Here is a 56,736-nt window from a genome sequence, read left to right on the forward strand (position 1 = left end):
CCGGGATCGAACCGGCCGAGTCGAGTGCGCGCGCCGCGGCGGCGGCCAGTGCGCCGCAGGTGGCGAACCGCCGCTCCGGAACCTTCGCGAGCGCGGTGGCGAGGACCGCGTCGAATCCCTTGGGCAACAGTGGATTCACCTGACTCGGGGCGGGCGCGGCCAGATGCATGTGCGCGTACATCAGCTGTGCGGAGTTGGTCGCGGGGAACGGTACGCGACCGGTCAGCAGATGGAACAGGGTGCAGCCCAGCGCGTAGACGTCCGCGCGCTGGTCGACGCGGGCAGCCGGATCGAGCTGCTCGGGCGCGGAATAGCGCAGGCTCGCGTACACCTCGCCGGTGCGGGTCAGTCCACCGGTCTCGTCGAGTGCCTTCGCGATCCCGAAGTCGGTGAGCACGATTCGCCCCGGCTGCCCGGGCGCCAGCAGAATATTGGCGGGCTTCACATCGCGATGCAGCACACCGGACCGGTGCGCGTGATCGAGCGCTTTCGCCACCGCCGTCACGATCGAGACGGCCTCCGGAGGCGGCATCGGCCCCGCCCGCAGTACCCGCTCGACATCGGTGCCGGCCACGTATTCCATGGCGATCCAGAGCCGGTCGTCGTTCTCGCCCCGATCGTGGGTGGTCACGATATTCGGATGCGTGAGCCGAGCGGCCAGATCGGCCTCCCGCCGGAACCGCGCCCGCATCGCCGGGTCATGGGAGACGGCCTGCCCCAGCAGCTTCAGCGCGACCGGCCGCGGCAGGCTCCGATCCTGGGCGAGATAGACCTCACCCATCCCGCCCGCACCGAGCAACCGTTCGATTCGATACCCGGCGAAAACCGCGCCGGCCACGAGCTCGCGCCCCACTGTCACGTCCTCCCACATCCTCCGGTTCGGACGACACTACTGGATCGATCGAGGGCGCCCGGCCGGTCGCGATTCAGACGCCGACCCGCGAACCGGCTGTGGCACTCACCATTTCGGCCGGTTCGGAGGTCTCGGGTGTGCGAGTGGGTAGCTCGTCGTCGAGGATGGGTTCGCTCAGGCCGATGCGCTGCTGGATGCGTTTCATCCAGGCCGGGGCCCACCAGCAGCGGTCGCCCAGCAGCTTCATGACCGCCGGGACCAGCATCATGCGCAGGACGGTGGCGTCGATGACGAGGGCCGCGATCATGCCGTAGGCGATGTACTGCATGAGGACCAGGTCGGAGAAGGCGAACGCGCCGGTGACGACCAACAGGATCAGCGCCGCCGCGGTGATGATGCGACCGGTGTGGGCGGTGCCGGAGCGGATGGCCTCCTCGGTGCTCGCGCCCCGCGCGCGGGCCTCGACCATGCGCGACAAGAGGAAGACCTCGTAGTCGGTGGACAGGCCGTAGATGATGGCGATGATCAGGAACAGGATGTTCGCCTGAATCGGCTGGGGCGTGAAGTTGAGCAGTGTCGCGCCGTGGCCCTCGGTGAAGATCCAGGTGAGGATGCCGAGGGTGGAGCCCAGGCCCAGCACGCTCATCAACGCGGCCTTCAACGGCAGCACCAAGGAGCCGAAGGTCAGGAACATCAGGATCGTGGTCGCCGCCAGGACCAGGGCGATCATCAGGGGGAGACGGTCGAGCAGGGCGGCGATGGTGTCGTGCTGGACCGTGGGGACGCCGGTCACCATGAGGGTGGTGCCATCGGCGGTCTCCAGATCGCGCAGGAAGTCGATCGTCTTGTCGTACTTGCTGGAATCGACCAGATACGCCTGGGTCTTGTAGATGGTCGGATCGGTCTGCGACCGGGTCGGGATCTCGAAACCCGAGGGCAGCAGGCCGGGCGCGAAGCTCGCGCGCTCCACCAGCGGACCCACCTCGGTGCTGTCACCGGTGACGATGATCAGTTCGATCGGGTCGGATTTGCGCAGCGGGAAATAGGTGTCGATCTCGTGCTGGGCCACCCGCACCGGATTGTCCGGCGGCAGATACTTCTCGCTGAAACCGCCGAAGGCGATATTGCGCACCGGCAGGATCAGCACCAGCAGGCCGAGGATCAGCAGCGCGGTGATCTTGCGCGGATGCCGCATCACCCAGCCGGTGCAGCGGCCCCAGAAGCTCTGCTCCACATCGCGGGCCGCGTCGCCGCGCCGGAACCGGTCGATGCCCAGGGCGTTCACCCGCGGGCCCAGGATCGCCAGCATCGCGGGCAGAATCGTGACCGCGGTGAACGCGGCCAGGCTGACCGTGGCGATCGCGCCGTAGGCGATCGACTTCAGGAAGCCCTGCGGGAACAGCAGCATCCCGGCCAGGCTCGCGACGATCATGGTCGCCGAGAACACCACCGTGCGGCCCGCGGTCGTCACCGACCGCCGCACCGCGGCCGGGGTGTCGTATCCGGCCGCCATCTCCTCGCGGAACCGGCTCACGATGAACAACGCGTAGTCGATGGCCAGGCCCAGCCCGATCATCGAAACGACCGGGGCGACGAACGAATTCACCTCGGCGACATTGGTGATTCCGCGCACGATGCCGTTCGCGCCCAGAATGGTGAGCACACCCATCATGAGCGGCAGCGCCGCCGCGACCACGCCGCCGAAGATGAAGAACAACAGGATCGCCACCGCCGGGATCGCCAGCAATTCCATGCGATGGGTGTCGGCGGAGATGGTGTCGGTCAGGGCCGTCCCGATGGGTTGCAGCCCACCGACCTTCACATCGATGTCCGGCACCGCGAACGCGTTCTTCACCTGCACGTAGTGCGCCGACAGCTCGTCACCGGTCTCCCCCTTGAGGGCGATGGAGGCGACCGCGCGCGTCTTGTCCTTGGTGGCCAGGCCCGACTGCGAGCCCAGGGTGGTGCTCACCCCGGGCCAGTAGGTGGCGTTGACCGCGGCCACCGCGTCGGGAAATCGCTGGGTGAGGGTGTTGAGACTGTCCACCACCGGTTGATTCACGGCGGGGTCGTCGACGGTCGTCCCGTCCGGAAAGTGATAGATGATGACCATGTCCGCGGCGTGATTCGGCCCGAACGCGCCCGCCGCCAGCTCCGCGGCCCGCACCGACTCCGAATTCGGATCGTCCAGACCGCCCGCGCTGAGGCGACCTTCGAAACCCAGCGAGTACCCGCCGAGGGCCAGCAGGGCGGCCGCGACCGCGCCCAATGCGAGGAAACGATGGCGGGCGACGAGTTGTCCCCATAGCGCGAAGACATCTCGTTCGCGCGGGCGGCGGCTCGTGGTCATACTGCACGGTAACAGGCACGATCAGAATTAATTAAAAGCCTCGTCTGGCAATACAATTAGAATTACAAGAAACGTGATTTCATCATAGATGAATGGTATTTATCGAGGTCGTGAATCAGCTGGTCGTGAGCCGGGGTCGGCGCAGCGCGCCCATGCGCCGGATGATGCGCGGACGGCGCAGGTCACGGGCCATCCATTCGCCCAGGGTGACGCCCGCGGCGAGTGCCAGCCCGACCGCGAACGCGCTGAACAATTGGTTCAGCCCGATCAGCAGTTCGTCATTGAGCAACGCGTACAGCCCGCGATAGACCTTCAGGCCCGGCAGCAGGGGAGTGATGCCCGCGACCGCCACCACCAGCGGGGGCGTCAGCGCGCGCCGGGCCAGCAGACCGCCGGCCAGGCCCACCACGGTGGCGGCCACGCCCGAGGAGACGACCGGCCCGAACCCCAAATGCTGGACCAGCAGATAGACAATGGTCGCCGCGCCGCCACTGAACGCGGCCGCCGCCAGCGCCCGCCGCTCAGCATAACAGGCCAGCGCGAACGCGCCGGCGGTCACCGCGCCCGCGAACAGCTTGAGCGGCAGATTGGTCAGGTCCCGGGTCGAGGTCATCTCGACCGTCGGCACCGTCGCCTCGAACACCTCGGCCACCCGCAGCGTGAGCGCGATCCCGCCGATGATCCCGACCGTCATCATGATCACTTCCAGCATGCGCGCCGACGCCGTCACCGGCGCTCCGGTGATCGCGTCCTCCACCGCGCCGACCAGCTGTAAACCGGCCAGCAGCACCGCGATTCCGGCCGCGATGATCAACGCCGGATCCAGATGCAGCCCGGCGGCGAAGGTCGACACCAGCACCGCGGGCGCCGCGGCGATCACGCCGCCCATCATGTGCTGGAAGAAGAACGGCAGCCCGCGCCGGTTCAGCAGCCGGTTGGTGCGGTCGATGAGCATGGTGGTCACGAAACTCAACAGCCCGATCAGCCAGCCGCCATTGAGCAGCAGGGCCACCGCCGCCGCCATCAGCGCCCAGCCCAGCGTCGCCGACCAGCGCGGGTACGGATGCGGCGCGGAGGTGATCTCGTCGAGGGCCGAGAGCGCGTCCTGCGGCGGCACCAGTTCGCTGCGGATGCGCCGGGTCAGCCGGTCCACCGCGGCGAGCCGGGTGAAGTCCAGCGCCCGATAGTGCACGACCCGCATGGTGGTGGCGGGCGGCAGCCGGGTGCCGCGGTCGGCCGAGATACGGATCGAGTTGTAGGTGACGTCGATATCACAATGGGACAGTCCGTAAGTGGAGGCGATGAACTCGATCTGGGTGGTGGTGTCCATCACCGCCGTGCCCGACGCCAGCACGACCTCGCCGACCCGCTCGGCCAGATCGAGCACCTCGGTCACGGTCGCGTCGTCGGTGAGATCGATCGGCCGCACCGGTGCGGGCGCCTCCACGACGGTGTCCACGGTGGCGCGTTGATCAGCGACGACGCGGTCGGAGACGGTGGTGAGCAGGCGCCGCCACCACCGGGTGCGCAGCCCCGCGGGCAGACCCGGCGACTCGACGGCCACCTCATTGCTCACAGTAAGAAACGTACACGGGCGATCGAGATCACCAGGATGAGCGCGGCCGTGGCAGTAGTGTTTTGGGTATGGCGACGAGCGGCGTTTCGATCTCCGAAGAGCTACGCACGGCACTCGACGGCCCCTGGCGGGAGGTTCGCCAACGGGCCCGCGCGGTCCTCGACGACGACCGGCTGTTCGGCGATCCGAGCCTCGATCTGAAAGCCGCGCGGGCCCGCGTCCTGGACCAGATGCGGCTGGTCTCCTCCTTCGGCTGGGTCGAATCCGGCTTCCGCCACCCCGACGGCGCCCCCGGTGACGCGGGCGCGGTCGTCACCGCGCTCGAGATGCTCGCCTACACCGATCTGTCGCTGTGGGTGAAAAGCGGTGTGCAGTGGGGACTTTTCGGCGGCGCGGTCGAGAACCTCGGCACCGAGCGGCATCGCGAGTACCTCGACGAGTTGATCCCGCTGCGGCTGCTCGGCTGCTTCGCCATGACCGAGACCGGCCACGGCAGCGATGTCGCCAACCTGGAGACCACCGCCACCTACGATCCGGCCACCCGGGAGTTCGTGGTGCACAGCCCGACTCCCTCGGCCCGCAAGGACTACATCGGCGGCGCGGCCGAACACGCCCGCATGGCAGCGGTTTTCGCGCAGCTGATCACCGGCGGGCAGAGCCAGGGCGTGCACTGCTTCCTGGTCCCCATCCGCGACGAGACGGGCGGCGACCTGCCCGGGGTGACCACCGGCGATTGCGGCTACAAGGGCGGCCTGCCCGGCGTCGACAATGGCCGAATCATGTTCGACCAGGTCCGGATTCCGCGTGAGAACCTGCTCAACCGGTACGCCGACGTGGCCGAGGACGGCACCTACAGCTCCGAGATCGAGAATCCGAGCCGGCGCTTCTTCACCACCCTGGGCACCCTGGTGCGCGGGCGGGTCAGCGTCGGCGGTGCGGCGGCCGCCGCGGCCCGGGTCGCGCTGAGCATCGCGGTCCGCTACGGCGAGCAGCGCCGGCAGTTCGCCGATCCGGACACCGGTGAGGAGACGGTGCTGATGGACTACCGCAGCCATCAGCGCCGGCTGCTGCCGCTGGTAGCCCGTTCCTACGCACTGGCTTTCGCGCAGAACGACCTCGTGCACCGCATGCATCTGGTGCAGACCGGGCAGGAGACCGATCCGCGCGCCCGGCGCGCGCTGGAGAACCGGGCCGCCGGACTCAAGGTGGCGCAGACCCGCTTCGCCACCGCCGCCATCCAGGAATGCCGCGAAGCCTGCGGCGGCGCAGGCTATCTCACCGAGAACCGGCTGGTCACCCTCAAGGCCGACACCGATGTGTTCACCACCTTCGAAGGTGACAATGTGGTGCTGACCCAGCTGGTGGCCAAGGACCTGCTGACCGCCTACGCCGACGAGGTCCGCGATCTCGACGCGCTCGGCTGGGTGAAGTTCGCCGCCACCATGGCCCGCGACGTGGTGCGCGAGCGATCCGGTGTGCGCCAGATGATTCAGCGCCTGCGCGACCGCGGCGACGACACCGTCGACGAGGGCGATCTGTCGCGGCGCTCGGTGCAGCTGCAGCTGTTCGCCGACCGCGAGGACTATCTGGTCCGCACCGCCGCGCATCGGTTGCAGGCGCGTGCCAAGGAGACCGGTCCGTTCGAGGCGTTCAACAACGCGCAGGACCACATCCTCGCCGCGGGCTCCGCCCACATCGAGCGGCTGGTGCTGGAAGCCTTCATCGACGGCATCGCCGGAATCGAGGACCCGCAGGCCCGGGCGCTGGCCGACACGGTGTGCGATCTGTTCGTCTATTCGTCCATCGAGCAGCAGCAGGCCTGGTACATCATGCACCGGTTCATGTCGGTGGAGCGGGCCAAGTCGGTGCGGCGCGGGGTGAACGAACTCGTGGATCGGCTCCGGCCGCAGGCGCTCACCCTGATCGAGGGCCTGGGCGTGCCGGAGGGCCTGCTGCGCGCGGCGATGCTGGGCTGAACCGCGGACGCTATCGTGCAGACGTGAGCAGACCGACCACCCCCGTCCCCGCGCGCCCGGCGGCCCGGCCCCACCCGGCCACCCTGCCCGCCGTGATCCTGGCGGGGGTGATCGTCACCCTGCTCGTGCCGCTGACCTTTCCGTCCGGCGGCGGCTCGACGAGCGCGGACCTGACCCTGGAGAACGGCATCCACTCCGCGCTCGACGCCCATACCTGGGTGTACCGAGTGCTGGTGTTCCCCAGTAACAGTCCGGTCGTGCTGACCCTGCTGGTCGTGTCCGCGGCGGTGCTGGCCTCCCGGCGGCTGTGGTGGCAGGCGGGGTTCGCGCTGATCGCCCCGGAACTGGTGGTGGCGGTCAATACCTATGCGCTCAAACCGTTCTGGGAACGCAAGCTCGAGCACTATCTGGCCTACCCGAGCGGGCACACCGTGCAACTGGTCGCGGTGGTGACGGCGTTCGCGCTCGTGACCGAATCCGCGCGGGTGCGCCGGGGCACGGTGATCGTCATGGTGGTGGTGCTGCCCGCCGTCACGATCGGCATGGTCGGGCTCGGATACCACCATCCGACCGACGTGATCGGCGGCACGGCGGCCGCGGTGGCGCTCGTGACCGCCCTCTACCTGCCGTGCCGCTACCTCGCGGCAACCCCCGCGGGGCGGGCGGCTAGTACAGCGACGCCGCTCCCGCGAGAATGAACCAGACCACCCACAGCGCCGCGATGACGAAGCCCAGGGTGAGCATCACCCGCATGAACCCGCGCCCCACCTCGATCCGGTCGCTGCGGCGCGGATAGAGCTTCCACGGGCTGAACCACGGCGAGGGCATCACGAAACCCCGGCCCGCCGAGGCGTGTTCCTGCTCCAACCGGGCCTGCTCCAAGGCGTACGCCTCGGCCTGGGCCTGCTGCGGGCCGCCGTGCCACAGGGTCGGATCGACCGGACCCAGGAAGCCCTCGTTCAGCAGATCCTGCGGCGCGGGCAGATACGGCAGGATCCCCAGACCGCGGAACGCCCAGGCCACGTCATTGGCCGACCACTGCGGCCGCCCCCGCGACAGCAGGCCGGTGAAGTGGTCGCGCAGCCGCCGCTCGTCGCCCAGCAGCACCTGGAAGCCCGGATCGTTCCACAGCTGGGTGACCTTCAGATTCGAGTCCGGCGGCGGCACCACCAGCACGATGCCGTGGATGACCCGCTGCCCGAGCCCGCGCTCGGCCAGCCAGGTCTGCAACGCGAAGGTGTGATCGCGGGACTTGTCCAGGGGACTGCGCTTGTCGCCGCCCTCGAAGGTGACGATCCGGTCCCCGACCCGCCACGGGCCGTTGACCGGCACCTGCAGCTCACCGTCGAGTTTCTCGGACAGCGCCTCGGCCTCGATCACCACACAGCTGGTCGGCGTCCACACCACCGCGTCGAAGGGATGCAGCTTATCGCCGTGGAACAGACTGCAATTGACCGTCGCGACGCCCTGGGGGTCGGTGCTGCCCTTCCAGGTTCGCAGCCAGTCGATGAGCACCCTCTCGGCGTGGGTGCCGGCGGCGTTCTGCACTCGGACGAGCATCGGCTCTCACCTTCCTCGTCGGATCGGTACCGCGAATGGTACGGGCACAACACCCCAAACTACCGCCGGGCGCGCCGCCGCGCTCAGTTCCGGTGCTCCGCCGGGAAAATCGGCAGCCGCAACGCGCCCGGAGCGAAGTCCGGCACCACCGCCGCCGTGGGCGCGACCGGGCTGATCCGGCGGTACGGGGCGCCCAGCGCCGGCCGCGGATCGGGCTCGTTTCGGTTGGGCCAGAACGCCATTGCGCGCTCGGCCTGCGCGGTGATGGTCAGCGACGGGTTCACGCCCAGGTTCGCCGTCACCGCCGAACCGTCGGCCACGTGCAGCCCCGGATGGCCGTACACGCGCTGATACGGGTCCACCACACCGCTTTCCGGGCCCTCGCCGATGACACAGCCGCCGATGTAGTGCGCGGTGGCGGGAATGTTGAACACGTCCATCGCCAGCATCTGCACATCGCCGTCGACGTGCTCGCCGAAGCGGCGGCCGACCTCGTGGGCCAGCGGGATCCAGGTCGGATTCGGCTTGCCCGTGCCCTGTTTCGTCTTCAGCTGTCCCCAGCGCCGGAACGAGGTCAGCGAATTGTCCAGCGACTGCATCACCAGCAGGATGACCGAGCGCTCCGAGGCCCGCCGCGCGTTGAGGCTGCGCGCGAACACCACCGGATGCAGCACCATGGCCAGCAGGAAGCGCAGGAACCGGAACGCGCCGCCGTCGACCAGCGGCACCGACAGCGGGAACAGGCCGTTCTGCCCCTTGCCGTAGTGGCAGACCTCGACGTGGGTGTCGGGCTCGGGGTGGATGGAGGAGGTGATGGCGATGCCCTCGGCGAAATCGTCGCGCGACTTGCTCACCACATTGAGGATGGCCTCGGAATTGGAGCGGGTCAGCTCGCCCAGCCGCGGCGACAGATTGGGCAGCACGCCCTCGTCGCGCATCTTGTGCAGCAGCTTCTGGGTGCCCAGCGCGGCCGCCGCGAACACCACCTGCTCGGCGGTGAACACCTTGCGGCCCTTGCGGACCCAGCGGTCCGAACGCTGGGTCTCGATGGCGTAACCGCCGCCGGTCATGGGCCGCACCTTGGTGGCCGTGGTGAGCTCGAACACGTGCGCGCCGGCCTGCTCGGCCAGGTACAGGTAGTTCTTGGGGGTGGTGTTCTTGGCATTGTGCGGGCAGCCGGTGAAGCAGCGCGCGCAGTGGATGCAGCCCTTGCGCCGCGGGCCGGCGCCGCCGAAGTAGGGGTCCTCGACCTCCTCGCCGGGAGCGGCCTCGTTGAAGAACACGCCGACCCGGGTGGGGTGGAAGGTATCGGCGACGCCCAGATCGGCTGCCACCGAACGGATCACGTCGTCCGCGGGGGTCATGCGCGGGTTCTCGGTCACCCCGAGCATGCGCTGGGCCTGGTCGTAGTAGGGCGCGAGCTCGGCGCGCCAGTCGGTGATGTGGGCCCACTGGCGGTCGGTGTAGAACGCCGGGAGCGGCTCGTAGAGGGTATTGCCGTAGATCAGCGAACCGCCGCCCACGCCCGCGGCGGAGAACACCGCGCACTTGCCCAGCACGCTGATCCGCTGGGTGCCGGTCAGGCCCAGGCGCGGGGCCCAGATCGCTTTGCGCACATTCCAGTTCGTCTTGGGGATGTCCTCGGCGTTCCAGCGGCGGCCGGATTCCAGCACGGCCACCCGGTAGCCCTTCTCGCTCAGGCGCAGCGCGCTCACGCTGCCGCCGAACCCGGAGCCGATAACGACGACGTCATAGTCGAAGTCGGGCATGGTCTTTCCTCTCGCGGTCCCAACCAGATGTGAGAAGGATTGCACACAACTCTCTCACGGAGTAGGTCCGCTCCCGGCGCGGCGGCGTGCCCGGATGGTCATGGCGCGCCGATTGGGGTAGGACGGGGACTGTGACAACCGAGCGGAACGCCGAACCGGTGTACAGCGACCGCATCCTGACCGTGCCCAACGTGCTCAGCTTGGTGCGGCTCATCGGCGTGCCGGTGTTCCTGTGGCTGCTGCTGGTCGAGAAGGCCGACGGCTGGGCCTTCGCGCTGCTGGTCGCCAGCGGTTTCACCGACTTCCTCGACGGCAAGCTGGCACGGCTGTTGGATCAATCGTCCAGGTTGGGTGCGATCCTGGATCCGCTGGTCGACCGGCTCTACCTGCTGGCGACGCTGGGCGGCTTCCTGATTCGCGGCATCCTGCCCTGGTGGGTGGTGCTGATCCTGGTCGCCCGCGACGGCATCCTGACCCTCACCCTGGGCATCTACAAACGCCGCGAACTACCCCCGCCCGAGGTCATCTACCTGGGCAAGGCCGCCACCTTCGCGCTCATGTCGGCGCTGCCCTGGCTGCTGGCCGGGCAGATGGACTGGGCCGCCGCGGGTTTCGGCCGCGCCTTCGGTGGGGCATTCTTGATCTGGGGCACGGCGGTCTACGTCTGGACCGGAATCCTGTACCTCGGCAAGGCCCTCGCCGTGGCCCGAGCGATACCGCCCGTGCCACACCATGATCACTCCCGATAGGGTGTGCGACGGACGGATCGACGACGATCCCGAGAGGAACCGCCCGTTGAAAGGACACTGCCAGTGACCGCAGTACCCGAGGATTTGCGCTACTCCGAAGAGCACGAGTGGGTGAGCAAGGTGGGTCCGACCCGGGTACGGGTGGGCATCACCGATTACGCGCAGTCGCAGTTGGGTGACGTCGTGTTCGTGCAGCTGCCCGCGGTCGACTCCGACGCGCCGGCCGGTGAGAGCATCGCCGAGATCGAATCCACCAAGAGCGTGTCCGACATCTACGCCCCGCTGGCCGGGAAAGTCGTTGCGGTGAACGATGTTCTGGACGCCGAGCCCGAGACCGTCAACTCCGCGCCCTACACCGAGGGCTGGCTGTTCGAGCTCGAGGTCGAATCCGCCGAGGCCCTCGAAGCGGCCCTGGGCAAGCTCCTGGACGCCGCAGGTTATCAAGGAGTTATCGGAGGCTGAAGCAGCCTTCACAGTTCTACCTGCACGGGTACGCCCTGGCAGGGTACGGTCAATGCCAACAGAAGTGCGCGCAGCCGGTGCCCGGATTTTCCGGACCTACCCGAGGCGGGGAGCGGCCGGAGCGCCGCATCGCTGAGGGCATCAATTGCTTGCATGGATTATTCGGTTCGAGGAGGAGAGCAAGGGTGAGCGAGAACAAGGACCCGGGTTACCAGGAAACGGCAGCAGAGACCACTTCGGTGTTCCGTGCCGACTTCCTGAACGAGGTCGACACGTCGCGCACCGAGCAGACCGGCGAGCAGCCGGTGCAGGGGGTGGAGGGTCTGCCCGCGGGCGCGGCCCTGCTGGTGGTCAAGCGTGGTCCGAATGCCGGTTCGCGCTTCCTGCTCGACCAGCCGACCACCTCGGCGGGACGCCATCCCGACAGCGACATCTTCCTGGACGATGTCACGGTCAGCCGTCGGCACGCGGAATTCCGCCAGGACGACGACACCTTCCAGGTCGTCGACGTGGGCAGCCTCAACGGCACCTACGTCAACCGTGAGCCGGTGGACTCCTCGGAGCTGCAGAACGGCGACGAGGTCCAGATCGGCAAGTTCCGTCTGGTCTTCCTGACGGGTCCGCGACCGGCGACGAGCGACTCGGCGCTATAGGACCGAGCGGAATGACTGGCGCAGCGCAGTGGACGCGCGGAGGCATGTCGATCGGCTCCGTGCTGGATCTCCTGCGTCCGGATTTTCCGGACATCACCATCTCCAAGATCCGATTCCTGGAATCGGAGGGCCTGATCAGCCCGGAGCGCACGCCCTCGGGATACCGCCGCTTCCATGTGGCGGATGTCGAGCGTCTGCGCTTCGTGCTGACCGCGCAGCGGGATCAGTACCTGCCGTTGAAGGTGATCAAGGAACAGCTCGAAGCGATCGACAGTGGGGCGGCGACGCTCGGAGTCCGGGAAGCGCGGGCCCGGGCGAACGCCGTGGGAGGCATGGTGCCCGAATCCCGAGGCATCCCGGAATCATCGGATGCCTTGTCCGCCAACGGGGGCGGTCGGCTGCGCCGGTTGAACGCCGTGCCCGGTGAGGTGTCGCCCGAGGAGCTCCGGTTCGATCACGAAATCCGGATCACCCGGGCGGACCTGCTCGATCAGGCCGGCATCGACGAGAAGTTCCTCACCGAACTGATCCGTGCCAATCTGATCACCCCCGGCGCCGCCGGGTACTTCGACGGCGATGCCGTCACCCTCGCTCGCACCGCCAAGGCGCTGAGCGAATTCGGTTTGGAGGCAAGGCATCTGCGCGCCTTCAAACTGGCCGCGGATCGGGAGGCCGCCATGGTGGCCCAGATCGCCGCGCCGATCGCCAAGAGCCGCGACGCCGATGCTCGCGCTCGCGCCGAGGAGACGGTCCGGGAATTGGCCGCACTGTCGCTGACACTGCACACCTGCCTGGTGAAGACCTCGGTGCGCGCTTCTCTCGGCGGCTGAATTCTTCGCCTAGACTCGGTGATACAGCCGGGTTGGGCGCCCTGGTGAGGATCTGGGAGGCAGTGCGATGAGCGAAATGCGTGTGATCGGCATCCGTGTCGAACAGCCACAGAATCAGCCCGTGCTGCTGCTGCGCGAAGTGTCCGGGGACCGGTACCTACCGATCTGGATCGGGCAGGCCGAGGCGACCGCGATCGTGCTGGAGCAGGAGGGCGTCACGCCCATCCGCCCGCTCACCCACGACCTGATCAAGATCCTGATCAAGGAGCTGGGCCACACCCTCAAAGAGGTGCGGATCGTGGATCTGCAGGAGGGCACCTTCTACGCCGACCTGGTCTTCGAGAACGATCTGCGCATCTCCGCGCGGCCCTCGGACTCGGTCGCCATCGCGTTGCGGGTGGGCTGCCCGATCTATGCCGAGGAGCCGGTGCTCGAGGAGGCCGGACTGGTCATGCCCGACGAGCGCGAGGACGAAGTCGAGAAGTTCAAGGAGTTTCTCGAATCGGTATCTCCGGATGATTTCAAGGCCACGGACAGCTGACCAACTGCTGACCGGGCAAAGCATCCGAAATGAGACATTTCCTAGTCTCTACCTCAGCTTTAGGGTGAGAAACACGCACTCGGCCATGCTTTTACGGTGCCGATTTTGCGGCCACAATCAGGGGAGTAGCCTCGATTGTCAGTCCAACGCTCCAGAGTCGATCAAGAGCCCAGCCCTGATAGGCGCGCAGTAAGGGAGTAAGTCAGTGGGAGATCAACCGCAACCTCGGGATGTGGTGCAGCCAGGGCTGTTCCCCGATGACACGGTGCCCGACGAACTCGTCGGTTACCGCGTGCCCAGCGCGTGCCAGGTGGCCGGAATCACCTACCGGCAGCTCGACTACTGGGCCCGCACCGGGCTGGTCGTCCCCTCCATCCGCAGCGCCACCGGATCCGGCAGCCAGCGGCTGTACTCGTTCAAGGACATCCTGGTCCTCAAGATCGTCAAGCGGCTGCTCGACGCCGGCATCTCCCTACAGAACATCCGCATCGCGGTGGACCACCTGCGCAGCCGCGGCGTCGAGGATCTCGCCGGAATCACCCTGTTCAGCGACGGGACCACGGTCTACGAATGTTCCTCCGCCGAAGAGGTGGTCGATTTACTGCAGGGCGGCCAGGGCGTGTTCGGCATCGCCGTGAGCGGCGCCATGCGCGAGCTCACCGGGGCCATCGCCAACTTCCCGGCCGAGCGCGCCGAGACCGCCTCCGCCATGGATCGCCCCGAGGACGAGCTCTCGTTCCGCCGCAAGGCGCGGATGAGCAAGACCGGTTAGCCTGGCCGGCAACATTCTTGTAACCTGCGGCCGCTTAGACTGACAGTGCGTCGCAGCCGTGCGGGAGAGTTCCGGGGATAGTCTCGGACGCCGAAGGAGCAGCACCTCCCCGTCAATCTCTCAGGCACAAGGGACCGTGCGGAGTTTCGACGCCTCTGGAAAGTGATGGCCGCGTGCCGTCCGCCCATGGTGAAAGGTCACCGGTCGCCAGGCCGGGGTCCGAATCTCTCAGGCATCGAGGACAGAGGGGGAGGGCAGACGATACGTCGGCCGAAAGGCCGACCCCCGCCCACCCTTTGGAGCAGCCGTGATCTGGACTCGATCCTTCGCCGACCGCCACATCGGCCCCGACAGCGGCGAAACCGGCCGTATCCTCGAGACCGTGGGCGTCGAGTCGCTGGACGAACTCGCCACCAAAGCTGTGCCCGCGAGCATCCTGGACGCCCCCGAAGGCAATGGACTGAACGCGCTGCCCGACGCCGTCTCCGAACACGACGCGCTGGCCGAGCTTGCGGCACTGGCCAATTCGAACACCGTGGCCACCTCCATGATCGGGCTCGGGTACTACGACACCCTCACCCCGCCGGTGCTGCTGCGCAACCTCATCGAGAACCCGGCCTGGTACACCGCCTACACCCCCTACCAGCCCGAGATCAGCCAGGGCCGCCTCGAGGCGCTGCTCAACTTCCAGACCATGGTCGGCGACCTGACCGGTATGGAGGTCGCCAACGCCTCCATGCTCGACGAGGCCACCGCCGCGGCCGAGGCCATGACCCTGCTGCAGCGGGCCAACCGCAAGTCGAAGTCGGAGCGGCTGCTCATCGACACCGACCTGTTTCCGCAGACCCGCACCCTGCTCTACACCCGCGCCGAGCCGCTGGGCATCGAGATCGTGGAAGCCGACCTGGCCGCGGACGGGCTGCCCGCGGGCGAGTTCTTCGGCGTGATCGTGCAGGTGCCGGGCGCGTCCGGCCGGATCGTGGACTGGGCTCCGGTCATCGAGGCCGCTCACGAACGCGGCGCTCTGGTCGCGGTGGGCGCGGATCTGCTCGCGCTGACCCTGATCACCCCGCCCGGCGAGCAGGGCGCGGACGCCTGCTTCGGCACCACGCAGCGCTTCGGCGTGCCGCTGGGCTTCGGCGGGCCGCACGCGGGCTACCTGGCCGTGCACACCGCGCACGCGCGGCAGCTGCCGGGCCGTCTGGTCGGGGTGTCCGTCGACGCCGACGGCAACCTGGCCTACCGGCTGGCGCTGCAGACCCGTGAGCAGCACATCCGCCGTGAGAAGGCGACCTCCAACATCTGTACCGCGCAGGTGCTGCTGGCCATCCTGGCCGCCATGTACGCCTCCTATCACGGCGCGGACGGACTGCGTTCGCTCGCGCGCCGGGTACACGGGCACGCGCAGTGGCTGGCCGCCGGTCTCGGCGACGCGGTCGTGCACCAGAGCTTCTTCGACACCGTCCTGGTGCACGTGCCCGGCGGCGCCGAAGCCATCGTGGCCAAGGCGAAGGGCGAGGGCATCAACCTGCGGCTGGTCGACGCCGACCATGTCGCCATCGCCTGCGACGAGGTCACCACCGACACCCATGTGGTCGCCGTGCTCGACTGCTTCGGCGCGGAGGTCCCGGTCGGCCCCGAGGGCGCGCTCTTCCACGGCAAGCAGCGCCCGCACATCGAGGTCCGCACCTCCGAGTACCTGACCGCGCCCGCGTTCACCAAGTACCGCACCGAGACCGCCATGCTGCGCTACCTGCGCGCGCTCTCGGACAAGGACATCGCGTTGGACCGCAGCATGATTCCGCTCGGCTCCTGCACCATGAAGCTCAACGCGGCCGCCGAGATGGAGGCCATCACCTGGCCCGGCTTCAACCGCGTGCACCCGTACGCGCCGGTCGAGGACGCGCCCGGCCTGATCAAGCTGATCGAGGACCTCGAGGGCTGGCTGTGCGCGGTCACCGGCTACGACCGGGTCTCGTTGCAGCCCAACGCCGGTAGCCAGGGCGAATACGCGGGCCTGCTCGCGATCCGCCGCTACCATCTCGATCGCGGTGACTCGCACCGGGATACGTGCCTGATCCCCGCCAGCGCGCACGGCACCAACGCCGCCTCCGCCGCCATGGTCGGCATGCGGGTGGAGGTCGTCAAGACCAGCCCCAACGGCGACATCGACCTCGACGACCTGCGCGCCAAGATCGCCGACCACGCCGAGCGGCTGGCCTGCATCATGATCACCTACCCGTCCACGCACGGCGTGTACGAGCACGAGGTGGCCGAGCTGTGCGCGCTGGTGCACGAGGCCGGCGGCCAGGTGTACGTGGACGGCGCGAACCTCAACGCCCTGGTCGGGGTGGCCCGCCCCGGCAAGTTCGGCGGCGACGTCAGCCACCTGAACCTGCACAAGACCTTCTGCATCCCGCACGGCGGCGGCGGTCCCGGCGTCGGCCCGGTCGCGGTGCGCGAGCACCTGGCGCAGTACCTGCCCGGCGACCCGCTGGTCAAGGGCTCGCACGCGGTGTCGGCGGCCATGTACGGTTCGGCGTCGATCCTCCCGATCACCTGGGCCTACATCCGCATGATGGGCGCCGAGGGCCTGCGCCGCGCCACCCTCACCGCCATCGCGTCGGCCAATTACATTGCGCGCAAGCTGGATCCGCACTTCCCGGTGCTCTACACCGGCGACAACGGCATGGTCGCCCACGAGTGCATCCTGGACCTGCGCGAGATCACCAAGCGCACCGGCGTCACCGTCGACGACGTCGCCAAGCGCCTGGCCGACTACGGCTTCCACGCCCCGACCATGAGCTTCCCCGTCGCGGGCACCCTCATGGTGGAGCCCACCGAGAGCGAGAACCTCGAGGAACTCGACGCCTTCATCGCGGCCATGATCGCCATCAAGGGCGAGATCGACCAGGTCGAGGCCGGCGTCTGGCCCGTCGAGGACAACCCGCTGCGCGGCGCGCCGCACACCGCGGAATGCCTGGTCGGTGAGTGGGATCACCCGTACAGCCGCGAGACCGCGGTCTACCCGATGGGCGTGAAGCACACCCGCGCCAAGGTGTGGCCGTCCGTGCGCCGCATCGACGGCGCCTACGGCGACCGCAACCTGGTCTGCTCCTGCCCGCCCCTGGAGGCCTACGCCGACGCGGAGTGATGATCCGCTGTAGCTGAACAGGCAAGCGCCCCAGCGGTTCCCGGAACCGATGGGGCGCTCGTCGTGGCGACGCGGGGTGAAACAGGGTCAGGCGTTGACCGGCTTGTAGGTGGAGATCGCCCAGATCACCACGACGTCGAGGGCGATGATGAGAATCGACCAGGCCGGGTAGTAGGGGATCCAGAGGAAGTTCTCCACGATGGACAGGGCCGCCAGGATGAGGGCGGCGACGCGGCCCCAGGTGGAGCCGCGCAGCAGGCCGATCGCCACGATGATCTGGATGACGCCGACGCCGATGTGGATCCAGCCCCAGCCGGTCGTGTTCATTTTGTAGATGTAGTCGTAGCCGACGACCAGCAGGTCGTCCGACGCCACCGCGGAAATGCCCTGCAGGACCGAGAGCACGCCGATCACGAGCAGCAGAATGCCCGCTCCGATGGTCGTACCGGCGGCCAGGCCCTGCTTCAATGTGGGTTCGGTTCCCGTACTGTGTGCCATTCGCCGAATATGCCACGAGTTAGCTGGCGGATTCGGGCATTACGGCCATGTGTTGCCGTGCTGTTGCCCGGCCCGAATCCGCCCGCGGCGGTCAGGGCGTGGTCAGCGCCTGCGAGACCGCGGTGCCGAACGGCAGATCGGCGGTGGTGCCGACCTTCGTGTAGGTGCCGCCGGTGCGCTGAGCGAGGGTTTGCAGGGTCTGGGTGCCCGCGCCGCCGACCACGATCACGTCGATGCGCACCGGATGCGCCGGATCGGTCGCGGCGGCGATATCGGCGAGCAGCTGGTCACCGGTGACGGCGGAGTCGTCCTCGGGGCCGTCGGTGATGAGCAGGATCGAATTGGTGCGGGCGGTGGCGTAGTTGGCGAGCACGCTCTTGTAGGCCGCCTCCAGGGCGGGGTAGGTGCGGTCCGGCTTGGACTGGCTCGCGGTCACCGTGGTCAGGGCCTGGGCCAGGGCATTGCGCTGGGCGTCGGTCAGCGGCGCGGTCGGGGTCAGCACCTTGTGCGCGTTCGCGCCGTCGAGGTTCTTGGAGTACTCCCACACGCCCAGCCCGAACTCCGGCGGCATCACGGTCATCGTGGACGACAGCGCGGCCACGGCATTGCCGAGCCGGGTGCCGAAGCCCTCGGCGGTGCTCATGGACGAGGAGACGTCGAGCAGGACGGTCGCCTGCACTCCGAGCACGGGGTGGGCGAGGATCTGATTCACCTTGTCCAGCACCGGCTTCGACGGCGCCGGCGCGGTGGCGGGGGTGGCCGCGCCGAAACCGTTGTCGGTGAACAGTTTCGACTGGTCGGGGGCGCGCAGGAAGTCGGCGAACAGGCCCGCGATCAAGTTCTGGGTCTGATCGACCCAGGGGCCGGTGAGCTGCGCGGCCGGGAAGTCGGCGACCGGGCCCGCGCCGTCGGGCCGGAACGCGGTCAGTCCCGCGTGGGCGCGAATCTGCTGTTCGGTGGCGGGCACCGCGTGTACCGGCCCGGCGGCATCGGCCGCGCCGGCGAGATCGGCCAGCGCGCTCGCGGGATCCTTCACGGCGGGTGCGCTCGCGGCCAGGCCGGAGATCGCCGAGACCACCTGTCCGGTGGCGACCGCCTTCTCGTCGAGCGGATCGGTGCCCGAGACCCCCGAACCGACCGCGGCGGCCACCGCGAGGGTGGCGTCGCCGCCGGGCATGGCCAGCCGCAGCTTGCCCCACGCGGGCAGCCCGGCGTCGGCCAGCGAACCGGTCTGCAGCTTGGCCAGATCGGCCCAGTGCACCTTGGCGGTATCGAGGGCGCGGCGCAGCTCGTCGGGCACGGCCAGCACCACCGGGCTCACCGCGACCGGGGCCGGCGTGCCCGCGATCAAACCGGGCACCCGCATCTGCTCGACCGACCGCGAGGACTGCGGAATCCAGAGCGCGGGCTGCTGACCCAGGGCCGGATCCCACTTGTTCGCGACGAACGCCGCCACCATCGCGGCCGAGGGCTGCGCGGTCACCGCCACCTGCGCGCAGTGATCGCGAACGTGCGGCGCGGTGGCGTTGAACCGGTCGGCGGCGGCCTTGACCGGCGTCAGGATGTCGGGATCGACGGTCACCGCCAGCGTGGCGGTCCCTTCCACACACGACGACGCGGCCCGGCTGTCCTTCTGCTTCGACCGATCCGACAACCATGCCCAGCCGACGACCGCCAGCGCCAACACAATCACCGCGACGACTGCGATAACCGGTCCTTTGCTGACACCTCGTGACCCGCCCGCGGCGCGATGAGTACCCACGAGCGACCATCCTATGTTGACGCCCAGGCCACCACCTGTTCCAGCTGGTAACGCCCACTCCGGCCGGTCCGGAAGCGTGCGACGAGGATCGGGCGGCCGACCTGAACGGACGGGGCGGCCATCCGATGTGATGGCCGCCCCGTGCGATTCGGTGGGTCGGGCCGGGCCGGTGCCCCACCGGGGTCCGGGCGGCGCCCCGAACAGCTCTCGGGGGTTCGGGGCCGAAGCCCCTGAGCGACCCCGAGAGCCGGATCAGTCGCGGATCATCTTGCCGCGGTCGTACTCGTGCCCGCCCCAGACGCCGGACTGGCCGGTGCGGGCCGCGAAGTCGCCGCATTCGCGCCGGATCGGGCAGCCCGCGCAGATGCCGCGGGCGTAGTCGAAGTCCTGCGACGGGTACGGGAACCACGCCTCGTGGTTCGGGTCGCCCTTGCAGGCCGCGCGCGCCCAGTAGTCCTTCGAGTCGGAGATGGGGAGCAGATCAGCCAGGGTCTGCTCCCGAAGTGCGGTGTTCGTCATCGGATCTCGCTCCTTTCCTGTCCGATCACGCGTGATGGGTGTCTGTCGTTCGTCGAGTCAGGACGCGGCCAGTTCCTTCCAGATCTGGCGTTGGGCCCGTTCTCTGTCGTGGGGGGCCTTGGGCTCCCACAGCAGGCGCATCCCGGCCTCCGCGGGAGTCCGGTCCGCCTTGTACGTATTGCAGGGACCGCACGCGGCGATGAGGTTGGCCCAGGTATTGGGCCCGCCCCTCGACCGCGGGCGGATGTGGTCCACCGTGCGGGCCCAGCCGGAGCAGTACCCGCAGCGGTACCGGTCGCGGCGCAGGACGCCGGACAGGGTGGCGCGGCTGTCGTCGTCGTGGGAGAGGATTCGGTGCTCGAGGTAGATGTAGCGGGTGAGCCGGATGGTCTCCGGCAACGCCACCTCCATGTGCCGCGAGCGGATCGGGAAGTGCGGCTGGCGTGCGGCGACGGTCTCGGCGGCCCCGCTGAGCAGCAGCACCACCGCGCGCTCGGCGCGGATCGTGGTCAGCGCCTCGTAGGAGGCGTTGAGCAGCAGCACTCCGGCGTGTATCCAGTTGTCGGTGGTTATCTCCGGGTCTTCGGCATGACGGAACAGCATGGGGGTCACCATGTTTCGTGAAGGGATCGAACAGGAAGCGGGAGGCGGCCGGTTACGAATGGGCCCGGAGACGGCCGAAGCCCCGGTACTGTTCGTCGATCCTCGGATGCAAAGCCGTCTCCTCCTTCCTGCTGGTCACGACCGTGTCGGTCGGGTGATCATCGATGAAACACATGGTGGCACAACGGCGCTGCGTTGTCGGCTGATTATTTTCCACCCCTGGTGCATGGAGAACGATCCGCGACGGCCGTTTGTTCCCCACACTGGAAACGTGACGATCGACGCTTGGGCTCAGCATCCGACGGAGCGTTTTCTCGCGCGCGACATCTTCGATTCGCTGCGGCGCTGGACCGGGGGAGCGATTCCCACCGGTGAGATTCCGCTGAAGGCGACGCTGGCGGCGATGGACGCGGGCGGCATCGACCGGGCGCTCATCTCGGCGTGGTGCGCGCCCGAGGGCACGCTCATCTCCAATGACGAGGTCGCCGCGTGGGTGGCCGAGGCCCCGGACCGCCTGACCGCCGTGGCCTCGGTGGACCTGCGGCGACCCATGGAATCGGTGCGGGAACTGCGGCGCCGGGTGCGCGACGAGGGGTTCGCGGCGGTCCGGGTGCTGCCGTGGCTGTGGGAGGTGCCGCCGACCGACGCCCGCTTCTATCCGCTCTACGCCGCCTGCGTGGACCTCGGGATCCCGTTCTGCACGCAGGTCGGGCACACCGGTCCGCTGCGGCCCTCGGAGCCGGGCCGCCCGATTCCCTATATCGACCGCGTCGCCCTGGACTTCCCGGAGCTGACCATCGTGTGCGGTCACGTCGGTTGTCCGTGGACCGAGGAGATGATCGCGGTGGCCCGCAAACACGAGAACGTGGTGATCGACACCTCCGCCTACACCACGAAAAGGCTGCCGCCCGAACTCGTCTCGTATCTGAAGTCGGCGAGCGGGCGGCGCAAGGTGCTGTTCGGCACCAACTATCCGATGATCCTGCCCCAGCACGCCCTCGACGGTTTGGCCGCGCTCGACCTGGACGACGAGACCCGCGAGCTGTACCTGGACGGCAACGCGCGCCGCGTCTTCGGGCTCTGACGCGGCGCGCGGGGATCGTGCGGGATCAGGCGGCGGGCGCCGGTCCGGCCGCCGAGCCGTGGGTTCCGGTGAGGTCGAGCACCGAGTCGTCGAGCGGAATCCGGTCGTCGCGCCGCTGCGAGATCCGCCCGCCGGAGACGGTGATGGCCGTGGCGGCGAGGTCGACGGCCAGCGCGGCGTCGTCCTCGTCCATGGCCAGGATCGACAGGCTCAGCGGTTGCGCGGTCAGACTCGGTCCGGGCGTGGGAGCGAGGGGATCGGTGGTCGCGGCGGCCGGGCAGCCGGTGGACAGCATGATCGCGGCGGCCAGGAATTCGACGGGGGTGGCCGCCGCCAGATGCGCGCCCCGCGCCGCCGCGCTGATCAGGCTGTGCGGCGTCGGGAGTCCCTGCGGCAACGGCAGACTGGGGACCGCGCCCCAGCGGTGCAAGGGCGGGAACATGTCGAAGTCGGAGCGGCCGAGCCAGCGGCGGTGGCACAGCTGGGCGAGCCGCTGGGCGGTGTCGCGCAATCGGGTCTGCTCGGCTTGGAAGCTGAGCGTGATCTGCCGGCAGGGCAGCGGTGCGATCGGGCGCGGAACGGAGGGAACAATTACTACGGTCATAAGGCAGCTCGTTCTCTTCGCGGCGGGATCAACCCTGCACGTCGGCCGGCATCGGGGTGGTGCGGGTGCGGCGCCGGGCCGCGCCGAGGGACAGCGCCGAGACAGCGAGTAGCGCCGGAAACAAAGACAGCAAACCAATAGCAACTAATATGGATGTCGGCGGAGACTGTTTGACCGCATCGAACCACTCAGCTAAGCGCTGGCTTCCGCTCACCGGCGTTGCTGTCCCGACCATTCTTGCGACACCTCCACATCGTCCGAAAATGCGGCCTCACCAGTACGGCTTGAGTGACGTTAGCGCATCGAACGGTTTTGGAAGGTGAACGTTTATCGAAAGGTGACCACTCGGTTTGTTATGTCGCGGGCGCGCGGCGAGGTTTCCTCAGCGTGCCGCTATGTTCGCCACTCGTTAGCTCTGGGTGGTCGACCAGTTTTGTGACGCGCGTCGCTCTCGCGATGGGCGAGTCGCGCGGCGGAACCCCGACTCCGGACCGGGCGCGCCTGCCTAGAGCTGAACGGGAAGCTCCGTCAGACCGTGCATGAGCGTGCTCGGATGCCATTCCAGCTCCTGCGCCGGGCGCGCCAGCCGCAGGTCCGGGAATCGGGAGAGCAAGGCCGAGAACGCGACTCGCGCTTCCAGCCGGGCCAGCGGAGCGCCGACGCAGAAGTGGATGCCGTGACCGAAGGCGAGGTGGCCGCCGGTGTCCCGGGTGGGGTCCAGGGCGTCGGGGTCCCGGTACCGCTCCGGGTCCCGGTTGGCGGCGGGCAGTGCGACGAAGACGAATTCGCCTGCGGGGATGTCGGTTCCGGCGATGGTGACCGGTTCGGCGGTGTGACGGACGGTGCTCATGTTCACCGGCCCGTCGAAACGCAGGAACTCCTCGATGGCGGCCGGGATGGCCTCGGGATCGGTCCGCAAGGCCCGCAGCTGTTCCGGGTTGCGCAGCAGCGCGAGGGTGCCGTTGGCGATCAGGTTCACGGTGGTGTCGTGGCCCGCGATCAACAGCAGCGTGGCCATCCCGACCAGTTCGGTCTCGGTCAGGGTGTCCCCGTCGTCGGCCGGCAGCACCAGCGCCGACAGTAGATCCGATTCGGGCCGTTCGCGTTTGGCGCGCACCAGCCCGGTCAGGTAGTCCGCCATGGCCGCCGCGGCGCCGGCCCGATTCTCCTCCAGCCCCGCCACCGCGACGAGCGCCCGAGTCCACTCCTGGAAATCGTCGCGATCGCCGAGCGGCACTCCGAGCAGTTCGCAGATCACCGTGATCGGCAGCGGTTCGGCGAACTCGTGGAGCAGATCCACTTCGTCGCGCCCCGTCAGCGCGTCGAGCAGCTCGTCGGTGATCTCCTCGATCCGCGGCGCCAGCTCGGCGACCCGCCGTGGCGTGAATGCCCGGGTCACCAGCTTCCGCAGGCGCGTATGTCCCGGCGGATCGGTGCTCAGCATGTGGGTCAGCACCGCCAGCTGCTTCGGATCCGACGGCGGCACACCGCGTTTGCGGCTGAGCAGCTCATCGGTGACCGCCGCCGCCTTGTGCAGTCGCGGATCGTTCAACGCGGCCCGCCCCGCCGCGTAGTCCAGCACCACCCACCGCACGATCCCGTCCGGGAATCGCACCTGCCGCACCGGACCGTCCTGGCGCCAGCGACGGTAGTGGGCATGTGGGTCGGCGAAGAATTCCGGACCGAGCGATTCGATCCGGTCCAGGGCGTCAAGCTCGGCCATGGCTTCGACACTAGCCGATGGAATCGGTTGCGGCGAAAGATGTTTCGCCGCAACCGCGCGATTCTACAGCGGGATCGGGCCGGCGGAGCCCGAGGTGAACCACGACACGGTCGCGTTGACGTGGGTCAGGATGACATTGACGATCTCGAGAACGGCGGAACCCATCGATATATCCTCATGCTCGGGGAATGGACGCTGCGCAGCGTAGCCGACCGGCTCCGGAATGGGGAATCCCCGGCCGATGGCGATCGACCGGGGATTCCGTTGGGGTTCAACCGAAGTCGGAACCTACACGCTCTTGTTGAAGGCCTTGGCCTCGCGGCGGCGGCGGTGCAGGATGGGCTCGGTGTAGCCGTTGGGCTGGGTGGTGCCCTCGAGGACCAGTTCCTTCGCCGCCTGGAAGGCGATGGAGGCGTTGAAGTCCGGAGCCATGGCGAAGTACGACGAGTCGCCGGCGTTCTGGCGGTCGACGACGGGGGCCATGCGCTCGAGCGAGGCGATCACGTCGGCCTCGGTGACGATGCCGTGGCGCAGCCAGTTGGCCATCAGCTGGCTGGAGATGCGCAGGGTGGCGCGGTCCTCCATGAGGCCGATGTCCTTGATGTCGGGCACCTTCGAGCAGCCGACGCCCTGGTCGATCCAGCGAACCACGTAGCCGAGGATGCCCTGCGAGTTGTTGTCCAGCTCCTGCTGGATCTCCTCGGGCGACCAGTCGGTGTTCGGGGCGAGCGGGATCTCGAGGATCTCGTCGACGGTGGCGCGGGGGCCGCCCTTGGCGATCTCGGCCTGCCGCTTGAACACGTCCACCAGGTGGTAGTGGGTGGCGTGCAGGGTGGCGGCGGTGGGCGAGGGCACCCAGGCGGTGTTGGCGCCGGACTTCGGGTGGCCGATCTTCTGGACCAGCATCTCGGCCATCAGATCCGGCATGGCCCACATGCCCTTACCGATCTGCGCCTTGCCGGGCAGGCCGGTGGCCAGACCGGTGTCGACGTTCCAGTCCTCGTAGGACTTGATCCACTGCTGGCCCTTCATCTCGGCCTTGCGGACCATCGGCCCGGCCTCCATGGAGGTGTGGATCTCGTCGCCGGTGCGGTCCAGGAAGCCGGTGTTGATGAACACCACGCGGTCCTTGGCGGCGAAGATGGACGCCTTCAGGTTCACCGTGGTGCGGCGCTCCTCGTCCATGATGCCGACCTTGAGGGTGTTGACCGGCAGGCCCACGACCTCTTCGATACGGCCGAACAGCTCGTTGGTGAAAGCCACCTCGTCCGGGCCGTGCATCTTCGGCTTCACGATGTAGATCGAGCCGGTGCGGGTGTTGCGCAGCGCGGTCTCGTCGCCGGCGGCGTCGAGGGCGTGCTTGGCGATCAGAACGGTGATCAGGCCGTCCATGATGCCCTCGGGGATCTCGTTGCCCTGGCCGTCGAGGATCGCGTCGGAGGTCATGAGGTGACCGACGTTGCGCACGAACAGCAGCGAACGGCCGTGCAGCACGAGCTCGCCGCCGTCGATCGCGGTGTAGACGCGGTCGGGGTTCATGGTGCGGGTGAAGGTCTTGCCGACCTTGGTGACCGTCTCGGCCAGATCGCCCTTCATCAGGCCCAGCCAGTTGTGGTAGCAGAGGACCTTGTCCTCGGCGTCCACGGCCGCGACCGAGTCCTCGAAGTCCATGATCGTGGTGACCGCGGACTCCAGCACCAGGTCCTTGACACCGGCGGTGTCGGTGGAGCCGATGGGGGAGGACGGGTCGATCTGGATCTCGATGTGCAGCCCGTTGTGCTTCAGCAGCACCGAAGTCGGGTTGGCCGGATCGCCCAGGTAGCCGACGAGGGCATCGTTGTCGGCCAGGCCGATCTCGGTGCCGTCCTCGAGGCCGACCACGAGCTCGCCGTCCTCGATCGAGTACTTGGTGGAGCCGACGTGCGAGCCGGTGATCAGCGGCACCGCGTCGTCGAGGAAGTTGCGGGCCCACTCGATGACCTTGTCACCGCGGACCTTGTTGTAGCCCGAACCCTTCTCCGCGCCATTGGCCTCGGAGATGGCGTCGGTGCCGTACAGGGCGTCGTAGAGCGAGCCCCAGCGCGCGTTCGCGGCATTGATGGCGAAGCGGGCGTTCATCACCGGCACGACCAGCTGCGGTCCCGCCTGGGTGGCGATTTCGGCGTCCACGTTCTCGGTGCCGATCTGGAAGTCGGCCGGTTCGGGACGGAGATAGCCGATCTCGGTGAGGAACTGCTTGTAGGCAGCCTTGTCGTAGCCAGCGCCCGGGTTCGCGCGGTGCCACTCGTCGATCTTGGCTTGGATGTCGTCGCGTTCCGCCAGCAGTGCGCGGTTGCGGGGAGCGAGGTCGTTGATGACGGCCTCGGCACCCGACCAGAACGCGGCGGAATCAACACCGGTGCCGGGAAGGGCCTCGTTCTCCACGAAATCGTGGAGCACCTTGGCAACCTGCAGCCCGCCGACCTGAATCCGCTCTGTCATCTATTGCCTCATTTCGAGAAGCCGGGTGGAAAAAGTACGCGCGTCATATTACTCGCCGGTACAGGGCGGTATTCCCCGGCCTCGGGGTGAGGGCCTCGGACGATGGGGGTTGTTTGTATCGATCGGTACATTTAATGTACTGAGTGGAACATTTTCCGGGGGCGCGACGCGAAGGTGCGATTCATGGGAAAAGCCTTGTCGGGCAAGGTCTCTGTGGTAACGGGCGGCAGCCGCGGGCTCGGGCGGGAGATGGTGCGGGCGTTCGCGGCCGCCGGATCCGACGTCGTGATCGCCAGCCGCAAGCTCGAGGCGTGTGCGGAACTGGCGCGGGAAGTGCGCGACACCACAGGGCGGCGAGCCCTGGCCGTGGCCTGCAATGTGGGTGATTGGGCGCAGTGCGAGACGCTCGCCGAGGCGGCCTACGCGGAGTTCGGGCGGGTCGACGTCCTGGTCAACAACGCCGGGATGTCACTGCTCTACCCCAGCTTGGACCAGGTTTCCGAGGCCATGTTCGACAAGGTGATCGCCACCAACCTGAAGGGACCGTTCCGGCTCTCGGCGCTCATCGGCGCGCGCATGGCCGCGGCCGGCGCAGGATCGATCGTAAATATATCTTCGGTCGAGGCCGCCCATCCCGAACCGCTCGCGGTGCCCTACGCGGCCGCGAAGGCCGGGCTCGAGACGCTGACCGGGGGTTTCGCCCACACCTATGGACCGGCGGTGCGGGTCAACACGATTCGCTGCGGGCCCTTCGACACCGATATCGCCAAGGCGTGGCCCGCCGAGATGCGCACCGAACTGGCGCGGCACACCGCGCTCGGCCGCCTCGGCGTCCCGGGCGACATCGTCGGGGCGGCGCTGTTCCTCGCCTCCGACGCCTCCGCCTACTGCACCGGCGCGACGCTGGCCCTGGACGGTGGATTCCGGTGACCGCCGCCGTTCCGGCGCGGCGCCGCGGCCGCCCGCCCGCCTCCCAGGCCGGGCCGGGGGAGACCCGGGAGCGGATCGTGGCGGCCGCACTGGAGTTGTTCGCGGAGAAGGGCTTCCACGGCACCGGCGTCGCCGAGATCGGGGATCGGGCCGGGGTGCAGCGTGGGGCGCTGTACTACCACATCGGGTCCAAGGAGGAGCTGCTGTGGCAGATCCTCGGCGACTACACCCGGCTCATGCTGGGCGAGGCCGAGCGGATCGCGCACGGCCCCGATCATCCGGTCGCCAAGCTGCGCGGTCTGATCCACTCGCATGTGGTCCTGATCATCGAGAACCGCGCGGCCGTCGCGATCCAGCTGCGGGACGTGAGCGCGCTCAGCGGTGACCGGGCGCGTGAACTCCAGGAACTGCGCGACCGCATTCAGAACCTGTGGCAGCAGGTCATCGACGCGGGCACCGCGGCGGGCGTGCTGCGCACCGCCGACCACGTGGTCACCAATGGCGTGCTCGGCATGCTCAATTCGGTGACCTTCTGGTACCGGCCCGGCGGGCAGCACACGCCCGACGAGATCGCCGGCATTCTCCGCACCACCGTCCTGGACGGACTCATCCAACCGCGCAAGAGCACGAAAGGCTGACCATGGCTTGGGATTTCGGCACCGATCCGGAGTATCAGAGGAAACTGGACTGGGTCGCGGAGTTCGTGCGGACCGAGGTGGAACCCCTCGACCTGGTCTACCCGAACCCCTACGACCGCACCAACCCGGAGATCCGGGCGCTCATGAAGCCGCTGCAGGAGAAGGTCAAGGAGCAGCAGCTGTGGGCCTGCCACCTGGGCCCGGAACTCGGCGGCCCCGGCTACGGGCAGGTGAAGCTGGCGCTGCTCAACGAGGTGCTCGGGACCTCGCAGTGGGCGCCGCTGGTGTTCGGCTGTCAGGCGCCCGATTCCGGCAACGCCGAGATCCTCGCGCATTTCGGCACGCCCGAGCAGAAGGCGAGATACCTGCGGCCGTTGCTCGACGGCGAGATCGGGTCCTGTTACGTCATGACCGAGCCGACCGGCGGGTCGGATCCGACGGCGTTCCAGACCCGCGCGGTGCGCGACGGCGACGAGTGGGTCATCAACGGCGAGAAATGGTTCAACTCTGCCGCCGAATTCGCCACCTTCCACATCGTCATGGCGGTGACAGATCCGGACGCGCCGCCGCATCAGCGGCTGTCGATGTTCATCGTGCCCGCCGACACGCCCGGCCTGGAGATCGTGAAGAACTTCACGGTGCCGGGTTTCAGTGAACACGAAGGGCACCTGCGCTTCACCGATGTCCGCATCCCCGCGGACGCGCTGCTGGGCGCGGAGGGGCTGGGCTTCATCGTGGCCCAGACCCGTCTGGGCGGTGGCCGCGTCCACCACGCCATGCGCACGGTCGCGTTGGTGCGCAAGGCTTTCGACATGATGTGCGAGCGCGCCGTGTCCCGCCCCCTGGGCAAAGGCAATCTGGGCGGCAAGCAGATGACGCAGGAGAAGATCGCCGAATCCTGGATCGAGATGGAGCAGTTCCGGCTGCTGGTGCTGCGCACCGCGTGGCGTATCGACCAGGAACAGGACTATCGCAAGGTGCGCCACGACATCGCCGCCATCAAGGTCGCCATGCCGAAGGTCATGCACGACATCGCCCAGCGGGCTATGCACCTGCACGGCGCGCTCGGCGTCAGCACCGATCTGCCGTTCACCGACATGATGACCTACGCGCAGATCATGGCCATCGCCGACGGACCGACCGAGGTGCACAAGATCACCCTGGCCAAGGAGGTGCTGAAGGGGTACGTGCCCGCGGATCCGGTGTACCCCACCGGCTATCGCCCCGCCCTGCGCGAGAACGCCCGCCGGCTGGTCGCCGAGCGCCTCGAGCACACCATCGCCAATCTCTGAGGGTCACCGGCGGCGACCTCTGAGGGTCACAGACGACGGGCCAGCACCGAGCAGACGATGAGCTGGAGCTGGTGGTAGATGATGACCGGGATGATCACCACGCCCGACAACGGCGTGGTGAACAGGATGGCGGACAACGGAAGTCCGATGGTGAGGGATTTCTCCGAGCCGCAGAACACCATGACTACGCGGTCTTCCCGGTCGAACCCCAAGGCTTTCGCGCCGAAGTTGGTGAGCGTCAGCGCGATGGCCAGCAGGGCCGCGCACACCACCGCCACCAGCGCCAGTTGCGGGGCCGGCAGGCGATGCCAGATGCCGCCGGCCACCGCCGCGCCGAACGCGGAGTAGACGATCATCAGCACCGATCCGCGGTCGATCCAGCGCAGGGCGAACGCGTTTCGGGCGGCCCAGTCGCGCAGGCGGGCGTGCAACAGCTGCCCGGCGGCGAAGGGCAGCAGGAGCTGCACGGTGATCTGGCCGAACTGCTCGAAGCCGATTCCGGCGTAGGAGCCGATCGACACCAGCACCAGCAACGGCGTCACGAGGACGCCGCCCAGGCTCGACAGCGATGCGCCGCACAGTGCGGCGGCGGTGTTGCCGCGCGCCATGGCGGTGAAGGCGACCGAGGTCTGCACCACCGACGGCAGCGCGCCCAGGAACAGCAGTCCGGTCACCAGGTCGCGGTTGAGCCAATGTCCCGCCAGTACCCCGAAAAGCGCTGTGAGCACCGGGAATACGACGAAGGTCATGGCCAGGGTGGCCCCGTGCAGGCGCCACGCGCGCAGGCCGGCCCAGGTGGCGGTCGGCGACAGCCGCAGCCCGGCGGAGAAGAACACGAAGCCGATGACGATCCCGCGGGCCTCGTTCAGCGCCGCCGCGGTCCGGCCGACGGGCGGCAGCAGTGCAGCCACCACCAAGGTGAGCATCAGGAACGCGACGAACGGGTCGAGCCACCCGGGCAGGCGGGCGGTGCGGAGGCGTTGCTGCAGGATCGGAATCACCGCTTCGGGAGAAGGAACGTCTACTGTAGACAATCTGCCGTGCGGAGATTACCGCGCTGTAAAGGATTGGGGACGAAGGGAATTTGCCTTCTGTAGACAGTAGCCTGGCGGCATGGTGGTGCAGGAGAGTCTCGTCTCATTGGCTGCCGCGGAGATCCGCCGGCTCATCGTCACAGGTCAACTTCCCCCCGGCGCCCGGGTGCACGAGCCGCCGCTCGCCGAGCAGCTGCAGGTCAGCCGCCCGCCGCTGCGCGAGGCGCTGCGCATTCTGGAAAGCGAAGGGCTGCTGGAACAGACGCCGCGGCGCGGCTACCGGGTGGTCGAGATGACCGAGCGCGACATCGAGGAGATCTACGGGCTGCGGCGGGTATTGGAGAACCACGCCCTCGACCTCATTCTCGCCGACTACGACGCGACCGCCTTCGATGTGCTGGACCCCATCATGATTCGCATGCGCACCGCGGCCGAGGCCGGCGAGCGCGCGGCGGTCGTCCAATGCAATGTGGACTTCCACCTGGCCGTGGTCGGGGTGTGCGGGAACAAGCGGCTCACCGCGGCCTACCGGGCGCTCATGGGGCAGATGCAGGTGTGCATGGCCGCCAACCTGCTGACCGAGGCCGAATCCGCCGGTGCGCTCGCGCCGGGGGTGGTCCGGCACGAAAGACTGCTGGACAGTTTGCGATCCGGGGATCGGGAACGGATCCAGAAGGAATTCTCCGAACACGGCGAACGCGACTACCTGAAGCGACCCGGCGCCCGCGGCGGGCGTTCGTGACGTCCCTGCTGGCCCGGCTCAATGCCGGACTCACGGACGCCACCGCCCTCGCCGCCGCGGTGCGTGACGGAACCCTCAGCGCGGCAGCGGTACTGGAGCGGGCGCGGGAGGCGTCCGTCCGCACCGAGAAGGCCTTCATCACGGGGAACTGGGCCGCCGCGGCGGAGGCGGCCGCCGCCCTCGACGCTCGCCGGGCGCGCGGTGAGAGGCTCGGTCCGCTGGCCGGAGTGCCGATCAGCGTCAAGGACGTGATCGCCGTGGCCGGTTTGCCCGCGACCGCGGGGGCCACGGCCTTCGCGGGCAATATCGCGACCGTCACCGCGCCGGCGGTGCGGCGGCTGCTCGCCGCCGATGCCGTGCTGGTCGGCAAAACCAATTGTCCCGAATTCGCTTTCGGCGTGACCTGCGAGAGCCCGCTGCTCGGCGCTACCGGCAATCCGCGCTATCCGGAGGTCGCGCCGGGCGGCTCCAGCGGCGGCGAGGCGGCGGCACTGGCCGCGGGCGCTTCGGCGCTGGGTATCGGAACCGATTTCGGCGGATCGCTGCGCTGGCCCGCCCAGTGTGTGGGCGTCGCGGCCCTGCGCCCGAGCGCGGGGACGATCCCGGCGCAGGGGCAACTGCCGGGCGCCGCAGGGGATCTGGGCCACGATCCGGACGCCGCGCCCGGCGGTATGCAGGGCTGGTTGCAGACGATCGGCCCGATGGCCCGCTCGGTACGCGATCTGAGTCTGGCGTTCGACGTGCTCACCGGCGGGTCGCCGGATCCCTCGGTGACCGGTCCGCTGCGCGTGGCCTGGAGCGACGGCGCGCACCTGGGCCCCGTGCGCGGCGAGGTCACGGCGCTGCTGGCCGATATCGCCGAACGGCTTGCCGCACACGGGCACACCGTGACGAACGTTCCGCGCGTCTTCGACTGTCTCGCCCAGTACAACCGGCTGCGTGCGGTCGACCCGCTGCGCGATCATCTGGCGGCGATCACGGACGTGGCGGGCGTGATCACCGCCGCCAACCGGGACACCATCGCCGCTTCGCTGCGGGCGAGGCCCGCCGAAACCGCCGCCGCACGAAGGGAAGCCGAGCGGGCGCGGTCCACCGCGCTGGAGGTCTTCGACCGCGCCGACATCGTGGTGCTCCCCGTCGCGGGCGGTCCCGCCTGCGACCCCGGCGGTCGTCTGGAAGTGGACGGCCGCGTGCTGGCGGGCTGGGAGCTGATGGGTCAGTGCCGGGCGGTGTCGCTGACCGGCGCTCCGGCGGTGTCGATTCCGCTGGGCGTATCGGCGGAGGGGCTACCGCTGTCGGTGCAGATCGTCGCCGCTCCGGGGTTCGATCGCCGGGCGCTGCGGGCCGCCGCGGAGATCGAAACCTGCTGCGCCGACTGACTTCCCGGCAAAGTGTCTACAGAAGACAATTTTACAATCCGGACATCTCGCACGCCTTCGCCCGTCACAACCGATTCCTACCTTGAGTCTCGGCAGCAGCCGCACTCACCATCCGGTGACCGGCACGAAGACACGAGATCCACTGGAGTAGCGGATGTTCCGTTGGAAGACCAAGGCCGCCGCGGCGGTCGCGCTGGCGGCGCTGGCGCTGGCCGCGACCGCCTGCGGCGGTGCGAAACCCGAGGCCGACAAGGGCAAACTGGTGATCGCCACCAGCGGCACCTACAAGCCCATCACCTTCAGTGAAGGCGGCAAGCTCACCGGCTACGACATCGACATGGGCACCGAGATCGGCAAGCGGCTCGGCGTGCGGGTCGAGTTCGTCTCCGGCCAATTGTCCGGGCTGCTACCGGGTCTCAATGCCGGGAAGTTCGACGCGGTGATGTCGGGGCTGCTCATGACCGACCAGCGCAAGCAATCCATCACCTTCTCCGATCCGTACCTGGCCGACGGCACCATCGCCGTGGTCAAGTCCGGCACCACCAAGGTCACCGACATCACCAAGCTCGACGGGCTGAAGGTCGGCGTGATCGGCGGCTCGGCCACCCAGACCGCCATCGAGAAGCTCGGCGGCTACAGCGAACTCAAGGAATATCCGGGCGGGCCGGAGGGCTTCGCGGACGTGGCGGCCGGGCGCATCGACGTCTTCGCCGCCGGGCGCATCGCGGCCATGGACTATGTGAAGACCTCGCCCAAGGGTTCGGAGCTGCGGACCGTCGGCGAGATCTTCAACCCGCTGCCCGCCGGGGTCGGACTGCCCAAGAACGACACCACGCTGAAACCCAGGATCGACAAGGCGATCGCGGACCTGGCGGCCGACGGCACGATCACGACGCTGCAGCGCAAATGGTTCGGATACACCATCGACCTGCCCAAGGCGTGACGGAGCGGAGCCCATGGGAACATCTGAGACCGGTTCGGTCGCGAAGGAATACCTGCCCTTCTTCCTGGAGGGCGCGAAAACGACCCTGACCATCGTGGCGGCGGCCATCGTCTGCGCCACCGTGCTCGGCTACCTCATCGCCGCGGCCCGGTTGTCGCGGTTCGCGCCGCTGCGGGCGTTCGCGGCGGCCTATGTCTGGTTCTTCCGTGGGCTCCCGCTCATGCTGTCGCTGTTCTTCTTCTACTACACCCAGCCGTTCGGGCTGGTCTTCGACGCCTTCACCGCGGGGCTGCTCGCCATGAGCCTGAACTCGGCCTCGTTCTTCTCCGAGATCATCCGGGCCGGGCTCGCGGCGGTGCATCCCGGGCATCTGGAGGCGGCGGATTCGATCGGCATGAATCCGCTGCAGAAGTTCCGGCGGGTGGTGGTGCCGGAGGCCGTACGGCTCATGACGCCGCCGTACATCAACAACTGCGTCATCATGCTCAAGGAATCGGCCCAGGTCTCGGTGATCACGGTGCCGGACCTCATGCTCTCGGGGCAGAAGGCCTACAACGCCACCTACAACGTGGCCGAGACGCTCGGGGTGGTGGCGGCGCTGTACATGGCGCTGACCAGTCTGCTGATGGGGCTGCAGGTGATCATCGAGCGGCGCACGGGACGCCGGACCGGAGCCGCCCGGTCCCGGCGCACGGCGGTGGGCGTCGACGTCATCGGAACGACCAGGGGAGCCGTCGCATGATCACGATCAGCGGATTGACGAAAAGCTATGGCGGCAAGGAGGTTTTCCGGGACCTGGAACTGACGATCCCGCAGGGTGAGGTGGTCGCCGTGATCGGGCCCAGCGGGTCCGGCAAGTCGACGCTGCTGCGGTGTCTCAATATGCTCGAGGTGCCCGACGCGGGCCGGATCGAGATCGGCGGGCGCGAAGTCCGGTACACGCCCACCCGCTCGGGGCGGCTGGGGCTGCTGGATCAGTTCCGGCTCACCTGGCTGCGGCGTGAGATCGCCATGGTGTTCCAGCAGTTCAACCTCTGGCCGCACCGCACCGTGCTCGGCAATCTGCTCGAAGGGCCGGTGGTGGTCAACCGGCAGCGGCGCGCACAGGTGGTGGAGCGCGCCATGGCGACGCTGCGCACGGTGGGGCTCGCCGACAAGGCACACGCCTATCCCGCCGAATTGTCCGGCGGTCAGCAGCAGCGCGTCGCCATCAGCCGCGCACTCATGATGGAGCCCCGGGCGATCCTGTTCGACGAGCCGACCTCGGCGCTGGATCCGGAACTGGTCAACGAGGTGCTCGAGATCATGACCGAGCTGGCGCGCAGCGGGATGACGATGGTGATCGTCACGCACGAAATGAAATTCGCGCGCGAGGTGGCCGACCGGGTGGTCTTCATGGAGCACGGCGGCATCGTCGCCGACGGCCCACCCGAGGAGGTCTTCCAGCATCCCCGGCTGGTCCGGTACGCATCGCGCCTGAGCCACTGAGGATTTCGTGACACGCGAGAGATTGCGCTTCGGCGGCGGCCGTCCCGCCGCGCGGAGCGCGCTGCTGCCGGAGGGGGCCTCGCTGCCCGGTTCCCTCATCGGCATCGGCGACAACTATCGGCCCGATCGGTCGGCGCGATCCCGGGCGCCGGAGCGAATACCGCTGGTATTCGGCAAATTCGCGTCCAGCGTGATCGGTCATGGAATGCCCATCGGCGTCGCCCCGGGCTCGGGACCGGTGGTCTGCGAGGGAGAGTTGGCGCTGGTGGTCGGCCGTCGCGCGCACCGCGTGGTCACCGCGCGAGCGGCCCTGGAGACGCTGGCGGGGGTGTGCATCGCCAATGACGTGTCGGCGCGCGATCAGCAGGCGGCCGACGGCCAGTCCACCCGCGGCAAGAGTCACGACGGGTTCTGCCCGCTCGGACCGGAACTGGTGACCCTGGACGAACTACCCGATCTGGACACGCTCGAGATCGTCACCCGGGTCAACGGGCGCGTCGTGCAGCGCGCGAACACCGGGCAGATGGTGTTCTCCGCCGCCGAACTGATCATCTTCTGCTCCGAATTCATGACGCTGTACCCCGGCGACGTGATTCTCACCGGGACACCCGTGGCATCCGACGCCGCGCTGCGCATCCGGCCCGGCGACGCCGTCGCCGTCAGCATCAGCGGCCTGGGCACGCTCGAGAATCCGGTGGTGACACGGTGACCGCGGACGGATGGATCGTCAGCGCCTACTGCGCCGCACCGGCCCTGGTGGGCTGGGACCCCGGCGCCGAGGGCCGCTTCCTCGACGCGGTCGGTGCGCTGCCCGGTGTGGCGGGGCTCGAGATTCCGTTCTCCGGTCGCCTGCACCCGCATTCGGAGGACTGGTTCCTGCGCCGCGATCACACCGGCGACTACACGATCACCACCATCCCCGACACCATGCACCGGATCGACCGTGATCCCGCCTACGGGCTGGCCTCGCTCGACGACTGGCGGCGGCGGGTCGCGGTGGCCAGGACCGGTCAGGTCGCGGCGGCCGTGCGCCGGGTGAACCAGGCCGCCGGACGGCGGGCGGTGCGCTCGGTCACCGTGTACAGCGCGCCCCGGCTGCGTACCGGTCACGCCTCGGTCCGCGCCCTGGTCACCTCCCTGGTCGAGATCGCCGAATTCGACTGGGACGGAGCGCGACTGGTCCTGGAACATTGCGACGCGCCGGTCGGCTCGCGGCCCGCGGTCAAGGGGTTCCTGTCCTTGGAGAGCGAAGTGGCCGCCGTCCGCCGCGCCAACGGCCGGCTCGACGAGCCGATCGGAGTGGTCGTCAATTGGGGACGTTCGGTGGTCGAACGCCGACGCCCGGAAGCGGCTGTCGCGCAGGTGCTCACCGCGCGGGCGGCGGGGGTGCTCGCGGGCGTGGTGCTGTCGGGCTGCGCTCCCGTCGACACCGGCTACGGTCCCGCCTGGGACGACGTGCACGTGCCGCCGAGCACCGTGTGCCCGCTCTCGTTGCTCACCCCGGCATGGATCGCGGCCACGCTGCGCGCCGCCGGGCCCGGGCCGGTGTCGTGCGGCCTCAAGGTGTCCGCGCCGCGGGGCGCGACCCTCGCCACTCGCATCGCGACCGTCTCACGATCCCTGGCCGCCTGTGCCGCAGCACGATTCGACGGGGAAGGGCCCGGCGATCAGGTGGCGGGGGTGGGTTCGTCGATGGTGCGGACATAGGTGTCGATGTAGGTCGACAGGAGTAGTTCGATCGTGGTGATGAACTTGGTGGCGTTCTCGGGGGTGGGGCCGCCGGGGTAGCCGTCCGCGCCCGAGGCGAACTTCCAGCCCTCCGACAACAGCGCCTGCTGGGTGCGGCGGTTGGCGGCCAGGCGCTGATCGGTGCGGAAGATCGCCGTACTGCCGGTGGCCACCACGGCGACGCCGCCGGCCACCGCGGTCGCCGTGCGGATCAGGGAGCCCTCGAATCCGGCCAGGCCGGTGACCACGGCGCTGGCGACCATGGCCAGGAAACGGGTGAACTGGCCATAGTTGCGGAATCGGCCGGTGAGGCGAGTCGTATTCGCGACTTCCGGGGCGTAGGTGCTGGTCCAGAAGTGGTGGAACGCGGGACCGGTCGCGGTCCAGTCGATGACCTCCGCCATGGCGTCGGTCTGGGCTGTGGGTGATGCGGAGCCTGCCACGCGGTCAGTGTGGCACGGGACTCTCCGCGGTGCGCGCCGATCTCGGCGAGTCCTTCTCGCAGCCAAGGCATTTCGGGCAAATCGGTGAAGACCCTTGGCAGGTGCGCCAGTGATCGTGCCCGTGCGGCGGGGCCGGGTCAGCCCTGCCGGGGCTCGATCCACAGGGCCTCGGACACCGCGCACAGCTCGCCGTCGGCGGTCGAGAGGGTCACTCCGACAGTATGTTTGCGGCCCTCGCGGGCCACCACCCAGGCATGGGAGATGTAGTCGTCCCCGGCGTGCATCGGCCGGAGCTGGGTGGCGCTGAGGGCGGCGGTGAACGCGCCGCTGCCCATGCGGGAGAAGGCGAATGCCGCCCGGCCCCCGGGGCAGTCGAGCGCCGACCAGACCACCTCGGGCGGAAGTTCGCCGGACTCGTCCGCCAGCCCCGCGTCGGGGGTCCAGGCGGCGGCCATCTGCCGCTGTCCGGGCAGTTCCGACGGGAACAGGCGCAGGCCCGAACCGGGCGCGCAGGCGAGCCCGCAGCCGTAGCAGTCGGTGACCGTCCGATTACCCGACAGACTCAGCTCGACAGCCGATCTCGCCGCCGCCCACGACGGCGCGGGCAGCACGTCGAGGGTCAGCGTGGTGGGCGCGGCCTCGACCAGCAGGGTGTCGTCGGTGGCGGTGAAGACGGCGTGGCCGGGCTCGGGACGCGACAGCAGGATCGGGGTGCCGACGGTGACCGCGCGCCGGAAGTCGACGCGCACGGTGTCCGCGCCCGACCGGGCGGCCAGCAGGCCCGCGAGATACCCGCCGAACACGATCTCCGGATAGCCGTGGATGTGTGCGGGAATGGTGAGCGCTTGCGCGTGGGTCATCGTCGAAGCCCCACCTTTCCCGGCCGCCGTGGCCGATCGGTCAGGACTGACGATACCCAGGCCGGGATCGCGCACAGTCGTGAGATTCCGCACCCCGATGCCGGCGCGAGCGGCGGCCGGGACTACCGGCGCTTGCGCTCGCGAACCACGTGGGAGCGCAGGCGGGAGATGCCCTTCACGCGGACGCTGCGCAGGTGGCGCAGGGTCAGGCCGGGGTCGGCGTCGAGTTCGGCGGCCGCGCCGTCGTCGGCCAGGACCGTGCCGGGGCGGGCCACACCGGTGAGCCGGGCGGCGACATTGACGACGGTGCCGTAGAGGTCGCCGAAGCGGGTCAGGACCGGGCCGTAGGCCAGGCCGACACGCAGCTGCGGCATCTCCGGAATCGTCTGGGCCGCACGGGCGATCGCGGTGTGCATGTCCAGCGCGATGCGCGCGCCGTCGCGCGGGTGCTCGGCGGCGAACATGACCTCGTCGCCGACGTTCTTGATGACCCAGCCGCCGTGGGCGGTGATCACCTCGGTGGTGGTGGTCTCGAACGCGTCGAGCAATTCGGTGAGTTCATCGGGGTCCAGGTGCCGCGACAGCCGGGTATAGCCGACCATGTCGGCGAATCCGACCAGCAATGGCCTGGTGGCGGTGCCGGATTCGTGGGTGCGGCTCAGGGCCGCGGCCAGGTGCCGCTGCCAGGCGTAGTCGTGCAGTTCGGCCAGCACCGCGATGGCGCGCGCGGTGGCGTCGCGGCTCTCCTCGGGCGTCGCGCCATTGCCGGCGGCGAGGCGGCCGCCGACCTCGCGGGTGATCAGATCGGCCTGCCATTCGGCCAGGCGCGCCATCGCCTGGCCCATGGTGCGGGCGGCGGCGACCTGGCTCCGCTCATTGGTCAGCGAGGCCGCGCTCAGGGCCGCGAAAGCGCGGACCGCGGCGACGTCGTTGTCGGTGAACGCCACCTCGTCATCGCTGGCCGCGGCCGGGAAACCCAGCGCCACCCACAGTTTCCGGGCCTGCTCGACGGGCACCCCGGACAGTTCGGCGACCTGCGTGCGGGTGTACCGGCGCGGCCCGCCCAGCAGCGACCGCTCGACCACCGCGTCGACGATCTCGGTCGACCCACCGGATTCGATCATGCGGTCAGTACAGCACACGACGCGGCCGCCGGCGGTGGGCGGGAATCTCACGACAGCGGTGGGGCATTGCGTTGCGCGAGCATGATCGTCATCAGGCCCGCTTCCTGCGACTGCGCCGCGATCATGCCGCGCGCGGACTCCTTGACCGGGCCCGAGGAGACCAGCTGATCGGCCGCCTTCGCCATGGCCACGCCGCCACGGTGATGCCGCAGCATGAGCTGCAGGAACAGCACCTCGGCGTCCTTGCCGCGGGCGGTCGCGAGAGCGTCGAGTTCGGCCTGGGTGGCCATGCCGGGCATGGAGGTGCCGTTGGCCATCGCCGAATGGTCGTGCGCCGCCGCCGAATCCGTGGTCATCCACGCCATCGGATGCGTGGACCGCGGGGCGGCGTCGGCCAGGCGCAGCCAGCCGAGCAGGGTGCCGATCTCCATGCGCTGGGCATCGGCGATCTGCTGGGCCAGCTGACGCACCGTCGGGTCGACGCCGGAATCCAGGCGCTGCACCATGATCAGGGCCTGCTCGTGGTGCGCGGACATGTCCTGGCTGAAACCGATCTCGACCGGGCTGAGAACCGGTGCGGCGGAATGGTTCTCGGGGATCAGCAGGGGGCGCAGCAGCATCCCGGCGGTGATCAGGGCGAGCGCGAGGACGGCGATCGCCAGCGGCCGCCGGATCCGATCACGCGGGTGGGCCGGGCTTTCCGTCACGAGCCCACCACGGAGTGCTGGTCGGCGGGCGGGGAGTACACGTCGTCAGCGAGCTGCAACACCATGAATCCGTTGTCATTGCAGGTCGCCCACAGCTGGTTGCCGTGCCATTCCGGCGGGGAGAAGCACCAGTCGGTGGACAGGTCGCCGAAGGCCAGCATGCCGGTCCGCGACGAGAGCGCCTGATTCGGATCGAACTTGCCCTCCAGCATGGCCCGCGCGGCCGACGGGAACTCCATGATCGGCGGGCCGATCAGCGAGGCCAGCGCGTGCGGCGAGTTCCACAACTCCAGGTTGCGGCCCTTGCGGGCGGGCGGGTTGAAGTAGCCGATCTCCTTGACGTGGAACGGATCCCGCACATCGAACACCCGGATGCCGGACTCCTCCCAGGCACACGCCAGGGCGGTCGGGTCGTTGGGGCGGTCGGCGGCGCAGTAGTGGGCGTCGTAGGAGAACACCGAACCACCCATGGCCGACGCCATCGCCGAATCCTGGTTCTCGGGCAGGTTGATCTCCAGCTTGAGCTTGGCCGCCACCGAGGGGTTGGTGTCGTCGGAGATGTCGATGAGCTTCACCCCGCCCGCGCCGCCCTCGTCGACGGTGAACAGATAGGGCTTGCCGTCGTAGGTGACCGGGATGCTGTGCTGGGTCGCCCAGCCGTCGGTCCAGAACACCCGGCCCAGGTGGGGGACTTGCGGATTCGGGTCGCGGCGCTGCACGGCGCTGATGTCGAGGACGGTGAAACCGCCCAGGGCGGACAGGTACATGCGATTGCCGTCCGGGCTGATGCCGAACCCGTGTGCCTCGATCCCGGTGAGCCCCTGCCAGATCACGTGCGGATTGGTCGGATCGGTCAGATCGACGGCGCTGACGAAACCGGGCGCGATGCCCGAGGCCCAATAGGTGCGCCCGTCGGGGGAGAAGCCGCCCTCGTGGGTGGTGATGGGCAGCGGCATCAGCAGATTCGTGCCCGGACCCGGGTTCAGCAGCCGCGGGTGCGCGCAGTCGGAGATGTCGTACACCGACAGGAATCCCGCGCCGATACCGACCGGAACGCCGGTGCCCACCAGCAGTTTCCGTTCGGCGTTGACCTTGAGCGACTCCCAGGTGCCCGCGAGCATGGCGGGCTCGGTGAGGCTGCCCGTCTCCACCGGATTCGCCGGATCAGACACGTCCAGCACCTGCACGCCCTGGGCGGGGCCGAGAATATTTCCCGGGAACAGGGAACCGGTGTAGGAGCAGTGGTCATAGGTGGCCGAGGTGATGCCCGCGCCCTTGCCGACATACCCGCCGACGAACGACAGGTTGCACCGGTACCCCAGCGTGCTGCGCCCGCTGTTGCGGTCGTCGGCCGGAACATCGCCCTGCATACCGGTTTCCGGCAATGAGTCCGGCCCGCAGTTCGCGCGCGGCACCGATGTCCGCCCGACGTCCAGGAACTGCCGCACCTGATTGGCGATATCGGATTGCAGATCCGCCGACGCCCCGTGCATGGGCAGCACGGCCGCCCCCATCAGCGTCACCGCCAGCACCGCGGCGGGCTTGGACCGCCGGATACTCGTGAACCGCCCCATCGCGGTACCCCCGTCTTCCTGCGTGCTCGATGGACCGTGACCGGAGGCACAGTCGCCATTCGATGTGGTCACGGTTACATCTCGAACGCTAACTCATAAACTGACCGCTCGGTAGATCCTGAGCAAAAATTGTCTGTGACAGTCACTGCCAGTTGGCGTCACCGTGTGTCGGAGGCGTCCGAAAACTGTTGCCGCAGCGGTTAACAGGGCCGTTCGCCCAGTCGATCTCGAAAGGCTGCGATGATACGACGACGGAGGTGGGCGATGCGCTCTACACGATGCACGATGCTCTTGGCCTGCACGGTGATCGCGGGCGTCACCGGCTGTACGACCGGCACCACCCCGACGTCGGCTCCGGCAACCCCCGCCGTCTCAACCCCCGCCGAAACCCCGAGCGTGGGAAACCCCAGCGCCGCACCCACTCCCACCGGCACCCCCGCACCCGCCGACACCCCGATCGCCGCCTGCGCTCCCGGCCAGGTCGACATCACCGCCACCGGCCTGGGCGCGGCCATGAGCCACCACGGCATCACCCTCACCTTCTCCATCGCCAACCCCGCCGAGGCCTGCACCCTGCGCGGCTATCCCGGTCTCGACCTCACCACCTCCACCGGCGAAGTCGTCCACGCCGAACGCACCACCTCCGGGTACATGAGCCCGCAGCCCACCGGAGACCCCGAACCCACCGTCGTCGTCAAATCCGGCCACCCCGCCACAGCCATCGCCGAATCGGTAGCCTGCGGCGTCTACGGCAAACCCGACCCGAAAGTCGTCAAAACCCAAGTGACCCCACCCAACTCGACCGACACCCGAATGGTCGACCAGGCCCTCGACACCTGCAACCTGAAGATCCACCCGGTCACGGCCTAGGCCGCACAACCCGCCAACCATCACGCTCCGCTAACTCCGAGCGCATCGGCACGCGCTCGGGCGCATACTCGAACAATGCACACCGTTCTGATCCTGGGAGCGGGATTCGGTGGGCTCGAACTCGCCGCGGGTCTGTCCGGGTCCGCGCCGGACGAGGTCCGGGTGACGCTGCTGGATTGCGCCGAGGGGTTCGTCTTCGGGTTCTCGAAGATGGATGTGCTGTTCCGCGGGCGCACGGTCGAGGAGGTCCGGGTTCCCTACGACACCCTCGATCTTCCGGCCGTGGAATTCCGGCGCGAAACGGTCACCGCGATCGACCCCGGCAAACGACTGGTCACCACCGATCGGGGAGAGTACACGCCGGACACGCTGGTCGTCGCGCTGGGCGCGGACTACGACTGCGCCGCCACTCCCGGATTCGTCGAGGACGGTCACGAGTACTACTCGCTCGCGGGCGTCCACCGGCTGCGGCGCCGCCTCGACGCCTTCGCCGGCGGCACTATTCTGATGTCGATCCTGAGCGTCCCGTTCAAATGTCCGCCGGCGCCCTACGAAGGCGCGCTGCTGCTGCACGAGGAACTCGTTCGACGTGACCTTCGCGGTGCTACCCGGATGCACGTGATCACCCCGATGGACTCTCCCATCCCGGTCTCGCCCAGCTCCAACGACGCGATCCTCGCCGCCCTCGCGGACCGCGACATCGAGTACGCGAGCGGAATGCGGGTGCGCGCGCTGGACCCGGCCACGCACACCGCCACGACCCGCGCCGGCGACCTGGCCTACGACCTGTTCATCGGCATCCCCCGGCACCGGGTTCCGGAAGTCGTGCAGACCTCCGGATTGACCGCGGGCGGCGTGGACGGCTGGATCCATGTCGACGCGGCCACCCTGGCGACCCCCTACCCGGGGGTGTACGCACTGGGCGACTGCGCCGACGCCCCCGTGCCCCGGGCGGGCGTCTTCGCCGAGACGGCGGCCCGGACCGTCGCGGCCGACATCATCGCCCGCCTGCACGACCGTCCGCGCGAGGGCCGGTATCTGGGACAGGGCACCTGCCACATCGAATTCGGCGGCGGCCTGGTCGGGAAAGTGGAAGCGGACTTCCTGTCCGGCCCGGCCCCCGTGGCGCCGTTCCTCGGACCGTCCATCGAATTCGCCAGGGAAAAGGCCGAATTCGCGGAACTCCGACGGCGGCGCTGGTTCGGATCCTGAGGCCGCGGTTGTCCGGTCCGGAAACTTCGAAATGCGCTGTGACCAGTCCATTTCCCGCGAAGCCGGAAAAATCGCTGAGCGGGTCGGCGCACTGGGTTCTACCTTCGTGTCGGCGGTGATCCGAACCGCCGAATTGCACTGGGGGAGAACCACATGACCGACACCTTGTTCGCTGACGTGTCCACTTTTCAGGCGCCCGTCGACGACGAGTATCCGTACGAAGTCCTGTCGTTCCGCAGCAATGACGGCACCATTCGCGACGACCACTTCGCGCACAACTATCGATGGGCCGCCGCCGCGGCCGATTCCGGGCGGCTGGCGTGCTTCATCGTCTACTTCTACTGGCGGCCCAACTGGCAGGAGACGGTGCGGACCTGCATCGACATGGTGACCGAGGCGGGCGGCCCGCATCCGCGGATGATCGTGATGCTCGATGTCGAACAGGGCGGCAATCCGTCCGGTGACCAGTCCGACGGGATCAACCGCGCGTACTGGGCGGCCGCCGACTGGCTGGGAGATCCGCGCCGGGTCATCGGGTACGCCAATGCCGCCGATTTCGCCTCCCTGTGGCCCACCCGGCCCGAGGGGCTGCGCATGGTCGGGGCGGGCTACGGCCGGGATCCGCGACTGCCGGGCCAGGTCGCGCATCAGTACACCGATGGACAGGGGTGGGGCGGGGGCCTGCCCGAGGAGTGCGCGCCGTTCGGCCCGTGCGATATGAACAGCGCCGACGGTCTGTCCGCCGATGAGCTGGCCGCCGCCTGCGGCATCGTCACCGCGCGCACCGGGGTCCGGTGATGATCGACGTCCGCATGGGGCCCGGCACCTCCACCGGCAGTCGCGCGGCCGGCCGTGCTGCCCTGCTCGGGGTGATCGCTTGCCGCCGAGGAGGATCCGATGCCGTTCCTCGGTGAACAAGCCGTGGTCGTCGAGGAGATCGACGCGGTCAGGTGGCGGCTGCAAGCGCCGCTGACCTACCGCGCCGCCACCGACACCTTCCACGTCCCGGTCGGATTCGTCACCGACTTCGCCTCGGTCCCCAGGCCGTTGATCTGGCTGATCCCGCGTTACGGCGCCTACACCCGGGCCGCGATCCTGCACGACTATCTGTGCGAGCGCGCCCCGGTCGGCCGCTCCGACGCCGACGGCATCTTCCGCCGCATGCTCCGCGAATGCGGCGTGTCCGCGCCGCAGCGCTGGATGATGTGGGCCGCAGTCCGTTTCGGCGGCCGCATGGCCGGCGCCGGAGCCCGCGAATGGCTGCTCTTCCTGCTGATCGCGATCCCGGCGGTGGCCTTCCTGACGGTCCCGTTCCTCGTGGATTCGCTGTTCCTGCTGCTGTTCCGGTTGTGCACCACAACGGCGACGGACATTCCGGTCCACGACCTCCGCCGCCACGGCACGGTCAGCCCGCGCCGCCCGCTCGACAAGCCGGTCCAGCGCGGCCTCTCGGCCTGAACCGGTCCCGGATCACCGTGGCGCGAAGCGTTTCCGCCACGCGTCCAGGGCCGCCGGCGACAGCTGATCCCCGGTCCGCTCGAACAGCTGATACAACGCGGCTCCGTGCATCGCCGCGAGTTCGGTGTTGTGCACCATGACATCGAACTCGTTGGCGGCGGTGATCTCCAGAAACGCCCGCAACGCATCAGCATCCGGCTGGTGATCCAGCCCGGAGAACCGGTCGGTGAACACGACGGCCGTAGCACCGAGCCGCGGATACACCGCCGCCCGATCACAACTCCCGTACAAATACACCAGCTCTTCCGCCCGCCGGCCGATCAGAGCCGTCACCGCTACCCGCTCGCTCAGATCCGCCAGCGAACGATCGTACCCGTCTGTCCCGTACACGGCATGACAAAGCCCCGCCGCCTGCACATCCCCGTCGGCACCCCACGAAGCCAGCAGATCCGCCACCCGCCCGAGATGCGCGAGCAACGTGCCACCGGGATGCGCGATCCCGTCGGCGCCACGTCCCCGCAAGAACCCTTCGACCTGCCCCCGATTCATCCCGCGAGCTCCTCCCCAGCTGACCGGCACGACGCGCACCCGCACGCCCCGCCTCCCAATCTAGTTCAGGCGACACGAGAGCCGCGGTGCCGCGCACGACGGCCGGTGGGGCAGACTTATCCGGTCCCGAGCTTCACCGGCCCCCGACATCGAGGCACAGATGCCCCCGATCACGACAGGCTCGCCGCTCGCCACTCTCGCCGCGCTTCCGCAGTATCCCGCTGATACCTCCTTCGGGCCTGACATCGACGCCGCCAACCAGATCCTGTTGTCGACCGCGAGTGAAGCGGTGAAGCGGGCGGCGTTTCTGGAGTGGGCCGCCCGCCATCAGCCCTGTGTGTTCGGGCGGCTGGCCACCAAATCCGGTCCCGCCGCGCGTGGGCTGACGATGACCCTGTGCTGGATCGGTGAGGAGGTGATCGAGGCCGGTCGGGAGGCTGTCGCCGAACGCATCGCGGCCGCGCGCCGGGCATGGAAGCTGCAGGCGGCGACCGGCGCCAGTAGCGCGTTCCTGATCATGTTCAACAGCCGCCGATTCGCCTACGCGGTACCCGGACCCGAGCTGGTCCGGGCGGCGGCGGAGCTGGCGTCGCTGTATCTGACCGAGCACGCCCCGATCGAACCGGACGTGATCTACACCGAGGCCATCCCGCTGCGGGGGCGCGACGGTGTGCTGCGCTTGTTCAAAGGCAGCGTGCAACTGTTCCACACCGGCGCGCACCTGCGCCGCCATCACGACCGCCGCATCCCGGGCGGGCTGATGATCTCCGTCAACGGCCCGGGTCACTATGCGAATTCCCTTGTCGTTCAAGGCATATGTGCCGACCTCGCCGACTCCGCGCCAATGGTTCGGCGACTGGCGGCCCGCTCGATCGGCGCCGGTGGACTCGGCGATGACCGCGCGTCGTCCACCACGTGGCACCGGGAAGGACTACCGGTGGAACGTGATTCCGCGCGGTGGTTCGCCGCGGCCTACCACCTCGACGTCCTGGTCCAGAGCGACGTCGTCGGCAGCCCGGCCCTGCGAACCGGGCCCTGCCCGGCCCATGAGGTGTGGTCGTGGCTGCACCTGGACTACATCGACGCCCGCCCCACCACGGATGCCGATCGCACGCACGGCTGGTTCCACGGCACACCGATCGCCGAGCACGACCTTCACCACAACCCTTGGCCGCCGGTCGTTCCCATCGACGCACCGGATTTCAACTACTGACCGTCAGGTGCTCCTTCCCCACGAACCTCGACGTAGCCGTGGAAGCGCTTGCCGATCTCGGCGCCGTCGCGGTTGTAGGCGTTCATGATGGCGGTCAGCTCGGCCGTCAGGTGGCGCAGGGCAGCGGATTCGGTGCCGATATCGGTCCAGCCCCAGGCGGGCGGAACATGCGTGACTGTGATCCGGATGCCCGCCTCGTAGGGGGCGTCGACCTGGTAGCTGATGTGCGGGGGAGCGTCGCGAATCGCGTTGCGGGTGGCGAGGTCTCCGGGTATCGCCGCGTCGGGGAAGATTCGCGCGAGGGCGATGTCCTCCTGGATCAGATCGGCTACGCGTGACAACCCTGCGTGTCGGCCGCCGCGGTCGTGGCGTTCGCCGTAGACGCGGTCTCCCGATGCGGGGCGCGGCTGGTCGGATCGGCCGAGGATCCGGTCGAGTACGCGTTGCGCGGCCGCCCGTTCGGCAGCGCCGGTCCGGGGGTGCTCGATCAGACTGCGCAAGCGCGCGATTCGCTCCGTGCCGAGTGCCATTGCCCGAGTCTAGGCGGCGCGGTCCGGGTAGTTCCGGTATCCACGACCCGGGGTCGTGGATACCGTCAGCGGGTGTTCCCGACGCCGAAATCTGACGCAGGGCCAGACCTCCCCGGCCCGCGGCTGAGAAAGCGGCTCGGATCGACCGCGCAGGGATCTCAACGGCGGTGTGGCTAGAAGCGCACCTGCCGTTGGGTGTTCGCGACCGCGGTGACCGAAGAGACTCCGAGAGGCCCGAATTCGTCGTACAGCGTCGCGGAGCCGACCGCCAGGCCATCGGCCGCGTGCTGACCATTGGATTCCAGACCCAATCCGTCGGATGCGGGCATCCGGAACAGGTTCATGGTGACATCGACATTGATGAACGGCACGCCGGTCGAGCGAATTCCACGCTCGGCGTCCAACCTCGCCCCCCAGCCCGATCATCCTCCCGAGGCCGCACGAACAACCCGGATGCCCGGACAACCACACCGTCCGCCTGCGCGAGTTCCAAGTGCACCAACGCGACCCGCGTACTCGATCGAACCACGTCGACCCGGGCACGGATCGACTCAAAGCTCGTCATCTTCACGAAATCGATCGTGAGACGGCACCCGACCGCCTCGAACGGGCAACCGCGTTCCAACTCCCGCGCGGCCAACGCTGTCAAACCCTGCCCCCCGATAGTGTCCAGCCCCCAAGGCCCGCGCGCGGCTTCCAACGGAACGAACGCCTCACCCACCACATCGAAGAACCCGCCCGGAGCTTCCGTGGCCTGTGACATGTTGCGCCCCTCCCTGTTTCGCTCACGCGATATGGCGATATCGGCCCAATGCTAGAACGAGTTCTAATTTCGTTCGAGTTGTCATCCAGGAACGTGGTCGTCCAGTGCGGAGAGAACGAGAGCCAGATGCAGGTCGTCATCAGATCAGGGCTGGCGAAGTATCCGCTCGAGACCGCCGTGAGAGTCACCCGCGAAGCCGAAGCTTCGGGCGCAAGCTACCGGCACGTCCCGAGCAGGCCAAGTCGACCAAGTGCCAAGTCGACCAAGTAACCGCGCTGGCGGAGGGCTGCGGCGAAGTTCTCACCAGAGTTTCCGCTCCGGATTATCTGCGGCGGCGTGAGTTCTTTGGGACATGCGCGCGCTCAGGGAGATTCGGGCGGTCGGGTTGCGGGCGGCCGACGCGCGTATCGGCCGCCTCGCTCGAGTCAGTACTACCTTGTGCGCGTCAGGATGCTTTGGTCGCCTTTCCGATCTCGGCTACGCCGTCGACGAGGGTGTGGCCGCCCAGTTGTGGCCAGCCGTTGCCGGTGATGCCCATGAGTTGGATCTCTAGGTCTCTGACCTGGTCGGCGATGCGGGCGGGGAAGGAGACCTGGGGTGGACCGGGGGGAGGTGCGAAGCCGTCGATGGTCAGCTTCTGGCCGATGGCGGCGACGCCGTCGACCAGTGTGCGCCCGCCCAGTTGCGGCCATCCGGTACCGCCCACGCCCATCAGCTGGATCCACACGTCGGGGATCTGGCCGCTCGCGCCGGTCGGGAAGGGCACGTTGGTCGCACCGGTGGGGGCGCCGAAGCCGGTGATCTTCAGCTTCTGGCCGATGGCGGCGACACCGTCCACGAGGGTGTGGCCGGCGAGCTGGGGCCATCCCGTTCCCGGAGTGAAGTCGTCGCCGTCGCCGAAGAATTGGATCCACACGTCTCGGACCTGACCGTCGACGCCCGCCGGGAACGGCACGTTGACCGCGGTGGTGGGAGGCGCGAAGCCGGTGACCTTCAGCTTCTGGCCGATCGCGGCGAACTCGTCGACGAGGGTGCGCCCGCCCAGCTGGGGCCATCCCGTTCCGGGAATGTTGTCGCCGCCGTCGCCGAAGAGCTGGATCCACACGTCGCCGATCGGCAAGGTGGGCATCGGGGCCGCGGTAGCCGAGGTATAGCCCTTCGGCGGGATCAGCGTCGCGAGCTGGTCGAAGCCGATCCAATACCCGTACGGGCTGAATCCGCTGTCGGCGACCCACACCGCACGCGGGAACGCGCTGTCATAACCCATCAGCGCGATGTAGTGGAACACTTCACCGCCGCCGTAAACGGGTGACACCGAACCCTTGACGCCTTGCGGATAGTTGTTCGGCGGGGCATCGATATTCGCGACCACGCCGAAGCCGGCATCGATCGAACTGACGATGTCCTTCCACAACCGATCCTTCTGAGCGCCGGTCGGCGGATCGTCGTGCATATAGGTGTCGACGTACTTCGCGGCGGGCAGAATCCTGTTCAGCACCGGCGTGATCAGACCGACGTAATCGGTCCCGTTCTCGGTGGTCCCGATCTCGGTGGCCAGATATTGCTCGGAAAGATTCACGCCACACGAATTGCAGACGATCTGGGTCGCGGCCGGACCGCACCAGAAGAACCTCTCCTGCGGGACGATCGACCGGTCGTACGGGAGTTCCTTCTCCGTCGGCTCCCCAGCCGGCGACACCGAAGCCAGCCGGTCATAGATGTCCTGGGCGTCGGACATGCGTTCGTCGTAGCGATCGGGGAACGCCGATCGCTGCACCTCTTGGGCATACGAACCGGGTGAATCCGGGCCGTTGTAATCCAGCCGGGCGAGCCGCTCGTAGAACAGCCCCGCCGACGTGGTCGGGTTCATGCAGGTCGCGCAATCCGCCCACCAGTACTCGCCATTGTCGCCCTGCCGGATCTGTTGCTGGAACACGCCCACCGAGTAGCCATCGGTCCCCACCGCATCGTGTTCGAGCTGCATGGACTCCGGTACCGCGGGATTCGCGTAGATCGTCAAGTTCGACTCGACCAGCCCCGTCGCCAGCGCGATCACGATGCCGCGCTGACTGATTCCCCGTCGCTGCCCCTCCGCGATAATCGCTTGGGCGACTTCATCGCGTGTCATAGCTGTGCGCCTCCTGTTTCGAGAGCAGATGCGCACCCTTCGACAATTCGCGTGATCGCGAATCACTCCCATTGTGCGCGGTCGCCGAATTGGCATTCTGAATAAACGGCGTGTCGCATATTCCGTTTATTGGGCTGCTCTCGAGGTGGGGCAGCACCTCGAAGCCTTACCGATCCCCCCGTCATTCGTGAATGAGGCCAGTTGGTCTCGTAATTGGGCTCAGGCACGCGTGGCGACGGCAGGAACTCTCGACGATGACGACGAGTATGGCCGATCCGCCGTACTGGGACGGATGCGCGGCACTGTTCCTGTCAGATGCGCCGACCAGGTGCCCTATCCAACCCTGCCCCCCAAATTCCCTAGCCGTCCGAACCTGTAATCGAATGTGCCAATCGGCCAGTGTGCGGTCGAGAACTTCTGATAATAGTGCACGTCACCGCTATTCGGAAGCGGGACTAATCCGTCATTCCGGTCGTGAATATCTTTTGTTTGCAAACGCATCGAACTCGGGATGCCATTCGCGCCTAGCTGCTCAGCAAGTGCTGGGCGGCGTGCAGCAGCCGGGTGCGCAGGAGTTCCGAACGGGCCGCGATGTCGGCTTGGCCGCGGACGTATTCGGCTCGGCCGGAAGGTGTTTCGATGCGAATGGGCTCGTAGCCGTAGTCGATGAGGTCATAGGGACTGGCCTTCATATCGAGCTCGCGGGCGGCGCAGGCCAGCTCGAAGGCGTCGAACAGCAGGTCGGAGCTGATCAAGGGGGTGAGTTTGAAGCCCCACTTGTAGATGTCCATATTGGCGTGCAGGCAGCCGGGCTGCTCGCGGGCGATCTGGGAGTCGCGGGTAAGGGGCTCGATATTGAGGGGGACGGCCGCGGGAGTGAAGAAGCGGAAGGCGTCGAAATGGGTGCAGCGGATCTGCATGGATTCGACGACCGCGTCGGTGCCGGCGGAGCCCAGGCGGAGGGGGACCTGCTGGTGGCGGACATCGTCGGTGCGGTAGACCATGGCCCACTCGTGCAGGCCGAAGCACGACAGCTGAGCCGGGCGGGAGGCGGTCGCGGATAATAGGGAGGCCACGAATTCGATGGTGTCGCGGCGCTTTTCGAGGAAAGCGGGGTCGGCGGTCCAGCCGGTGACGGGCGGACCGCCGGGGGAGTCCACCGTGACCTGGTGGTAGCCACGAGATCCCGTGTACTCCTCGGCATCGGTCAGCGCGACACCGAACCCCGGGTGCCAGCGCTTCAACTGCGCCGGCTTGTTGCCGTAATAGGTGAACAGGAAATCGATCACCGGGTGCTTGGTGCCCGCCGCGCGCCGATCCAGGTACGGGCCGAGCAGCGCGTCCACCCGGTCGCGGTGGGCGGCCGCCCGGTCCCGCCAAGCGGGACCGGACAGCACGGGGGAATCGGTGCGGGCGTTCATCATTCGGCGAGACGGTGGGTGGCGTCGCGGACGGTGCCCACGAACTCCTCCACCAGATCCTCCAGGGCCACGATGCCGGCGGTATTGCCGCGGCTGTCCACCACCCGGCCCAGGTGGGAGTTGGTGCGGCGCAGGCGGGCCAGCGCCTCGAACAAGGTGGTGCCCATGCTGACCGTCGGCAGCGGACGGATATCGGTGCGGGGGATCGGGGTGCCCGGGCCCGCGTCCTCGTCGGCGGTCAGGTCGAGCACATCCTTGACGTGCAGGTAACCGACCAGCGAGCCGTCATCCGCGCGGACCGGGTACCGGGAGAAACCGGTTTCGGCGACAGCGGATTCGATGTCACCGAGGGTGGTCCCGTCACCGCGCAACGGCACCGAACGGGCTTTCGCGAGCGGCACCATCACATCGGCGACGATCCGGTCGCTCGAGCCCAGCGCCTGGGTGAGGCGACGGTGCTCCTCCTCGTCCAGCAGCCCCTCCGAGCGCGATTCACCGAACATCTCGGCCAGCTCGTCCGACGACACCGTCGAATCCAGCTCGTCCTTCGGTTCGATCCGCAACGCCCGCAACGAGATATTGGCCGCGAAGTTGTAGAGCGCGATCAACGGCTTGGCCAGCCGCAGCCACATCAGGTGCACCGGAACCAGCAGCAGCGCCATCCGTTCCGGCCCCGCGAGCGCGATGTTCTTCGGAATCATCTCGCCCAGCAGGATGTGCAGGATCACCACGATCGTCAACGCCAGCGCGAACGAGATCGGATGCAGCAGCGAATCCGGCACGCCCAGCAGATCGAACGGCCGCTCCAGCAGGTGCGCCACCGCGGGCTCACCCACCCGGCCCAGCAGGATCGAGCAGATGGTGATGCCCAGCTGCGCCGCCGCCAGCATCATCGACAGGTTCTGGCCCGCCTCGATGACCGTGTTGGCGCTGCGCTTGCCCTGCGCCGCAAGCGCTTCGAGCCGGTCGCGGCGCGCGGAGATCAACGCGAACTCCGCGCCCACGAAGAACGCGTTGCCCAGCAACAGCAGGAACGTCAGCAGAACGGCGTACAGGTCACCCATGAGTCTGCTCCCAGGTCGCGAGGGCCTCGGCGTCGATCGGCCGGATCAGGACGCGGTCGATGCGGCGGCCGTCCATGCGCTCCACGGTGGCGATCCAGCCGCCCCGGGTGTGGGTGTGCTCGAGCTGGCTGTTGCCGGGTTCGGGCAGCAGCACCTCGTCGCCGGTTTCGGGGATCCGGCCCAGACGGGTCAGGACCAGGCCACCCAAGGTTTCGTATTCGCCCTCGGGTGGGTCGTATCCGGTGGTTCGGGACACCTCGTCGATGCGCATCAGGCCCGAGCAGTTCCAGCCGTTGGCCGTGCGGCGCACATCGAGTTCCTCCTCGTCGTGCTCGTCGCGCACGTCGCCGAGGATCTCCTCGATCAGGTCCTCCATGGTCACGATGCCCGCGGTGCCGCCGTACTCGTCGACCACCAGCGCCACCTGCATGCCGTCGCGGCGGACCCGCTCGAGCACCTCGTCACCGTCCAGGCTGGCCGGCACCACGGGCACCGGCTGCGCGATGGACTTCAAGGTGATCTGGCGGCGATCCTTCACCGGATGCACGAAGGTCTGCTTGATGTGCACGAACCCGAGCGTGTTGTCCAGATCGCCGTCCACGACCGGGAACCGCGAGTACCCGGTTTCGCGCGCGGCGTCGATCAGATCCGCGAGAGTGCAGTCCTGGTCGAGGGTTTCGACGGTCATGCGCGGCGTCATCAACTCCTCCGCGGTGCGGTCACCGAACTGCAGCGACCGATCCACCACCTGCGCGGTGCGCTGATCGAGCGCGCCGTGCAACGCGGAGGTCCGCACCAGCGAACCCAATTCCTGCGGCGAGCGCGCCGACCGGAGTTCCTCGGCCGGTTCGACCCCCAGCCGGCGCACCGCCCAGTTGGCGGCCCCGTTCAGGAAGTTGATCATCCACTTGAAGACCGTGGAGAAGGCGATCATCGGCCCCGCGGTCCAGCGCGCGGTCTCCAGCGGCGAGGCGATGGCGATGTTCTTGGGCACCAGCTCGCCGTAGATCATCGACAGCGAGGTCGCGATGATCAGCGCCAGCGCCAGGGCGACGCCCTTCGCGGTACCGGCGCCCACCCCGACCGCGTTCAGCATCGGTTCCAGCAGCCGCGCCAGCACGGGCTCGGCGATATAACCGGTGATCAGGGTGGTGATGGTGATGCCCAGCTGAGCGCCCGACAACTGGAACGAGAGAGTGCGATGCGCCTGCCGCACCTGCCGGGCCCGGCGGTCGCCGTCACGGGCGTGGGCCTCCACGGTGGAGCGTTCCAGGGCGGTGAGCGAGAATTCCGCGGCCACGAACAAGGCCGTGCCGGCGGTCAGAGCGATGAATCCGAGCAGACTGAGAATGGTGAGCAGAACCGACACGGTCAGCACCACCCGGCCGTTTCCGAAGCCGGTATTGCGGGGAAGCCGGGTTTGTCACCCGGCTCGGTAGAGGAGCCCTCCTGTGAAGCGCCCTTGGACGCGGGTGACAACTGGTTCCTTTCGCAGGGGTTGCTGGCGGAGATACGCCACGGATACCCAGTTCCTGGGTCCGGTCAGGCCATGCTACCGGGCCGCTTCGCGGGTTTCCGCACAGCGGGGCCGTATCACACGCGCAGCCGGGGCATATCACAGTGGACGGTCGCCGGGAATCACCCGGCGCCGGATCGGCGGTGACGCGCCGAACGGGTTCCGCACACACGAAACCCGGCGGATCCGAGCGGAGCCGCCGGGTTCGGGTTGTGCAGTGCTAACGGGAGACGATCACCAGCCGGACGGCAGCGGACGGCCCTCGGCGAAGCCGGCGGCCGACTGCACGCCCAGCACGGCGCGCTCATGGAACTCGCCGATGGTGCGCGCGCCCGCGTAGGTGCAGGAGCTGCGCACACCGGAGGTGATGTGGTCGATCAGATCCTCCACGCCGGGACGCTCGGGGTCCAGACGCATGCGCGAGGAGGAGATGCCCTCCTCGAACAGCGCCTTGCGGGCCCGGTCGAACGCCGAGTCGGTGGCGGTGCGGGCGGCCACGGCACGCTTGGACGCCATGCCGAAGGACTCCTTGTAGCGGTTGCCGTCGCGGTCGGTGCGCAGGTCGCCGGGCGACTCGTAGGTGCCCGCGAACCAGGAGCCGATCATCACGTTCGCGGCGCCGGCCGCGAGCGCGAGGGCCACGTCGCGCGGGTGGCGGACACCGCCGTCGGCCCACACGTGCTTGCCGAATTCCTTGGCGGCGGCGGCACATTCGGCCACCGCGGAGAACTGCGGGCGGCCCACGCCGGTCATCATGCGGGTGGTGCACATGGCGCCGGGGCCGACACCGACCTTGATGATGTCCGCGCCGGCCGCGATCAGATCGCGGGTGCCGTCGGCGGAGACCACATTGCCCGCGACCAGCGGCACGCCCAGATCCAGCGCGGCCACCGAGGCCAGCGCTTCCAGCATCTTCTGCTGGTGGCCGTGCGCGGTGTCCATGACCAGCACGTCGGCGCCCGCGTCGACCAGGGCCTTGGCCTTGGCCGGGATATCGCCGTTGATGCCGACCGCGGCCGCGATGCGCAGGCGGCCCGCGGCGTCGGTGGCCGGGGTGTAGATGCCGGTGCGGATGGCGCCGGTGCGGGTCATCACGCCCGCGAGGGTGCCGTCGGCGTGGACCAGCACGGCCAGGTGGGCGTGCTTGCTCTCGAGCAGATCGAAGATGTCGCGCGGCGAGGCGTCGGCGGGAGCGCTGACGAAGTTGGCGTCGGCGACGGTGCTCAGCCGGGCGAAGCGGTCCACGTCCGCGCAGGCCGCCTCGGTGACCACGCCGACCGGCTTGCCGTTCTCGACCACGACGACCGCGCCGTGGGCGCGCTTGTGAATGAGAGCGAGCGCGTCGGAGACCGACTGCTCGGGATCCAGCACGACGGGGGTGTCGGCGGTGAGCGAACGGCTCTTGACGAAGGCGATGGTGTCGGCGGCCGCGGGGATCGGGAGATCCTGCGGCAGCACCACGATGCCGCCGCGGCGGGCCACGGTCTCGGCCATGCGGCGGCCGGCGACGGCGGTCATGTTCGCGACCACGAGGGGGATGGTGGTGCCGGTCCCGTCCGTGGTGGACAGGTCGACATCGAAACGGGACGCCACATCCGTCCGGCGGGGGACGAGGAAGACGTCGTCGTAGGTCAGGTCATAGGGCGGGGTTTGCCCGGGAAGAAACTGCACGTTGCACCATCCTAGCCGAATGCTGAAAGTTCGCGGTGGAAACGAGCGGGCGATTTCCGTTGTCGCGCCGAGCGGATGTGCCCTAGGTTCGCGACCGTGACTGATCTTGCGGCACTCGCCGATCGACTGGATGTCAGCGACACCATCACCAAACTCTTCGTCTACTGCGATCAGGGCCGCTGGTCCGACCTGCGCGAGTCGGTGCTCGCGGAGGAGGTGTTCTTCGACAACGGCTTCGGCGGAGCGGTCGGCCCGCAGCCCGGCGCCGACATCGTCGACGCCTGGGCCGCGGGGCTGGGCGCGCTGGACGCCGTCCATCATCAGGCCGGAAACCAGCTCGTCGAGATCACCGGCGACAGTGCTCTCGCGCACGCCGACGCCATCGCCGTGCATGTGAAGAACGACGCCACCGCCGGCACCACCCGGTGGTTCGTGGGCAGCTACGTGCTCGGCTTGCGGCGCACCGAAAAGGGCTGGCGCATCGACCGTTTCGAATACCGGCTGAAGGTCATCGACGGCAACGCCGACTTGGTCTGAACTCGGCCTCAGGGCGCGGCGGGGATGAACAGCGCTTCGAAGGGCGGTGTGCCCACCGCGACGGTCGAGTGACCGCGGCCCTCGGTGTCGGCGGCCAGCACCAGATCCCCGGGTGCGAACCGCCGGCGCTCGCCGTCGGAGGTGGTCACCTCGATCATGCCGCGCACCATGACCACCCACTGCCGGGCCGGAGCCGGATGCGGGTCGCTGTCGAAGCCGGCGCTGCGCAGATAGGACACGCCCGCGGCGGAGGGCAGGCCGGTGGCCGCCATGGCGGGCACGCCGGTTGCCAGAGTCCTTTCAGTCAAAGGGATTTCGGCATCGGTGAAGGTGGAACCGCCATCGGCGGTCGATTCGATCACGGTGTAGCGCAGGTTGTTCGGTTCGCTCATGGGCTCGATCG

General features: G+C 68.5%; 54 protein-coding genes and 1 riboswitch. Of the genes, 26 read left to right on the forward strand and 28 right to left on the reverse strand.

Going from position 1 to position 56,736, the window contains the following annotated elements; all coding sequences use genetic code 11:
- From ACWELJ_RS10250 to ACWELJ_RS10260, 3 genes are all read right to left on the reverse strand, one after another.
- Nucleotides 1-859: serine/threonine-protein kinase (locus tag ACWELJ_RS10250; RefSeq protein WP_452365863.1), on the reverse strand; the 859-nt coding region annotated here is incomplete at its 3' end.
- Nucleotides 860-926: 67 nt separating this feature from the next.
- Nucleotides 927-3,203 carry an MMPL family transporter gene (locus tag ACWELJ_RS10255; RefSeq protein WP_452365864.1) on the reverse strand — a complete coding sequence of 759 codons (2,277 nt, stop codon included), beginning with the start codon at nt 3,201-3,203 and terminating at the stop codon, nt 927-929.
- Between the two features lie 115 nt (nt 3,204-3,318).
- Nucleotides 3,319-4,710 carry a threonine/serine ThrE exporter family protein gene (locus ACWELJ_RS10260; RefSeq protein WP_452365915.1) on the reverse strand — a complete coding sequence of 464 codons (1,392 nt, stop codon included), beginning with the start codon at nt 4,708-4,710 and terminating at the stop codon, nt 3,319-3,321.
- Between the two features lie 137 nt (nt 4,711-4,847).
- Here ACWELJ_RS10260 and ACWELJ_RS10265 point away from each other — a divergent pair, with 137 nt between their 5' ends.
- Both ACWELJ_RS10265 and ACWELJ_RS10270 read left to right on the forward strand, forming a co-directional pair.
- Nucleotides 4,848-6,755, forward strand: coding sequence for an acyl-CoA dehydrogenase family protein (locus tag ACWELJ_RS10265; RefSeq protein ID WP_452365865.1), 1,908 nt, complete (start codon nt 4,848-4,850; stop codon nt 6,753-6,755).
- A gap of 23 nt (nt 6,756-6,778) precedes the next feature.
- Nucleotides 6,779-7,453, forward strand: a complete 675-nt coding sequence (locus ACWELJ_RS10270) for a phosphatase PAP2 family protein (protein WP_452365866.1) — start codon at nt 6,779-6,781, stop codon at nt 7,451-7,453.
- On the opposite strand, the gene ACWELJ_RS10275 is transcribed toward ACWELJ_RS10270, so the two are convergent.
- Both ACWELJ_RS10275 and ACWELJ_RS10280 read right to left on the reverse strand, forming a co-directional pair.
- On the reverse strand, nt 7,422-8,315 hold the full coding sequence (locus ACWELJ_RS10275; protein WP_452365867.1) for a nuclease-related domain-containing protein: 894 nt from the start codon (nt 8,313-8,315) through the stop codon (nt 7,422-7,424). The two genes, ACWELJ_RS10270 and ACWELJ_RS10275, sit on opposite strands and share 32 nt — an antisense overlap.
- A gap of 83 nt (nt 8,316-8,398) precedes the next feature.
- Nucleotides 8,399-10,084, reverse strand: coding sequence for a GMC oxidoreductase (locus tag ACWELJ_RS10280; protein ID WP_452365868.1), 1,686 nt, complete (start codon nt 10,082-10,084; stop codon nt 8,399-8,401).
- 131 nt (nt 10,085-10,215) lie between these two features.
- Between ACWELJ_RS10280 and ACWELJ_RS10285 the strand changes: the two genes are divergently transcribed.
- From ACWELJ_RS10285 to gcvP, 7 genes are all read left to right on the forward strand, one after another.
- Nucleotides 10,216-10,833, forward strand: coding sequence for a CDP-alcohol phosphatidyltransferase family protein (locus ACWELJ_RS10285; protein WP_452365869.1), 618 nt, complete (start codon nt 10,216-10,218; stop codon nt 10,831-10,833).
- 57 nt (nt 10,834-10,890) lie between these two features.
- Nucleotides 10,891-11,295, forward strand: coding sequence for a glycine cleavage system protein GcvH (gene gcvH / locus ACWELJ_RS10290; protein WP_452365916.1), 405 nt, complete (start codon nt 10,891-10,893; stop codon nt 11,293-11,295).
- A gap of 185 nt (nt 11,296-11,480) precedes the next feature.
- A complete protein-coding gene (gene garA, locus ACWELJ_RS10295) occupies nt 11,481-11,948 on the forward strand; it encodes a glycogen accumulation regulator GarA (protein ID WP_213555026.1) in 468 nt (155 codons plus the stop codon).
- Nucleotides 11,949-11,992: 44 nt separating this feature from the next.
- A complete protein-coding gene (ftsR, locus tag ACWELJ_RS10300; RefSeq protein ID WP_452365870.1) occupies nt 11,993-12,778 on the forward strand; it encodes a transcriptional regulator FtsR in 786 nt (261 codons plus the stop codon).
- Between the two features lie 67 nt (nt 12,779-12,845).
- Nucleotides 12,846-13,319 carry a bifunctional nuclease family protein gene (locus ACWELJ_RS10305; protein ID WP_040807814.1) on the forward strand — a complete coding sequence of 158 codons (474 nt, stop codon included), beginning with the start codon at nt 12,846-12,848 and terminating at the stop codon, nt 13,317-13,319.
- 205 nt (nt 13,320-13,524) lie between these two features.
- On the forward strand, nt 13,525-14,091 hold the full coding sequence (locus ACWELJ_RS10310; protein WP_357085017.1) for a MerR family transcriptional regulator: 567 nt from the start codon (nt 13,525-13,527) through the stop codon (nt 14,089-14,091).
- 51 nt (nt 14,092-14,142) lie between these two features.
- Nucleotides 14,143-14,238: riboswitch (glycine riboswitch) on the forward strand.
- Nucleotides 14,239-14,398: 160 nt separating this feature from the next.
- On the forward strand, nt 14,399-17,245 hold the full coding sequence (gene gcvP / locus ACWELJ_RS10315; RefSeq protein ID WP_452365871.1) for an aminomethyl-transferring glycine dehydrogenase: 2,847 nt from the start codon (nt 14,399-14,401) through the stop codon (nt 17,243-17,245).
- Between the two features lie 87 nt (nt 17,246-17,332).
- Here the strand turns inward: gcvP and ACWELJ_RS10320 are convergent, their stop codons facing one another.
- From ACWELJ_RS10320 to ACWELJ_RS10335, 4 genes are all read right to left on the reverse strand, one after another.
- The gene (locus tag ACWELJ_RS10320) at nt 17,333-17,743 is read right to left on the reverse strand and encodes a DUF7144 family membrane protein (RefSeq protein ID WP_452365872.1); all 411 of its coding nucleotides are present in this window, start codon (nt 17,741-17,743) and stop codon (nt 17,333-17,335) included.
- A 91-nt stretch (nt 17,744-17,834) separates the two neighbouring features.
- Nucleotides 17,835-19,436, reverse strand: a complete 1,602-nt coding sequence (locus tag ACWELJ_RS10325; RefSeq protein WP_452365873.1) for a VWA domain-containing protein — start codon at nt 19,434-19,436, stop codon at nt 17,835-17,837.
- Between the two features lie 321 nt (nt 19,437-19,757).
- Nucleotides 19,758-20,024, reverse strand: a complete 267-nt coding sequence (locus tag ACWELJ_RS10330) for a WhiB family transcriptional regulator (RefSeq protein WP_213555031.1) — start codon at nt 20,022-20,024, stop codon at nt 19,758-19,760.
- A gap of 57 nt (nt 20,025-20,081) precedes the next feature.
- Nucleotides 20,082-20,627, reverse strand: a complete 546-nt coding sequence (locus ACWELJ_RS10335) for an HNH endonuclease (protein ID WP_452365874.1) — start codon at nt 20,625-20,627, stop codon at nt 20,082-20,084.
- A gap of 271 nt (nt 20,628-20,898) precedes the next feature.
- On the opposite strand from ACWELJ_RS10335, the gene ACWELJ_RS10340 reads away from it, so the two are divergent.
- Nucleotides 20,899-21,711, forward strand: coding sequence for an amidohydrolase family protein (locus ACWELJ_RS10340; RefSeq protein WP_452365875.1), 813 nt, complete (start codon nt 20,899-20,901; stop codon nt 21,709-21,711).
- A 25-nt stretch (nt 21,712-21,736) separates the two neighbouring features.
- On the opposite strand, the gene ACWELJ_RS10345 is transcribed toward ACWELJ_RS10340, so the two are convergent.
- The 3 genes from ACWELJ_RS10345 to ACWELJ_RS10355 all read right to left on the reverse strand — a co-directional run bounded on the left by ACWELJ_RS10345 (nt 21,737) and on the right by ACWELJ_RS10355 (nt 26,519).
- The gene (locus tag ACWELJ_RS10345; protein WP_452365876.1) at nt 21,737-22,315 is read right to left on the reverse strand and encodes a hypothetical protein; all 579 of its coding nucleotides are present in this window, start codon (nt 22,313-22,315) and stop codon (nt 21,737-21,739) included.
- A gap of 505 nt (nt 22,316-22,820) precedes the next feature.
- Nucleotides 22,821-24,038 carry a cytochrome P450 family protein gene (locus ACWELJ_RS10350; protein WP_452365877.1) on the reverse strand — a complete coding sequence of 406 codons (1,218 nt, stop codon included), beginning with the start codon at nt 24,036-24,038 and terminating at the stop codon, nt 22,821-22,823.
- A gap of 288 nt (nt 24,039-24,326) precedes the next feature.
- Nucleotides 24,327-26,519, reverse strand: a complete 2,193-nt coding sequence (locus ACWELJ_RS10355) for a malate synthase G (RefSeq protein WP_452365878.1) — start codon at nt 26,517-26,519, stop codon at nt 24,327-24,329.
- A gap of 183 nt (nt 26,520-26,702) precedes the next feature.
- On the opposite strand from ACWELJ_RS10355, the gene ACWELJ_RS10360 reads away from it, so the two are divergent.
- The 3 genes from ACWELJ_RS10360 to ACWELJ_RS10370 are packed head-to-tail and all read left to right on the forward strand — an operon-like array spanning nt 26,703 to nt 29,379.
- Entirely contained in the window at nt 26,703-27,449 is a 747-nt protein-coding gene (locus tag ACWELJ_RS10360) for an SDR family NAD(P)-dependent oxidoreductase (protein WP_452365879.1), read from the forward strand.
- Nucleotides 27,446-28,087, forward strand: coding sequence for a TetR family transcriptional regulator (locus ACWELJ_RS10365; RefSeq protein ID WP_452365880.1), 642 nt, complete (start codon nt 27,446-27,448; stop codon nt 28,085-28,087). Before ACWELJ_RS10360 ends, ACWELJ_RS10365 begins: the two co-directional genes overlap by 4 nt.
- A gap of 2 nt (nt 28,088-28,089) precedes the next feature.
- Nucleotides 28,090-29,379, forward strand: a complete 1,290-nt coding sequence (locus ACWELJ_RS10370) for an acyl-CoA dehydrogenase family protein (protein ID WP_452365881.1) — start codon at nt 28,090-28,092, stop codon at nt 29,377-29,379.
- A gap of 26 nt (nt 29,380-29,405) precedes the next feature.
- Here the strand turns inward: ACWELJ_RS10370 and ACWELJ_RS10375 are convergent, their stop codons facing one another.
- Nucleotides 29,406-30,380, reverse strand: a complete 975-nt coding sequence (locus ACWELJ_RS10375) for a bile acid:sodium symporter family protein (protein ID WP_452365882.1) — start codon at nt 30,378-30,380, stop codon at nt 29,406-29,408.
- A 112-nt stretch (nt 30,381-30,492) separates the two neighbouring features.
- Here ACWELJ_RS10375 and ACWELJ_RS10380 point away from each other — a divergent pair, with 112 nt between their 5' ends.
- The 7 genes from ACWELJ_RS10380 (at nt 30,493) to ACWELJ_RS10410 (ending at nt 36,672) form a co-directional block, all read left to right on the forward strand.
- Nucleotides 30,493-31,155: a GntR family transcriptional regulator gene (locus tag ACWELJ_RS10380; protein ID WP_452365883.1), complete on the forward strand. Its 663-nt coding sequence runs from the start codon at nt 30,493-30,495 to the stop codon at nt 31,153-31,155.
- Nucleotides 31,152-32,534 carry an amidase gene (locus tag ACWELJ_RS10385; RefSeq protein ID WP_452365884.1) on the forward strand — a complete coding sequence of 461 codons (1,383 nt, stop codon included), beginning with the start codon at nt 31,152-31,154 and terminating at the stop codon, nt 32,532-32,534. The genes ACWELJ_RS10380 and ACWELJ_RS10385 overlap by 4 nt, the downstream gene beginning before the upstream one ends.
- A gap of 154 nt (nt 32,535-32,688) precedes the next feature.
- Nucleotides 32,689-33,477, forward strand: a complete 789-nt coding sequence (locus ACWELJ_RS10390) for a transporter substrate-binding domain-containing protein (protein ID WP_452365885.1) — start codon at nt 32,689-32,691, stop codon at nt 33,475-33,477.
- Between the two features lie 13 nt (nt 33,478-33,490).
- Nucleotides 33,491-34,219, forward strand: a complete 729-nt coding sequence (locus ACWELJ_RS10395) for an amino acid ABC transporter permease (RefSeq protein WP_452365886.1) — start codon at nt 33,491-33,493, stop codon at nt 34,217-34,219.
- Complete coding sequence (locus ACWELJ_RS10400; RefSeq protein WP_452365887.1) at nt 34,216-34,965, forward strand: amino acid ABC transporter ATP-binding protein; 750 nt, start codon at nt 34,216-34,218, stop codon at nt 34,963-34,965. The genes ACWELJ_RS10395 and ACWELJ_RS10400 overlap by 4 nt, the downstream gene beginning before the upstream one ends.
- A 7-nt stretch (nt 34,966-34,972) precedes the next feature.
- Nucleotides 34,973-35,674 carry a fumarylacetoacetate hydrolase family protein gene (locus ACWELJ_RS10405; RefSeq protein ID WP_452365888.1) on the forward strand — a complete coding sequence of 234 codons (702 nt, stop codon included), beginning with the start codon at nt 34,973-34,975 and terminating at the stop codon, nt 35,672-35,674.
- Nucleotides 35,671-36,672, forward strand: coding sequence for a DUF4862 family protein (locus ACWELJ_RS10410; RefSeq protein WP_452365889.1), 1,002 nt, complete (start codon nt 35,671-35,673; stop codon nt 36,670-36,672). Before ACWELJ_RS10405 ends, ACWELJ_RS10410 begins: the two co-directional genes overlap by 4 nt.
- Here ACWELJ_RS10410 and ACWELJ_RS10415 read toward each other — a convergent pair.
- The 5 genes from ACWELJ_RS10415 to ACWELJ_RS10435 all read right to left on the reverse strand — a co-directional run bounded on the left by ACWELJ_RS10415 (nt 36,633) and on the right by ACWELJ_RS10435 (nt 41,401).
- Nucleotides 36,633-37,136, reverse strand: coding sequence for a DUF4231 domain-containing protein (locus ACWELJ_RS10415; protein WP_452365890.1), 504 nt, complete (start codon nt 37,134-37,136; stop codon nt 36,633-36,635). The genes ACWELJ_RS10410 and ACWELJ_RS10415 overlap by 40 nt on opposite strands.
- A gap of 137 nt (nt 37,137-37,273) precedes the next feature.
- A complete protein-coding gene (locus tag ACWELJ_RS10420) occupies nt 37,274-37,996 on the reverse strand; it encodes a PaaI family thioesterase (RefSeq protein WP_452365891.1) in 723 nt (240 codons plus the stop codon).
- 122 nt (nt 37,997-38,118) lie between these two features.
- The gene (locus ACWELJ_RS10425) at nt 38,119-39,120 is read right to left on the reverse strand and encodes an adenylate/guanylate cyclase domain-containing protein (RefSeq protein WP_452365892.1); all 1,002 of its coding nucleotides are present in this window, start codon (nt 39,118-39,120) and stop codon (nt 38,119-38,121) included.
- 47 nt (nt 39,121-39,167) lie between these two features.
- The gene (locus ACWELJ_RS10430; protein WP_452365917.1) at nt 39,168-39,740 is read right to left on the reverse strand and encodes a DUF305 domain-containing protein; all 573 of its coding nucleotides are present in this window, start codon (nt 39,738-39,740) and stop codon (nt 39,168-39,170) included.
- A gap of 83 nt (nt 39,741-39,823) precedes the next feature.
- Entirely contained in the window at nt 39,824-41,401 is a 1,578-nt protein-coding gene (locus ACWELJ_RS10435; protein ID WP_452365893.1) for an LVIVD repeat-containing protein, read from the reverse strand.
- A 264-nt stretch (nt 41,402-41,665) separates the two neighbouring features.
- On the opposite strand from ACWELJ_RS10435, the gene ACWELJ_RS10440 reads away from it, so the two are divergent.
- The 4 genes from ACWELJ_RS10440 (at nt 41,666) to ACWELJ_RS10455 (ending at nt 44,941) form a co-directional block, all read left to right on the forward strand.
- The gene (locus ACWELJ_RS10440; RefSeq protein ID WP_452365894.1) at nt 41,666-42,271 is read left to right on the forward strand and encodes a DUF4232 domain-containing protein; all 606 of its coding nucleotides are present in this window, start codon (nt 41,666-41,668) and stop codon (nt 42,269-42,271) included.
- A 75-nt stretch (nt 42,272-42,346) separates the two neighbouring features.
- The gene (locus ACWELJ_RS10445; protein WP_452365895.1) at nt 42,347-43,483 is read left to right on the forward strand and encodes an NAD(P)/FAD-dependent oxidoreductase; all 1,137 of its coding nucleotides are present in this window, start codon (nt 42,347-42,349) and stop codon (nt 43,481-43,483) included.
- A gap of 153 nt (nt 43,484-43,636) precedes the next feature.
- Nucleotides 43,637-44,281, forward strand: coding sequence for a hypothetical protein (locus tag ACWELJ_RS10450; protein ID WP_452365896.1), 645 nt, complete (start codon nt 43,637-43,639; stop codon nt 44,279-44,281).
- Nucleotides 44,282-44,380: 99 nt separating this feature from the next.
- Nucleotides 44,381-44,941 (forward strand): DUF1353 domain-containing protein, encoded by a 561-nt coding sequence (locus ACWELJ_RS10455; RefSeq protein ID WP_452365897.1) that lies wholly within the window; start codon nt 44,381-44,383, stop codon nt 44,939-44,941.
- A gap of 12 nt (nt 44,942-44,953) precedes the next feature.
- Here ACWELJ_RS10455 and ACWELJ_RS10460 read toward each other — a convergent pair whose 3' ends face one another.
- Nucleotides 44,954-45,535: a DUF6817 domain-containing protein gene (locus ACWELJ_RS10460; RefSeq protein WP_452365898.1), complete on the reverse strand. Its 582-nt coding sequence runs from the start codon at nt 45,533-45,535 to the stop codon at nt 44,954-44,956.
- A gap of 115 nt (nt 45,536-45,650) precedes the next feature.
- Here ACWELJ_RS10460 and ACWELJ_RS10465 point away from each other — a divergent pair, with 115 nt between their 5' ends.
- Entirely contained in the window at nt 45,651-46,703 is a 1,053-nt protein-coding gene (locus ACWELJ_RS10465; protein WP_452365899.1) for a hypothetical protein, read from the forward strand.
- Here the strand turns inward: ACWELJ_RS10465 and ACWELJ_RS10470 are convergent.
- From ACWELJ_RS10470 to ACWELJ_RS10505, 8 genes are all read right to left on the reverse strand, one after another.
- Nucleotides 46,697-47,233 carry a hypothetical protein gene (locus tag ACWELJ_RS10470; protein ID WP_452365900.1) on the reverse strand — a complete coding sequence of 179 codons (537 nt, stop codon included), beginning with the start codon at nt 47,231-47,233 and terminating at the stop codon, nt 46,697-46,699. The genes ACWELJ_RS10465 and ACWELJ_RS10470 overlap by 7 nt on opposite strands.
- A 173-nt stretch (nt 47,234-47,406) precedes the next feature.
- Nucleotides 47,407-47,637 (reverse strand): hypothetical protein, encoded by a 231-nt coding sequence (locus ACWELJ_RS10475; protein WP_452365901.1) that lies wholly within the window; start codon nt 47,635-47,637, stop codon nt 47,407-47,409.
- Nucleotides 47,574-47,996, reverse strand: coding sequence for an acyl-CoA thioesterase domain-containing protein (locus ACWELJ_RS10480; RefSeq protein ID WP_452365902.1), 423 nt, complete (start codon nt 47,994-47,996; stop codon nt 47,574-47,576). Before ACWELJ_RS10480 ends, ACWELJ_RS10475 begins: the two co-directional genes overlap by 64 nt.
- 445 nt (nt 47,997-48,441) lie before the next feature.
- On the reverse strand, nt 48,442-50,124 hold the full coding sequence (locus ACWELJ_RS10485) for a C39 family peptidase (protein WP_452365903.1): 1,683 nt from the start codon (nt 50,122-50,124) through the stop codon (nt 48,442-48,444).
- Nucleotides 50,125-50,648: 524 nt separating this feature from the next.
- A complete protein-coding gene (locus ACWELJ_RS10490; RefSeq protein WP_452365904.1) occupies nt 50,649-51,548 on the reverse strand; it encodes a 3-methyladenine DNA glycosylase in 900 nt (299 codons plus the stop codon).
- Nucleotides 51,545-52,609 carry a hemolysin family protein gene (locus ACWELJ_RS10495; RefSeq protein WP_452365905.1) on the reverse strand — a complete coding sequence of 355 codons (1,065 nt, stop codon included), beginning with the start codon at nt 52,607-52,609 and terminating at the stop codon, nt 51,545-51,547. The genes ACWELJ_RS10490 and ACWELJ_RS10495 overlap by 4 nt, the downstream gene beginning before the upstream one ends.
- Nucleotides 52,602-53,978, reverse strand: coding sequence for a hemolysin family protein (locus tag ACWELJ_RS10500; RefSeq protein WP_452365906.1), 1,377 nt, complete (start codon nt 53,976-53,978; stop codon nt 52,602-52,604). Before ACWELJ_RS10500 ends, ACWELJ_RS10495 begins: the two co-directional genes overlap by 8 nt.
- 381 nt (nt 53,979-54,359) lie before the next feature.
- Nucleotides 54,360-55,796 (reverse strand): GuaB1 family IMP dehydrogenase-related protein, encoded by a 1,437-nt coding sequence (locus ACWELJ_RS10505; RefSeq protein ID WP_452365907.1) that lies wholly within the window; start codon nt 55,794-55,796, stop codon nt 54,360-54,362.
- Nucleotides 55,797-55,892: 96 nt separating this feature from the next.
- Here ACWELJ_RS10505 and ACWELJ_RS10510 point away from each other — a divergent pair, with 96 nt between their 5' ends.
- A complete protein-coding gene (locus ACWELJ_RS10510; RefSeq protein ID WP_452365908.1) occupies nt 55,893-56,333 on the forward strand; it encodes a nuclear transport factor 2 family protein in 441 nt (146 codons plus the stop codon).
- Between the two features lie 8 nt (nt 56,334-56,341).
- Here ACWELJ_RS10510 and ACWELJ_RS10515 read toward each other — a convergent pair whose 3' ends face one another.
- Nucleotides 56,342-56,725 (reverse strand): hypothetical protein, encoded by a 384-nt coding sequence (locus tag ACWELJ_RS10515; RefSeq protein WP_452365909.1) that lies wholly within the window; start codon nt 56,723-56,725, stop codon nt 56,342-56,344.
- Nucleotides 56,726-56,736 lie beyond the last annotated feature (11 nt).

This window comes from Nocardia sp. NPDC004582 (assembly GCF_053602115.1).

What these genes read in the sequence shown, in the direction of transcription:
- ACWELJ_RS10255 (WP_452365864.1), bottom strand. Translation starts at nt 3,203, where the DNA reads ATGACCACGAGCCGCCGCCCGCGCGAACGAGATGTCTTCGCGCTATGG.
- ACWELJ_RS10265 (WP_452365865.1), top strand. Translation starts at nt 4,848, where the DNA reads ATGGCGACGAGCGGCGTTTCGATCTCCGAAGAGCTACGCACGGCACTC.
- ACWELJ_RS10275 (WP_452365867.1), bottom strand. Translation starts at nt 8,315, where the DNA reads ATGCTCGTCCGAGTGCAGAACGCCGCCGGCACCCACGCCGAGAGGGTG.
- ACWELJ_RS10280 (WP_452365868.1), bottom strand. Translation starts at nt 10,084, where the DNA reads ATGCCCGACTTCGACTATGACGTCGTCGTTATCGGCTCCGGGTTCGGC.
- ftsR (WP_452365870.1), top strand. Translation starts at nt 11,993, where the DNA reads ATGTCGATCGGCTCCGTGCTGGATCTCCTGCGTCCGGATTTTCCGGAC.
- ACWELJ_RS10305 (WP_040807814.1), top strand. Translation starts at nt 12,846, where the DNA reads ATGAGCGAAATGCGTGTGATCGGCATCCGTGTCGAACAGCCACAGAAT.
- ACWELJ_RS10320 (WP_452365872.1), bottom strand. Translation starts at nt 17,743, where the DNA reads ATGGCACACAGTACGGGAACCGAACCCACATTGAAGCAGGGCCTGGCC.
- ACWELJ_RS10330 (WP_213555031.1), bottom strand. Translation starts at nt 20,024, where the DNA reads ATGACGAACACCGCACTTCGGGAGCAGACCCTGGCTGATCTGCTCCCC.
- ACWELJ_RS10335 (WP_452365874.1), bottom strand. Translation starts at nt 20,627, where the DNA reads ATGCTGTTCCGTCATGCCGAAGACCCGGAGATAACCACCGACAACTGG.
- ACWELJ_RS10345 (WP_452365876.1), bottom strand. Translation starts at nt 22,315, where the DNA reads ATGACCGTAGTAATTGTTCCCTCCGTTCCGCGCCCGATCGCACCGCTG.
- ACWELJ_RS10350 (WP_452365877.1), bottom strand. Translation starts at nt 24,038, where the DNA reads ATGGCCGAGCTTGACGCCCTGGACCGGATCGAATCGCTCGGTCCGGAA.
- ACWELJ_RS10355 (WP_452365878.1), bottom strand. Translation starts at nt 26,519, where the DNA reads ATGACAGAGCGGATTCAGGTCGGCGGGCTGCAGGTTGCCAAGGTGCTC.
- ACWELJ_RS10360 (WP_452365879.1), top strand. Translation starts at nt 26,703, where the DNA reads ATGGGAAAAGCCTTGTCGGGCAAGGTCTCTGTGGTAACGGGCGGCAGC.
- ACWELJ_RS10370 (WP_452365881.1), top strand. Translation starts at nt 28,090, where the DNA reads ATGGCTTGGGATTTCGGCACCGATCCGGAGTATCAGAGGAAACTGGAC.
- ACWELJ_RS10380 (WP_452365883.1), top strand. Translation starts at nt 30,493, where the DNA reads ATGGTGGTGCAGGAGAGTCTCGTCTCATTGGCTGCCGCGGAGATCCGC.
- ACWELJ_RS10390 (WP_452365885.1), top strand. Translation starts at nt 32,689, where the DNA reads ATGTTCCGTTGGAAGACCAAGGCCGCCGCGGCGGTCGCGCTGGCGGCG.
- ACWELJ_RS10395 (WP_452365886.1), top strand. Translation starts at nt 33,491, where the DNA reads ATGGGAACATCTGAGACCGGTTCGGTCGCGAAGGAATACCTGCCCTTC.
- ACWELJ_RS10400 (WP_452365887.1), top strand. Translation starts at nt 34,216, where the DNA reads ATGATCACGATCAGCGGATTGACGAAAAGCTATGGCGGCAAGGAGGTT.
- ACWELJ_RS10420 (WP_452365891.1), bottom strand. Translation starts at nt 37,996, where the DNA reads ATGACCCACGCGCAAGCGCTCACCATTCCCGCACACATCCACGGCTAT.
- ACWELJ_RS10425 (WP_452365892.1), bottom strand. Translation starts at nt 39,120, where the DNA reads ATGATCGAATCCGGTGGGTCGACCGAGATCGTCGACGCGGTGGTCGAG.
- ACWELJ_RS10430 (WP_452365917.1), bottom strand. Translation starts at nt 39,740, where the DNA reads ATGCTGCTGCGCCCCCTGCTGATCCCCGAGAACCATTCCGCCGCACCG.
- ACWELJ_RS10435 (WP_452365893.1), bottom strand. Translation starts at nt 41,401, where the DNA reads ATGGGGCGGTTCACGAGTATCCGGCGGTCCAAGCCCGCCGCGGTGCTG.
- ACWELJ_RS10440 (WP_452365894.1), top strand. Translation starts at nt 41,666, where the DNA reads ATGCGCTCTACACGATGCACGATGCTCTTGGCCTGCACGGTGATCGCG.
- ACWELJ_RS10445 (WP_452365895.1), top strand. Translation starts at nt 42,347, where the DNA reads ATGCACACCGTTCTGATCCTGGGAGCGGGATTCGGTGGGCTCGAACTC.
- ACWELJ_RS10450 (WP_452365896.1), top strand. Translation starts at nt 43,637, where the DNA reads ATGACCGACACCTTGTTCGCTGACGTGTCCACTTTTCAGGCGCCCGTC.
- ACWELJ_RS10455 (WP_452365897.1), top strand. Translation starts at nt 44,381, where the DNA reads ATGCCGTTCCTCGGTGAACAAGCCGTGGTCGTCGAGGAGATCGACGCG.
- ACWELJ_RS10465 (WP_452365899.1), top strand. Translation starts at nt 45,651, where the DNA reads ATGCCCCCGATCACGACAGGCTCGCCGCTCGCCACTCTCGCCGCGCTT.
- ACWELJ_RS10470 (WP_452365900.1), bottom strand. Translation starts at nt 47,233, where the DNA reads ATGGCACTCGGCACGGAGCGAATCGCGCGCTTGCGCAGTCTGATCGAG.
- ACWELJ_RS10480 (WP_452365902.1), bottom strand. Translation starts at nt 47,996, where the DNA reads ATGTCACAGGCCACGGAAGCTCCGGGCGGGTTCTTCGATGTGGTGGGT.
- ACWELJ_RS10485 (WP_452365903.1), bottom strand. Translation starts at nt 50,124, where the DNA reads ATGACACGCGATGAAGTCGCCCAAGCGATTATCGCGGAGGGGCAGCGA.
- ACWELJ_RS10490 (WP_452365904.1), bottom strand. Translation starts at nt 51,548, where the DNA reads ATGATGAACGCCCGCACCGATTCCCCCGTGCTGTCCGGTCCCGCTTGG.
- ACWELJ_RS10495 (WP_452365905.1), bottom strand. Translation starts at nt 52,609, where the DNA reads ATGGGTGACCTGTACGCCGTTCTGCTGACGTTCCTGCTGTTGCTGGGC.
- ACWELJ_RS10515 (WP_452365909.1), bottom strand. Translation starts at nt 56,725, where the DNA reads ATGAGCGAACCGAACAACCTGCGCTACACCGTGATCGAATCGACCGCC.